This is a genomic window from Streptomyces sp. NPDC008121, from assembly GCF_042957155.1.
In the GTDB taxonomy this organism is placed as follows: Bacteria; Actinomycetota; Actinomycetes; order Streptomycetales; family Streptomycetaceae; genus Streptomyces.
Genome location: NZ_JBIBHT010000005.1, coordinates 446403 through 502050 on the forward strand (window position 1 = coordinate 446403; position 55648 = coordinate 502050).

Annotated in this window: 50 protein-coding genes and 1 pseudogene (2 of these 51 only partly in view); 30 read left to right on the forward strand and 21 right to left on the reverse strand. The window is 72.0% G+C overall.

All coding sequences use genetic code 11. The features are described from left to right. The 4 genes from lipB to ACFZBD_RS19595 form a co-directional block, all read left to right on the forward strand. Positions 1-165, forward strand: the final stretch of a protein-coding gene (gene lipB / locus ACFZBD_RS19580) for a lipoyl(octanoyl) transferase LipB (protein ID WP_391140840.1). The gene continues 687 nt to the left of window position 1, outside the view; the window shows 165 of its 852 coding nt (coding positions 688-852); its start codon lies beyond the left edge, outside the window; its stop codon occupies positions 163-165. A 116-nt stretch (positions 166-281) separates the two neighbouring features. After that, positions 282-1235, forward strand: a complete 954-nt coding sequence (gene lipA / locus ACFZBD_RS19585) for a lipoyl synthase (protein WP_391140841.1) — start codon at positions 282-284, stop codon at positions 1233-1235. 317 nt (positions 1236-1552) lie between these two features. Continuing rightward, a complete protein-coding gene (locus ACFZBD_RS19590) occupies positions 1553-1771 on the forward strand; it encodes a hypothetical protein (protein WP_391140842.1) in 219 nt (72 codons plus the stop codon). Positions 1772-1781: 10 nt separating this feature from the next. Continuing rightward, a complete protein-coding gene (locus tag ACFZBD_RS19595; RefSeq protein WP_391140843.1) occupies positions 1782-2486 on the forward strand; it encodes a DUF4191 family protein in 705 nt (234 codons plus the stop codon). Positions 2487-2596: 110 nt separating this feature from the next. Here ACFZBD_RS19595 and ACFZBD_RS19600 read toward each other — a convergent pair whose 3' ends face one another. Next, positions 2597-3064 (reverse strand): RDD family protein, encoded by a 468-nt coding sequence (locus ACFZBD_RS19600; RefSeq protein ID WP_391140844.1) that lies wholly within the window; start codon positions 3062-3064, stop codon positions 2597-2599. Positions 3065-3285: 221 nt separating this feature from the next. On the opposite strand from ACFZBD_RS19600, the gene glnA reads away from it, so the two are divergent. Then, positions 3286-4695 carry a type I glutamate--ammonia ligase gene (gene glnA / locus ACFZBD_RS19605; RefSeq protein ID WP_391140845.1) on the forward strand — a complete coding sequence of 470 codons (1410 nt, stop codon included), beginning with the start codon at positions 3286-3288 and terminating at the stop codon, positions 4693-4695. A 118-nt stretch (positions 4696-4813) separates the two neighbouring features. On the opposite strand, the gene ACFZBD_RS19610 is transcribed toward glnA, so the two are convergent. Beyond that, a complete protein-coding gene (locus tag ACFZBD_RS19610) occupies positions 4814-5089 on the reverse strand; it encodes a hypothetical protein (RefSeq protein ID WP_391140846.1) in 276 nt (91 codons plus the stop codon). 136 nt (positions 5090-5225) lie between these two features. Here ACFZBD_RS19610 and ACFZBD_RS19615 point away from each other — a divergent pair, with 136 nt between their 5' ends. The 4 genes from ACFZBD_RS19615 (at position 5226) to ACFZBD_RS19630 (ending at position 9438) form a co-directional block, all read left to right on the forward strand. Then, entirely contained in the window at positions 5226-5585 is a 360-nt protein-coding gene (locus ACFZBD_RS19615; RefSeq protein ID WP_391140847.1) for an ArsC/Spx/MgsR family protein, read from the forward strand. Positions 5586-5774: 189 nt separating this feature from the next. Further along, on the forward strand, positions 5775-7175 hold the full coding sequence (locus ACFZBD_RS19620) for a Mucin-2 (RefSeq protein WP_391140848.1): 1401 nt from the start codon (positions 5775-5777) through the stop codon (positions 7173-7175). Continuing rightward, entirely contained in the window at positions 7172-8674 is a 1503-nt protein-coding gene (locus tag ACFZBD_RS19625; RefSeq protein WP_391140849.1) for an aminotransferase class I/II-fold pyridoxal phosphate-dependent enzyme, read from the forward strand. The genes ACFZBD_RS19620 and ACFZBD_RS19625 overlap by 4 nt, the downstream gene beginning before the upstream one ends. Before the next feature lie 83 nt (positions 8675-8757). After that, positions 8758-9438: a hypothetical protein gene (locus ACFZBD_RS19630; RefSeq protein ID WP_391140850.1), complete on the forward strand. Its 681-nt coding sequence runs from the start codon at positions 8758-8760 to the stop codon at positions 9436-9438. 48 nt (positions 9439-9486) lie between these two features. On the opposite strand, the gene ACFZBD_RS19635 is transcribed toward ACFZBD_RS19630, so the two are convergent. After that, a complete protein-coding gene (locus ACFZBD_RS19635; protein WP_391140851.1) occupies positions 9487-10401 on the reverse strand; it encodes a Gfo/Idh/MocA family oxidoreductase in 915 nt (304 codons plus the stop codon). 160 nt (positions 10402-10561) lie between these two features. On the opposite strand from ACFZBD_RS19635, the gene ACFZBD_RS19640 reads away from it, so the two are divergent. The 7 genes from ACFZBD_RS19640 (at position 10562) to ACFZBD_RS19670 (ending at position 14085) form a co-directional block, all read left to right on the forward strand. After that, on the forward strand, positions 10562-10840 hold the full coding sequence (locus ACFZBD_RS19640; RefSeq protein WP_356847521.1) for a GlsB/YeaQ/YmgE family stress response membrane protein: 279 nt from the start codon (positions 10562-10564) through the stop codon (positions 10838-10840). A gap of 128 nt (positions 10841-10968) precedes the next feature. Next, positions 10969-11166 carry a type II toxin-antitoxin system prevent-host-death family antitoxin gene (locus tag ACFZBD_RS19645; protein WP_391140852.1) on the forward strand — a complete coding sequence of 66 codons (198 nt, stop codon included), beginning with the start codon at positions 10969-10971 and terminating at the stop codon, positions 11164-11166. A 34-nt stretch (positions 11167-11200) separates the two neighbouring features. Then, a complete protein-coding gene (locus ACFZBD_RS19650; protein WP_391140853.1) occupies positions 11201-11569 on the forward strand; it encodes a DUF6247 family protein in 369 nt (122 codons plus the stop codon). Then, positions 11566-11889, forward strand: coding sequence for a hypothetical protein (locus tag ACFZBD_RS19655; protein WP_391140854.1), 324 nt, complete (start codon positions 11566-11568; stop codon positions 11887-11889). Before ACFZBD_RS19650 ends, ACFZBD_RS19655 begins: the two co-directional genes overlap by 4 nt. 168 nt (positions 11890-12057) lie before the next feature. Further along, entirely contained in the window at positions 12058-13089 is a 1032-nt protein-coding gene (gene glnII, locus ACFZBD_RS19660) for a glutamine synthetase (protein ID WP_391140855.1), read from the forward strand. A 172-nt stretch (positions 13090-13261) separates the two neighbouring features. Beyond that, positions 13262-13384 carry a hypothetical protein gene (locus tag ACFZBD_RS19665; protein WP_391140856.1) on the forward strand — a complete coding sequence of 41 codons (123 nt, stop codon included), beginning with the start codon at positions 13262-13264 and terminating at the stop codon, positions 13382-13384. 98 nt (positions 13385-13482) lie between these two features. Next, a complete protein-coding gene (locus tag ACFZBD_RS19670; RefSeq protein ID WP_391140857.1) occupies positions 13483-14085 on the forward strand; it encodes a winged helix-turn-helix domain-containing protein in 603 nt (200 codons plus the stop codon). Here the strand turns inward: ACFZBD_RS19670 and ACFZBD_RS19675 are convergent, their stop codons facing one another. Both ACFZBD_RS19675 and ACFZBD_RS19680 read right to left on the reverse strand, forming a co-directional pair. Continuing rightward, the gene (locus ACFZBD_RS19675; RefSeq protein WP_391140858.1) at positions 14086-15612 is read right to left on the reverse strand and encodes a PepSY domain-containing protein; all 1527 of its coding nucleotides are present in this window, start codon (positions 15610-15612) and stop codon (positions 14086-14088) included. Between the two features lie 45 nt (positions 15613-15657). After that, positions 15658-16320: a hypothetical protein gene (locus tag ACFZBD_RS19680; RefSeq protein ID WP_391140859.1), complete on the reverse strand. Its 663-nt coding sequence runs from the start codon at positions 16318-16320 to the stop codon at positions 15658-15660. A 252-nt stretch (positions 16321-16572) separates the two neighbouring features. Here ACFZBD_RS19680 and ACFZBD_RS19685 point away from each other — a divergent pair, with 252 nt between their 5' ends. Then, positions 16573-17565, forward strand: coding sequence for an NAD-dependent epimerase/dehydratase family protein (locus ACFZBD_RS19685; RefSeq protein WP_391140860.1), 993 nt, complete (start codon positions 16573-16575; stop codon positions 17563-17565). 134 nt (positions 17566-17699) lie between these two features. Then, positions 17700-19190: a DUF1996 domain-containing protein gene (locus ACFZBD_RS19690; RefSeq protein ID WP_391140861.1), complete on the forward strand. Its 1491-nt coding sequence runs from the start codon at positions 17700-17702 to the stop codon at positions 19188-19190. 70 nt (positions 19191-19260) lie between these two features. Here the strand turns inward: ACFZBD_RS19690 and ACFZBD_RS19695 are convergent, their stop codons facing one another. Continuing rightward, on the reverse strand, positions 19261-19731 hold the full coding sequence (locus ACFZBD_RS19695) for a hypothetical protein (RefSeq protein WP_391140862.1): 471 nt from the start codon (positions 19729-19731) through the stop codon (positions 19261-19263). 117 nt (positions 19732-19848) lie between these two features. On the opposite strand from ACFZBD_RS19695, the gene ACFZBD_RS19700 reads away from it, so the two are divergent. The 4 genes from ACFZBD_RS19700 (at position 19849) to ACFZBD_RS19715 (ending at position 24908) form a co-directional block, all read left to right on the forward strand. Next, entirely contained in the window at positions 19849-20649 is an 801-nt protein-coding gene (locus ACFZBD_RS19700; RefSeq protein ID WP_391140863.1) for a tyrosine-protein phosphatase, read from the forward strand. Between the two features lie 221 nt (positions 20650-20870). Further along, the gene (locus ACFZBD_RS19705; protein WP_391140864.1) at positions 20871-22832 is read left to right on the forward strand and encodes a hypothetical protein; all 1962 of its coding nucleotides are present in this window, start codon (positions 20871-20873) and stop codon (positions 22830-22832) included. 106 nt (positions 22833-22938) lie between these two features. Beyond that, positions 22939-23823 carry a metal-dependent hydrolase gene (locus ACFZBD_RS19710; RefSeq protein WP_391140865.1) on the forward strand — a complete coding sequence of 295 codons (885 nt, stop codon included), beginning with the start codon at positions 22939-22941 and terminating at the stop codon, positions 23821-23823. After that, positions 23820-24908, forward strand: a complete 1089-nt coding sequence (locus ACFZBD_RS19715; protein ID WP_391141217.1) for a 2Fe-2S iron-sulfur cluster-binding protein — start codon at positions 23820-23822, stop codon at positions 24906-24908. The genes ACFZBD_RS19710 and ACFZBD_RS19715 overlap by 4 nt, the downstream gene beginning before the upstream one ends. Positions 24909-24988: 80 nt before the next feature. Here ACFZBD_RS19715 and ACFZBD_RS19720 read toward each other — a convergent pair whose 3' ends face one another. After that, positions 24989-25453: a hypothetical protein gene (locus ACFZBD_RS19720; RefSeq protein WP_391140866.1), complete on the reverse strand. Its 465-nt coding sequence runs from the start codon at positions 25451-25453 to the stop codon at positions 24989-24991. Positions 25454-25491: 38 nt separating this feature from the next. Between ACFZBD_RS19720 and ACFZBD_RS19725 the strand changes: the two genes are divergently transcribed. After that, positions 25492-26205: a TetR family transcriptional regulator gene (locus ACFZBD_RS19725; protein ID WP_391140867.1), complete on the forward strand. Its 714-nt coding sequence runs from the start codon at positions 25492-25494 to the stop codon at positions 26203-26205. A gap of 283 nt (positions 26206-26488) precedes the next feature. Here ACFZBD_RS19725 and pulA read toward each other — a convergent pair whose 3' ends face one another. The 7 genes from pulA to ACFZBD_RS19760 all read right to left on the reverse strand — a co-directional run bounded on the left by pulA (position 26489) and on the right by ACFZBD_RS19760 (position 39864). Beyond that, positions 26489-31870: a pullulanase-type alpha-1,6-glucosidase gene (gene pulA, locus ACFZBD_RS19730; RefSeq protein WP_391140868.1), complete on the reverse strand. Its 5382-nt coding sequence runs from the start codon at positions 31868-31870 to the stop codon at positions 26489-26491. A gap of 67 nt (positions 31871-31937) precedes the next feature. Further along, a complete protein-coding gene (locus ACFZBD_RS19735) occupies positions 31938-33638 on the reverse strand; it encodes a carbohydrate-binding module family 20 domain-containing protein (protein WP_391140869.1) in 1701 nt (566 codons plus the stop codon). 292 nt (positions 33639-33930) lie between these two features. After that, positions 33931-34992 (reverse strand): substrate-binding domain-containing protein, encoded by a 1062-nt coding sequence (locus tag ACFZBD_RS19740; RefSeq protein ID WP_391140870.1) that lies wholly within the window; start codon positions 34990-34992, stop codon positions 33931-33933. Beyond that, the gene (locus tag ACFZBD_RS19745) at positions 34980-36647 is read right to left on the reverse strand and encodes an alpha-amylase family glycosyl hydrolase (RefSeq protein ID WP_391140871.1); all 1668 of its coding nucleotides are present in this window, start codon (positions 36645-36647) and stop codon (positions 34980-34982) included. The genes ACFZBD_RS19740 and ACFZBD_RS19745 overlap by 13 nt, the downstream gene beginning before the upstream one ends. 60 nt (positions 36648-36707) lie before the next feature. Next, on the reverse strand, positions 36708-37562 hold the full coding sequence (locus tag ACFZBD_RS19750) for an ABC transporter permease subunit (RefSeq protein ID WP_391141218.1): 855 nt from the start codon (positions 37560-37562) through the stop codon (positions 36708-36710). Then, on the reverse strand, positions 37556-38569 hold the full coding sequence (locus tag ACFZBD_RS19755) for an ABC transporter permease subunit (RefSeq protein WP_391140872.1): 1014 nt from the start codon (positions 38567-38569) through the stop codon (positions 37556-37558). The genes ACFZBD_RS19750 and ACFZBD_RS19755 overlap by 7 nt, the downstream gene beginning before the upstream one ends. A 20-nt stretch (positions 38570-38589) precedes the next feature. After that, positions 38590-39864 carry an extracellular solute-binding protein gene (locus ACFZBD_RS19760; RefSeq protein ID WP_391140873.1) on the reverse strand — a complete coding sequence of 425 codons (1275 nt, stop codon included), beginning with the start codon at positions 39862-39864 and terminating at the stop codon, positions 38590-38592. A 344-nt stretch (positions 39865-40208) separates the two neighbouring features. Here ACFZBD_RS19760 and ACFZBD_RS19765 point away from each other — a divergent pair, with 344 nt between their 5' ends. From ACFZBD_RS19765 to ACFZBD_RS19775, 3 genes are all read left to right on the forward strand, one after another. Continuing rightward, positions 40209-42005 (forward strand): alpha-amylase family glycosyl hydrolase, encoded by a 1797-nt coding sequence (locus ACFZBD_RS19765; RefSeq protein WP_391140874.1) that lies wholly within the window; start codon positions 40209-40211, stop codon positions 42003-42005. 25 nt (positions 42006-42030) lie between these two features. After that, positions 42031-43059: a substrate-binding domain-containing protein gene (locus ACFZBD_RS19770; RefSeq protein ID WP_391140875.1), complete on the forward strand. Its 1029-nt coding sequence runs from the start codon at positions 42031-42033 to the stop codon at positions 43057-43059. A 102-nt stretch (positions 43060-43161) separates the two neighbouring features. Next, on the forward strand, positions 43162-44142 hold the full coding sequence (locus ACFZBD_RS19775) for a phosphatase PAP2 family protein (protein ID WP_391140876.1): 981 nt from the start codon (positions 43162-43164) through the stop codon (positions 44140-44142). A gap of 40 nt (positions 44143-44182) precedes the next feature. On the opposite strand, the gene ACFZBD_RS19780 is transcribed toward ACFZBD_RS19775, so the two are convergent. Together ACFZBD_RS19780 and ACFZBD_RS19785 are read right to left on the reverse strand one after the other, a co-directional pair. Beyond that, complete coding sequence (locus ACFZBD_RS19780) at positions 44183-45760, reverse strand: amidohydrolase family protein (protein WP_391140878.1); 1578 nt, start codon at positions 45758-45760, stop codon at positions 44183-44185. After that, complete coding sequence (locus ACFZBD_RS19785; protein ID WP_391140880.1) at positions 45670-47283, reverse strand: APC family permease; 1614 nt, start codon at positions 47281-47283, stop codon at positions 45670-45672. The genes ACFZBD_RS19780 and ACFZBD_RS19785 overlap by 91 nt, the downstream gene beginning before the upstream one ends. A 124-nt stretch (positions 47284-47407) precedes the next feature. Between ACFZBD_RS19785 and ACFZBD_RS19790 the strand changes: the two genes are divergently transcribed. Then, positions 47408-48031 carry a TetR/AcrR family transcriptional regulator C-terminal domain-containing protein gene (locus tag ACFZBD_RS19790; RefSeq protein WP_391140882.1) on the forward strand — a complete coding sequence of 208 codons (624 nt, stop codon included), beginning with the start codon at positions 47408-47410 and terminating at the stop codon, positions 48029-48031. A gap of 50 nt (positions 48032-48081) precedes the next feature. Here the strand turns inward: ACFZBD_RS19790 and ACFZBD_RS19795 are convergent, their stop codons facing one another. Beyond that, positions 48082-51075 (reverse strand): bifunctional [glutamine synthetase] adenylyltransferase/[glutamine synthetase]-adenylyl-L-tyrosine phosphorylase, encoded by a 2994-nt coding sequence (locus tag ACFZBD_RS19795; RefSeq protein WP_391140884.1) that lies wholly within the window; start codon positions 51073-51075, stop codon positions 48082-48084. Between the two features lie 174 nt (positions 51076-51249). On the opposite strand from ACFZBD_RS19795, the gene ACFZBD_RS19800 reads away from it, so the two are divergent. Together ACFZBD_RS19800 and ACFZBD_RS19805 are read left to right on the forward strand one after the other, a co-directional pair. Further along, positions 51250-51849, forward strand: a complete 600-nt coding sequence (locus ACFZBD_RS19800; RefSeq protein ID WP_391140886.1) for a pyridoxamine 5'-phosphate oxidase family protein — start codon at positions 51250-51252, stop codon at positions 51847-51849. An 11-nt stretch (positions 51850-51860) separates the two neighbouring features. Then, entirely contained in the window at positions 51861-52292 is a 432-nt protein-coding gene (locus ACFZBD_RS19805) for a VOC family protein (protein WP_391140887.1), read from the forward strand. A 107-nt stretch (positions 52293-52399) separates the two neighbouring features. Here the strand turns inward: ACFZBD_RS19805 and ACFZBD_RS19810 are convergent, their stop codons facing one another. The 3 genes and pseudogenes from ACFZBD_RS19810 to ACFZBD_RS19820 form a co-directional block, all read right to left on the reverse strand. After that, entirely contained in the window at positions 52400-52831 is a 432-nt protein-coding gene (locus ACFZBD_RS19810) for an Asp23/Gls24 family envelope stress response protein (RefSeq protein ID WP_391140888.1), read from the reverse strand. Positions 52832-53000: 169 nt separating this feature from the next. After that, a pseudogene (locus ACFZBD_RS19815) lies at positions 53001-53086 on the reverse strand (glutamine synthetase); the annotation flags it as partial. A 232-nt stretch (positions 53087-53318) separates the two neighbouring features. Continuing rightward, positions 53319-53570 carry a hypothetical protein gene (locus tag ACFZBD_RS19820; RefSeq protein ID WP_391140890.1) on the reverse strand — a complete coding sequence of 84 codons (252 nt, stop codon included), beginning with the start codon at positions 53568-53570 and terminating at the stop codon, positions 53319-53321. A gap of 122 nt (positions 53571-53692) precedes the next feature. Between ACFZBD_RS19820 and ACFZBD_RS19825 the strand changes: the two genes are divergently transcribed. Next, positions 53693-54283, forward strand: a complete 591-nt coding sequence (locus ACFZBD_RS19825) for a hypothetical protein (RefSeq protein WP_391140892.1) — start codon at positions 53693-53695, stop codon at positions 54281-54283. 392 nt (positions 54284-54675) lie between these two features. Here ACFZBD_RS19825 and ACFZBD_RS19830 read toward each other — a convergent pair whose 3' ends face one another. Continuing rightward, on the reverse strand, positions 54676-55648 hold the 3' portion of the coding sequence (locus ACFZBD_RS19830) for a hypothetical protein (RefSeq protein ID WP_391140894.1). Its footprint extends 899 nt past the window's final position; 973 of the gene's 1872 nt are visible here — the last part of the coding sequence; the start codon falls outside the window, past its right edge; it ends in the stop codon at positions 54676-54678.

Below are 55648 nucleotides of genomic sequence, written 5' to 3' on the forward strand. Positions count from 1 at the left end.
GGCCGTGAGGTCACGATCGAGGAGGTCCTGCCGGTGGTGGAGAAGCACCTGAGGGCCGTCCTTGAGGGCGCGGACCTGCAGCCGCGCGAGGTCGTGCGCGAGACGGCCCCGGCGGCCGCGCCGGCGGCCGCCGACGCCACTGCCGTCGCCGCCGCGTCGGCTTAGGGATCTCCGGCGGGGAATGCCGGGGTCTCGCCGCAGGTTGGCCAGACGGATAACCGTACGAAACAACGGGCGTACCCTGGTGGGCGCCGAAGAATCGAAGCTACAGGGAGCCGGTCGTGTCCGCAGTCGCACCCGACGGACGCAAGATGCTGCGCCTGGAGGTCCGTAACGCTCAGACCCCCATCGAGCGCAAGCCCGAGTGGATCAAGACCCGGGCGAAGATGGGTCCCGAGTACACGAAGATGCAGAGCCTCGTGAAGAGCGAGGGCCTGCACACGGTCTGCCAGGAGGCGGGCTGTCCGAACATCTTCGAGTGCTGGGAGGACCGCGAGGCCACCTTCCTCATCGGCGGTGACCAGTGCACGCGGCGCTGCGACTTCTGCCAGATCGACACGGGCAAGCCGGAGGCGCTGGACCGTGACGAGCCGCGCCGGGTGGGCGAGTCGGTCGTCACGATGGACCTGAACTACGCCACGATCACGGGCGTCGCGCGCGACGACCTGGAGGACGGCGGGGCCTGGCTGTACGCGGAGACGGTGCGCCAGATCCACGAGCAGACGGCGAACCGCGCCGACGGCCGTACGAAGGTGGAGCTGCTCGCTCCGGACTTCAACGCGGTGCCGGAGCTGCTGGCGGAGGTGTTCGCCTCGCGTCCGGAGGTCTTCGCGCACAACGTCGAGACGGTGCCGCGGATCTTCAAGCGGATCCGTCCCGGTTTCCGTTACGAGCGTTCGCTGGACGTCATCACGCGGGCGCGTGACTACGGTCTGGTCACGAAGTCGAACCTGATCCTGGGCATGGGCGAGACCCGTGAGGAGATCAGCGAGGCGCTGGCTCAGCTGCACGAGGCGGGTTGCGAGCTGATCACGATCACGCAGTACCTGCGCCCGTCGGTCCGGCACCACCCGGTGGAGCGCTGGGTGAAGCCGCAGGAGTTCGTGGAGCTGAAGGAGGAGGCCGACGAGATCGGCTTCTCCGGCGTGATGTCGGGCCCGCTGGTGCGGTCGTCGTACCGGGCGGGCCGCCTCTTCCAGCAGGCGATGGAGAAGCGCAGCCGAGCCGAAGCGTAGGTTGCGGGTCCGCCCGAGGAACGAGGGCGGGGCTGGAGTCCGACCCGTGTGAAACGGCGCACAAGTAGTTACTGGCCAGTAGTGGCCGAATTCGTCGCGATCCGTACACCTCCGCAGGTCAGGGGGGGCGTACGGGTCGCTTCGGCGGTTCCGGGGTGGTCCAACCGGCCGCATCAACGTTTCATCAGTGTTTGACCGCCGGGTCATGCGCTGGTAACACCGAACCGTGACCCTTGGGTCACGGAGGGTTGTCTGGACCGCCGCTCCCCTCGCCCTTTCCCCCACCTCGTCTCATCCGCTCTTGAGGGAGGACCCACATGCAGGCCCAGGCCGCGACGCATGTCCGTGCCACCGCCATCCCGTCCGTCACCGATGCGCTGAAGGCCGTGGAGGCTCTGCTCCTCGCCGGTGGCCAGCGCACCGCCCGCCGCAACGCCTGGACCTCGGTCCTGGAGGACCGCCGCCGGGCGAAGGACCGGGTCGAGGCCCAGCACGTGATGGAGGCGGTGGCGGGTCGCGCTTCCCGGGCCACGTAAACTTCAGGACATGGCGAGGAAGGCAAACACGGGCAGCGGTGACGCTGCGAACCAGGGGCGACTGAAGCAGATCGCCCTCACGTACAAGATGACCCGAAAGGCCGACCCGAAGGTCGGGCTTGTCGTCGCTGGCGTGGGCATCGTCGTACTCGGTGTCCTCCTCGCGATCGGCTTCCTGATCGGGCACCCGGTCTACGTCGGAATCCTGGGCTTCATCCTGGCCCTCCTGGCGATGGCGATCGTCTTCGGCCGGCGTGCCGAGAAGGCGGCCTTCGGCCAGATGGAGGGCCAGCCGGGCGCGGCGGCCGCGGTGCTGGACAACATCGGGCGCGGCTGGACGACCACCCCGGCGGTGGCGATGAACCGGAACCAGGACGTCGTGCACCGCGCGGTCGGCCGGGCCGGCATCGTGCTGGTGGCGGAGGGCAACCCGAACCGGGTGAAGACGCTCCTGGCGGCCGAGAAGAAGCGGATGGCCCGGATCGTCGTGGACGTCCCGGTCCACGACATCGTCGTCGGCAACGGCGAGGGTCAGGTGCCGCTGAAGAAGGTCCGCACGACCATGCTGAAGATGCCTCGGGTGCTCTCCGGCCCGCAGGTGACGGTCGCCAACGACCGGCTGCGGGCGATGGGCGACCTGATGAGCAACATGCCGCTGCCGAAGGGTCCGATGCCCAAGGGCATGCGGATGCCGCGCGGCGGAAAGATGCGCTGACGTCAGGCGTACGAAGCGCGAGGAACGAAGCACGAGGAAGGGCGCCGTCGGAACCGGGAGGTTCCTGCGGCGCCCTTCTCGTCGTCGGTGCGGGTGTGGTGCCGGGGCGGTCAGAGCCGGATCTGGACGGCGCCGGCGAGGCGGTCGTGGAGGCCGCGGCCGTCGCGGTCCCAGATGAGGGCCGGGATGGCGAGGCAGACGAGCACGCTGCGGAGCACGACCCGGAGGAAGCCGAGGCGTCCGCCGTGCACGGAGGCCACCCGCAGGCCGAAGAGGCGCTTGCCGGGGGTGAAGCCGACGGTGCCGACGGTGAGCACGCTCACGGCGAGCAGGATGACCAGGGCCCAGTTGCCCGTCGCCTGGTTGTAGCCGTGGGTGACGAGACCGTATGCGATCAGCATGCACAGCGCCCAGTCGACGGCGAGGGCGCCGATTCGCCGCCCGGGGCGGGCGATGGAGCCCGGCCCCTCCTCGGGCAGACCGAGCTGCTGCCCCCGGTAACCGAAGTCGACACCGGCGTCCTCGGCCGCCGCGCGGGGTCCCGAGAGCCACGATCCCAATGCTTGCCTGTTGTCCACGCGTCCACGGTACTGTGCCCGCTTTCGATCACTTCGGCCCGGGTCCGCACCGGCCCGCCGCGGTGTCGGTCACACGCGCGCCGGTTAACTTGGGCGAAACAAATGGGTCATGCTTGAGAAATCCCGTCTGCCTAAGGTCGGGACCAGCGTGTGCCACCGCACTGGCCGCATGACCGAGCTGCAACCCCGCCCCTCCCCGGGCCGGGAGTAGGAGGAGTTGGATGTTCCAGAACGCCGACGAGGCCAAGAAGTTCATCAAGGACAACGACGTCAAGATGGTCGACGTCCGTTTCTGTGACCTTCCGGGAGTGATGCAGCACTTCACGATCCCGGCGACGGCGTTCGACCCGTCCGACGAGCTCGCCTTCGACGGTTCGTCGATCCGCGGTTTCCAGGCGATCCACGAGTCGGACATGGCCCTGCGCGCCGACCTGTCGACGGCCCGTCTGGACCCGTTCCGCCGTGACAAGACGCTGAACATCAACTTCTTCATCCACGACCCGATCACGGGCGAGCAGTACAGCCGTGACCCGCGCAACATCGCGAAGAAGGCGGAGGCGTACCTCGCCTCCACCGGCATCGCCGACACCGCGTACTTCGGCCCCGAGGCGGAGTTCTACGTCTTCGACTCGGTGCGCTTCGAGACCTCGGCGAACCAGGGCTTCTACCACATCGACTCCGAGGCCGGCGCCTGGAACACCGGCAAGGTCGAGGACAACCGGGGCTACAAGGTCCGCTACAAGGGCGGCTACTTCCCGGCCCCGCCGGTCGACCACTTCGCCGACCTGCGCGCGGAGATCTCCCTGGAGCTGGAGAACGTCGGCCTCCAGGTCGAGCGCCAGCACCACGAGGTCGGCACCGCCGGCCAGGCGGAGATCAACTACAAGTTCAACACGCTGCTCGCCGCGGCCGACGACCTGATGCTCTTCAAGTACATCGTGAAGAACGTCGCCTGGCGCAACGGCAAGACCGCGACCTTCATGCCGAAGCCGATCTTCGGCGACAACGGCTCGGGCATGCACGTCCACCAGTCGCTGTGGTCGAACGGCGACCCGCTCTTCTACGACGAGCAGGGCTACGCCGGCCTGTCGGACACCGCCCGCTACTACATCGGCGGCATCCTCAAGCACGCCCCGTCGCTGCTGGCCTTCACCAACCCGACGGTGAACTCGTACCACCGTCTGGTGCCCGGCTTCGAGGCCCCGGTCAACATGGTCTACTCGCAGCGCAACCGCTCCGCGGCCATGCGCATCCCGATCACGGGCTCGAACCCGAAGGCCAAGCGCGTCGAGTTCCGCGCGCCGGACCCGTCCTCGAACCCGTACCTCGCCTTCTCGGCGCTGCTCCTCGCGGGCCTCGACGGCATCAAGAACAAGATCGAGCCGGCGGAGCCGATCGACAAGGACCTCTACGAGCTGGCTCCCGAGGAGCACGCGAACGTCCAGCAGGTCCCGACCTCGCTCCCGGCGGTCCTCGACGCCCTGGAGGCGGACAACGAGTACCTCCAGGCGGGCGGTGTCTTCACCTCCGACCTGATCGAGACCTGGATCGACTACAAGCGCACGCACGAGATCGCCCCGATCCAGCTGCGTCCGCACCCGCACGAGTTCGAGCTCTACTTCGACCTCTAAGCCGTACGTCCGGCCCCTCGGGCCGTACGCCCGGCGCTCAGCGCGGCGAAGGCCGCCACCCCGTGCGAGGGGTGGCGGCCTTCGCCGTCCGGGCGCGGTCCGGCGCCGGGGGCCGGTGTCAGCGGCCGTAGCGGATGAAGGTGCGCACCATGCGGCAGGTGGTGTCGGACGGCGGGTGGATACCGAGCTGCTCGGCCGTGGTGCGTATCGTCGCGTTGCCCGCCTTCGCCGGGTCGTAGACCCCCGAGTCGAGCAGGGCGATCGCGAGGCGCATGGCCTTCAGCCGGCGGTTGTGGCTGACGTACCACTCGCGGGGGCGGCCCGCGGGCAGCGGCTGCTTCCGCAGGGGCTTCCAGGGTTCGAGGGACAGCGTCCGGATCGTGGCGACGGCCATGGGCGACCTCCTGGCGAACGGTGGGCGCGGGCCCTCCCCGGGACCCTCACCTTCACTCATGATTTTACCCGTCACCACTGACAATCATCCCTGGCCAGAACGGTTTTGGGGCTCCACGGGGGTACCGTTTCGCCCCATGGAGATCTGGATCAATCCCGCCTGTTCCAAGTGCCGCGCCGCCGTCGGTCTGCTCGACGAGGAGGGCGCCGACTACACCGTGCGCCGCTACCTGGAGGACGTACCGTCGCCCGACGAGATCCGGGCCGTCCTCGCGCGCCTCGGGCTCGAACCGTGGGACATCACGCGGACGCAGGAGGCCGACGCCAAGCAGCTGGGGCTGAAGGACTGGCCGCGGGACGAGGGGAACCGGGACCGCTGGGTGGAGGCGCTCGCCGCGCACCCGAAGCTGATCCAGCGGCCGATCATCACGGCCGACGACGGCACGGCCGTGGTGGGGCGGACCGAGGAGGCCGTCCGGGACGCGCTGGGACGCTGACGGGCGCGCGGGCCTACGGGCCGGGGCGGGGGTCACGGGGTCGGCGCCGTGGCTCCGTCCGGCCGGGGCGGTCGGTCCCGGCCGGGGCGGTCGGGGCGGTCGGGGCGGTCGGGGCGGTCGGGGCGGTCGGGGCGGTCGGGGCATCATGGACGCCGGCAGGACGGTCGCGGACGTACGGGGAGTCGAGGCATGGTCGGGTTCCACTCCTCCGCGCTGGACGGGGTCGCCGCCAACCCCGCCCTCCCCACGCCGCTGTTGCTGCGGCTGCTCGCCTTCGACGGCGGCGGTGAAGGTCCGCCCTTCCAGGCCCTGTACCGGCCGGGGCTGCCCGACGCGGCGGTCGCGGCGATCGTCGCCCATCCCCTCGCCGGCGTACGAATCGACTTCGCGCGGAGCGCCCAGGCGGAGCCCGGACAGCGGGCCCGGCTCGTCGACGACCCCGACCCCGAAGTGCGGGCCGCCCTGGCCTGGGGCCCCGACCGGAACCACGATCCGCGCAGGCCCGTCCGCCCGCTGCCGGACCCCGTGTGCGGACGGCTCCTCGCGGATCCCGAACCCGCGGTCAGGGAGCGGCTGTTGCGATCACGCCATCTGGCGCCGCGGTTCCTCGCCTCCCTGGCCCGGCATCCCGATCCGGCCGCGCGGCGGGCCGCTCTGCGCGTCCCGGAGGCGCTGGCGGCGGACGAGCGGGCCGGGCTGCTCGACGACCCCGACCCCGGGGTGCGGCGGGCGGCCGCGCTGTGCGCGTGCCCCGGTGACGCGCGGCTCACCTCGGCACTGCTCCGCGACCCCGCCGCCCGGCCCGAGGCGCTGCGCCGGGGCCTGCTCCGCCGGGCGGACGCCGAACGGTTCCTCGCCGAGGACGTCCACCCGGCCGACCTGGCCCGGAACCCGTTCCTGCCCGCCGACCTGGTGGACCGGCTCGCCGTCCACCCCGACGAGAGTGTCCGGCGCGCCGTCTCGCTCCGCCCCGAACTGACCGAAGCCCGGCGCGCGGCGATCGACCGCACGGCGGGACCGCTGGTGGGGGCGGACGACGACGTGGACTGGGTGGCGGCGGGCATCGCCGACCAGGAGGTGCTGCGCAGGGCCGCGACCTCCTCCCACCCCCTGCTGCGCCGGGCCGCGGCCCGCAGCCCCCATCTGCCGTCCGATCTGCTGCGGCTGCTGGCGGCGGACGAGGACGTCATCGTCCTCACCCACCTGGCCGTGCACCATCCCGACACCCCGGAACGGGTTCTGATGCGCGTGTACGCCCGGCTCGGCGGGACGTTCTCCGCCTGGATGGCGACCGGGCACCCCCGCTTCCCGCGCGAGGGCCTCGCCGCCCGCTTCGCGGACCATCCGGAGGGCAGGTACCGGCAGCTGGCCGTACGCGACCCCGAGGCCGGCCCCGGCCTGATCGAGCGGCTCAGCCACGACCCGGACGTACGGACCCGGCAGGCGGCCGCCGCCGACCCGCGCCTGCCGCTCCCCCGGCTCCTGGCGGTTCTCGCCCTGCCCGAGACGGCGTGCGGCGCGGGTGCCAACCCGGCCCTTCCCGAACGGGAGATGGCCCGGGTCATGGACGGGGCCGGGGTGCCGCGATGACGGCGGGCGGCTGGAGCGACGCGGCCGAGGTGCTCGGAGCCGATCTGCATCTGGAGCTGACCGGGGCGGGGAGCCGGCGGGCCGTGCTGATCAGGGCGTTGCGCGAGGCGGTACGGAGCGGGCGGCTGGAGCCCGGGACGCGACTGCCGCCGTACCGCTCGCTCGCCGCCGATCTGGGGCTGGCCCGGAACACCGTCGCCGACGCGTACGCCGAGCTGGTGGCGGAGGGCTGGCTCACCTCCCGCCAGGGATCCGGGACGCGGGTGGCCCACGGGGCGGTGGCCCCGGAGCCGGGCGCGGGGGCGGGTATCGGGGCGGGTTCCGCCTGGGCGGGTGTCGGGGCGGGTTCCGCCTGGGCCGGTGTCGGGGCGGGGGCAGCCCGGGCGGGTGTTCCCGGGGGTCTCCCGGAGGCCGTCCCGTACGACCTGGTCCAGGGCAAGCCGGACCCCGCCGCCTTTCCGCGGGCGGCCTGGCTGGCGGCGGCCCGGCGGGCGTTGACGGCGGCGCCGCACGAGGCTTTCGGGATCGGCGACCCACGGGGACGGGTGGAGCTGCGGCACGCGCTCGCCGGATATCTGGCGCGGGTGCGCGGGGTGCGCACCTCCCCGGACCGGATCGTGGTCTGCTCCGGCGCGGCCCACGCCCTGCGGCTGCTCGCCCGTACCGTGCCGGGGCCGTGGGCCGTGGAGTCGTACGGTCTCCCCTTCCACCGGGGGCTTCTGGCCGAGGCCGGGGTCCTGACCCGGCCCGTCGCCGTCGACGAGGGCGGTGTCGACGTCGGAAGGCTGCCCGGGGGCGTCGGCGCGGTGCTGCTGACGCCGGCGCACCAGTTCCCGACCGGGGGGCCGCTGCTGCCCGACCGCCGGGCGTCCGTCCTGGACTGGGCGCGGGAGACCGGCGGCCTCGTCGTGGAGGACGACTACGACGGGGAGTTCCGCTACGACCGGCGGCCCGTGGGCGTCCTCCAGGGCCTCGCCCCGGACCGTACGGTGCTGATCGGTTCCGTCAGCAAGAGCCTGTCCCCCGCCCTCCGGATCGGCTGGATGGTGCTGCCCGCGCCGCTGGTGGACGAGGTCGTGGCGGCGAAGGGGGAGCGCGAGCCGTACTCCTCCGCCACCGAGCAGCTCACCCTCGCCGACTTCCTCGTGTCGGGGGCGTACGACCGGCACGTCCGCCGGATGCGCCGGCACCACCGGGGGCGGCGCGACCGGCTGGTGGCGGTCCTCGCCGAGCGCGTACCGCGGGTGCGGGTGACGGGGGTCGCGGCCGGGCTGCACGCGGTCGTGGAGCTGCCCGCGGGCACCGAGCGCGCGGCGGTCGGGGCGGCGGCCCGGCACGGGGTGGCGGTGGAGGGGCTGGGCGACTACCGCCACCCCGAAGCGGGCGGGGCGGCGCGGGCGGACGGCCTGGTCGTCGGCTACGCGACGCCTCCCGAGCGGCTGTACGGCGCCGCCCTCGACGCCCTGTGCGCGGCGCTGCGGGAGGCCTTGGACGCCTGACGAGCCGCCTCCGATTGAGCGGAACGGGTCCGCTCCGCGTATCTGACGCCACAGGAACCGACAGGAATCGAACGGAGCCTCAGGTGTCACGCAGGAGAACGCTCAGCCGGAAGAAGAAGATCGCGCTGGTGGCCGGGGCCCTCGTGCTCGTCGGGGGGACGGCGGTGGTCCTGACCGGTACGAGTCAAGCCTCCGCGGCCTGCGACGGCATGGCCGCCGCGCTCGCCACCAACGAGCGGTTCATCGCGGATCAACGTGCCCGTCCCGACGCGCTCTCGGGGGCCCGTATCGCCAACCGCGAGGCGGTGATCGCAGAGATCCGACGCCAGCAGGCGGCGGCCGGGTGCGGCGGCGCGGAGGGCGGGGGCGAGGCCGGGGCAGGCGCCGGTGCGGGTGCGGACGGCGGCGCTGGTGCGGGCGGCGGCGCGGCGGACGGAGACGGTACGGGAGCGGGGGCGCCGCCGGCCGGTGCCGAGCCCGCGCCTCCCGCCTCGGCGCCGCCGGCCGACGGGGCCGGCGACGTGGTGTGTGCCGGGTCCACGGTCACCCTCTCCGGCGAGGCGGGCGCCCCGGCGGCGTCCAGCGGGCAGTTCCCGCCCGGGACCCGCCTCAAGGTGACCAACCTCGACAACGCGAAATCGATCACGGTCGAGGTCACGGCCGCCTCCGGAAGCTGCGTCCTGCTCAACAACGAGGCCTTCGAGCAGGTGCGGGAGCCGGGGAAGTTCCTGATCCGCAAGGCGCGGATCGAGCGCGTCGGCTGAGCAAGGGGGGCGCCGGCGGCGGCCGCCGGCGCCCCCCCGACGCCGGACTCAGGCCCCGGTCCTGGCCGCCGCCAGGGCCTCCGCCTCGGTGAGGATCTCGGTCAGCCGCAGACCGAACCGGGCGTCGCATCCGTGCGCAGCCCCCGTGCGGGCCGACTCGAGCAGCGCGTCGACCGCCCTGCCCAGCGCACCCACCGCGCCGTCCCATCCCGGCATGACCGCGCGGCCGTGCTCGCCGTGCAGCGTGAGCGCGGCCTCGGCCGCCCCGGGCGGGGCGCTCAGGCTGAGGGTGGCCGTGCTGCCGGCGCCGGAGGCGTGCCGCAGGATCAGATGGCGGGTGTCCTCGGGGCCGGGGACGCAGGTGATGTCCGTGACGTCGCCGAGCACGGGGAGGAGGACGGAGAGCACGTGGGGGCCGACGTCCCAGAGGCCGCCCTTCTCGCGTCGCCAGGGGGAGGCGGCGTAGGCGCTGGTGGAGCCGGGGGCGAAGAGGGTGCCCAGCCAGTGCGCCTCGCCGAGGAACCAGCCGCCGGCCGCGGCCTGTTCGTCGATCCAGCGGGCGGTCGGCTCGGCGAACCGCAGCGTGCAGAAGACGATGGAGGCGACCTCGGCCTTCTCGACGGCCTCGGCGACGTCCCGGGCCGCGGCGACCGTGGTGGCCACCGGCTTGTCGAGGAGCACGTGACAGCCGGCGGCGGCGGCCCGCACGGCGAGCGGGGCCTGGATGTCCGGCGGCAGGGCGAAGGCCACGGCGTCGCTCGCCTCGAAGAGGGCGTCGACGTCGTCGTAGGCGCGCGTGCCGCAGGCGTCGGCGATCTCGGCCGCCGCCTCGGGCCGCCTGCCCCACACCCCGCTGAACTCCACCCCCTCGTGCGCGGCGAGAGCGGGCGCGTGCGCCCGGCCCGCCCAGGGTCCGGTGCCGAGGAGTCCGATACGGGGCGTGCCGCCCGAGAGCTTGGTCATCCCCCCAGTCTGCCGTCCCGCACCGACACCCGGCCGGGCGGTGCCGCGCCGTCCCGTGAGCGCCCGCGCGCAACGATCAGCGAGGCGGGACGTTTGGAACTCCCGAACCGGTGAAGACGATCGTTGACACGGTCTTTATCCATCGAGGTAGGAGCACATCATGGGCATTCTGGCTTGGATTCTCATAGGGCTGTTCGCGGGCCTCATCGCCAAGGCGCTCATGCCTGGCAAGGACCCGGGCGGCATCATCATCACAATGCTCATCGGCATCGCGGGCGGCCTGCTCGGCGGCTGGCTCGGCAAGGTGATCTTCGGCGTCGACTCCATCGACGGCTTCTTCGACCTCTCGACCTGGATCGCCGCCATCATCGGCTCCGTCATCCTCCTCGCGGTCTACCGCCTGGTCACCGGCAACCGACGCCATCACAGCCACGCCTGACCGGCCCGGCTCTTCCCCCGCGCGATCGATCCTCGCGCCACCGAAAACGGCTCCCCCTCCCCCGAGGGCGGAGCCGTTTCGCATACAGTCAACTATCTCAACTATGATAGTTGGGATAGGTTGGGCGGATGGAGCCGAAGACGTACACGACGATCGACCTCCGGAAGCAGATGGGCGAGATCCTCGACCGCACCCGCATCGCGGGCGAGCCGGCGGCGATCACCCGCAAGGGCAAGACGGTCGCCTACCTCGTATCGCCCGAGTGGTTCGAGCAGTCCATGGCGCAGCACCCGGACGCCGTCCCCGGCGACCAGGACGCCGCCTGAGCGCGCCGGACCGCAGACCAGGAGCCCCTCAGTCATGACAGCGCAGCCTCTCCACTTCGACGGCCCCGGCGGCGACCGCCCCCGCCCCGTGCCGCCCATGCCCGAACGCACCCCGCAGGCCCTGCGTCTGGCCATTCAGGAACACGCTCCGCACCTGCTGCCGGATTTCGAGGAGCACTGGCACCGCGCGATCGGCGGAGCCTTCAACCTCACCCCGGTCCCGGCCTTCATGCGGCTGTGGTGGACGCAGTACGCCATCGCCCGCGACCCCGGCCTGGAAGCACATCTGCTCGACCTCGAGGACCGCGCCACGAAGTCCGAGGATCCCGAGGAGTCCGCGGCGCTCCTGGCCGAGTACAGCCGACTGCGGCGTCAAGCGGCCGGCGTGGAGCCCGGCCGGTGAGCGATGAGCTCCCATGCCCGCCCTGGCAGATGGACTGGACGGCCGAAGCGTGGCGCGACTTCGAGCTCATGCCCGCGGACGCCCGACAGTTGGTGACTGCGGCGCGCGCGGAACTGGTCACGGCCATCGACCCGTACTACCGCGGGATCGACGCGGATGCGCTCCTGCCTCACTGGATCACCGTCCGGCCGCTGGCCTCGACCAGGCCGGGTGGTGCACACATCGCCGATCTCGCCGGCGGCCGCGGCTGGCTCGTCTTCACCTTCATCCGGCGCCACGCCGAGCCTCAGATCACCGTGACCGACGCCTTCTGGACGTAGGCCGGCGGGCCGAGTAACACGGGGTTCACAATCGGGCAACGGGCGGGAAATCCGGTGTTGCGAAGCTGCGCGCAGACACCGAGCACGAACCGAGCACGACATCGCAGCTCTCGCAGCGTCGCGAGCCGCCGCGCGTCCCCGCAGCAGCATGCCCAAAGGATGAGGCCCGTGACCTTCAAGGCTGAGTACATCTGGATCGACGGCACCGAGCCGACCGCGAAGCTTCGCTCGAAGACGAAGATTCTGGCGGGTTCGGGCGCCACCCTCGCCGAGCTGCCGATCTGGGGCTTCGACGGATCCAGCACGAACCAGGCCAAGGGCCACGCGTCCGACCGTGTCCTCCAGCCGGTCTTCGTCTGCCCGGACCCGATCCGCGGCGGGGACGACATCCTGGTGCTGTGCGAGGTCCTGAACACGGACATGACGCCGCACGAGTCCAACACCCGTGCCGCGCTGGCCGAGGTCTACGCGAGGTACGCCGCGCAGGAGCCGATCTTCGGCATCGAGCAGGAGTACACCTTCTTCGACGGCGAGCGCCCGCTCGGCTTCCCGGTCGGCGGCTTCCCGGCCCCGCAGGGCGGCTACTACTGCGGTGTCGGCGCCGACGAGATCTTCGGCCGTGACGTCGTCGAGGCGCACCTGGAGAACTGCCTGCGGGCGGGTCTGGGCATCTCCGGCATCAACGCCGAGGTCATGCCGGGTCAGTGGGAGTTCCAGGTCGGCCCGCTGGCGCCGCTGGAGGTCGCGGACCAGCTGTGGGTGGCCCGTTGGCTGCTCTACCGCACGGCCGAGGACTTCAAGGTCTCGGCGACGCTCGACCCGAAGCCGGTGAAGGGCGACTGGAACGGCGCGGGCGCGCACACGAACTTCTCCACCAAGGCGATGCGCGAGGGTTACGACGCGATCATCACCGCGGCCGAGTCGCTGGGCGAGGGCTCGAAGCCGCTCGACCACGTCAAGAACTACGGCGCCGGCATCGACGACCGTCTGACCGGTCTGCACGAGACCGCCCCGTGGGACGAGTACTCCTACGGCGTCTCGGACCGCGGCGCCTCGGTCCGTATCCCGTGGCAGGTCGAGCAGGACCGCAAGGGTTACATCGAGGACCGCCGCCCGAACGCGAACGTCGACCCGTACGTGGTGACCCGCCTCCTGGTGGACACCTGCTGCGAGGCCCTGGAGAAGGCCGGCCAGGTCTGATCCGCACCCGCACGACGCCCGAGGGCGCTCGCCGTGACCACGGCGGGCGCCCTTCCGGCGTTCCGGCGGGGCCACTTGGCCGGCCCGCGCCCCGGCGCGGCGTGCGGCATCCGTCGGTGATCCGAGCGGTAAAGCGGGGGTCAGGGGCATTCCCGAGTAGTAGAGTAGGGATATGGCCATCACTCAGAACGACACCGCGATGGGTCGTCACGACCTCGAGCCGTTCTGGCCCTCCCGCCAGCACCACGACTTCGACCGGTGCTGTCGGCGCGTGAGGAACGCGTCGGCCCTCTAAAGCCCCGATCGGCACGGTCCGATCCCCCGGCCTTCGGCCGACGCGCACGACGTACGACGCCTCTCCGTCCGTTCTCGCGCGAAATGAGCTGATCCGTCATGGCCCCCACCCAGAGCGCCTCCCTGAGCACGCCGCTGAACACGTCCCTGAACACGTCCCTCGCGGCCGTCCGTCCCGGCCGGCACCGACTCCGGGCCGTCGATCCGAACGAAGTCGCCGAACTCTCGCGGGTCGCCGAATTCCTGCCCCCGGGCGCCACCCTGCTGCCCGCACCCCCGCACACCCTGCCCACCCTGCCCGGGCGGCCGCCGATGGTCGGGTACCTCGTCCTCGTCCCGGCCGACCAGCAGGTGATGCTCCCGTCGCCGGCGGGCGCCGGGGCGGCGGCGACGCCGGCGGGCGAAGAGACGCCCGCCGAGCGGGGGCCGGTGACGATCGACGGTGCCCAGCGGATCGCCGTGGTCGACGGCGAACCGCTGGACCTCACGTACCTGGAGTTCGAACTGCTCGCCCACCTCGTCGCCCACCCCCACCGGGTCCATACCCGGGACCAGTTGGTGACGACGGTGTGGGGGTACGGGCACGTCGGCGACGGCCGGACCGTGGATGTCCACGTGGCCCGGCTGCGTCGCAAGCTGGGCGCCGAGCACCGCCACACGATCCAGACCGTGCGGCGGGTCGGCTACAAGTACACGCCCTGATCAGACGCTCGGGGTGAGGTCCCGGTCACGGTTCCGGGACCTCGCCTTCGTCACGGCGCCGACGGCGATGTCGACGACCAGGAACGCGAGCAGGCTCAGGCCCAGCATCGGCACGAACCAGCCCACCAGCGCCGTCGCGGCCAGCAGCGGCAGCAGCATCGTCGGCGGGACCTTCCGCCAGGCCCCGCGCGCGGCCGGACGGCCGGGGCGGCGCAGCCACCACATGCGGTACCCCATGACGATCAGCAGGATCAGCGCGAGCGCCAGCGCGGCGAGCGCCAGCTGGTTGAACAGGCCGAGGAAGACGCCCATATGGGCGTCGATGCCGTACCGGGTGAGCTGGGCGAGCACCGGGTAGTCGGCGAACCGGAGCTCGTCGATGACCGTGCCGTCGGCCGGGTCCACGGCCACCGAGTCCAGGTGCACCGGGAACTGCGCGTCGGTCTCCTTGACGACGTATCCCTTGCCCTCGGTGGGCAGGGTGACGGCCGTCGGGCCGTCGATGCCGGCCGCGCGCGCCGCCTCGACCGCCTTGTCGATGCCGACGTCCGGCCCCTGGGCGGGCGCGGCCCCATGGCCGGCGCCGTGGCCCTCGTGCTCCCCGGACCCGCCGGCGGCGGCGCCGTCGAGGGTCGCGGAGACCGCCGGCGTGGCGCCGCCGAGCTGCGAGCGGACCACGTCGATGTTCTCACCGGCATACCGCGACCAGGTCAGACCGGTGGCGGAGAGCAGGACCAGTCCGGCGACCGCCCACAGGCCGACGACGCCGTGCCAGGAGAGGGTGCGGCGCCGGGACTTCGGTCCGCGCTCCGGTACGAACAGGGAGCGGCGGTTCCTGCGGCGGCGGCCCAGCCACAGGGCGAGCCCGCCGAGGGCCACCACCCACAGCCAGCTGGCGGCCAGTTCGCTGTAGTTGCGGCCGAGGTCGCCGAGGTGCAGATCGCGGTGGAGTTCGTCGGTCCAGGTGCGCAGCGGCAGCGCGCCGGAGCCGCCGTAGCTGGGCAGCTGGCCGCGTATCTCGCCGGTGTAGGGGTCGACGAAGACGGCGAGGGACCGCCCCTCCTCGACGTCCGGGTCGGCCATCAGGACACGGGTGGTGGCGCCGGGCTCGGCGGGGGGCCAGACGGCGGTGACGGTGCCGTTGGGGTTCACCTTCGTGGCGGCGTGCACCTGTTGCGACAGCGGCAGGGTCCGCTCGCCGACGGGGACCTCCAGCTCGTGCGCGTACACCACCTTCTCGGCCTGGAAGGAGAGGGCGTACAGCAGACCGCTGGCGGCGGCGACCAGCAGGAAGGGGGCGATGAGCACGCCGGCGTAGAAGTGGAGCCGCAGCACGAGGGGCCGCAGGGCGCTCCAGCCCCGGGGCCTGGCGCCGCTGCCGGGCTCGGCCGGGGGCTCACCGTCGGACGCGGCGGTAGCGGATACGCCGTCGGGGGCGGGGCCGGGGGCCGGCTGGGTTCCGGCGGTGGCCGGTTCGGTGGTTCTCGGCTCGGCCGTATCAGGGCGTGCGGGATCGTCGATCGTCATGGCTGTCCTCGAATGCGGTGTCGACAGGGGGAATCGGCCCCCGGGTCAGACGTGCGCTCCGAGGGCCGTGGCGCGGGGTACGGACAACCGGGGCGGGCCGCGCCGGGAGAGGGTGTGCGCGAGCACGACGCCGCGCAGGCGGTGGTGGTGCGGACGCGTGCGCGCGGGGCGCACGCGCGGCGGAGCCGGTACGGGCACCACGGCGAGCAGCAGGCGCAGCGGGGTGAAGGCGAGCGCCCCGACGGCCCGGGCGAGCGCGAAGAGCGCGGCCTCGCCGTGGGCCAGCCAGAGGCCGCAGACCACGGCGGCGAGGAGGTGGGCGGCGACCATCCCCAGGGAGGTGTGGTCGGCGACCATCTCCAGGGCCGTACCCATGGTCGTCTCGGCCGTGGGCGGATCACCCATGGGTGCGTGGCCCATGGAGCCGTCCCCCATGGGTGTGTCCCCCATGGCCGGGTGCCCCAGGGGTGCGCCCCACATGGAGCCGTGGGACAGATGGTCCGCCGACGACGCGTGCGCGTCCGGCCGGCCGGCGGCGGGGTGTGCTCCGCTCCACGAGAAGACCAGGTGCAGCGCCGACTGGACGGCCAGCAGGCCGCCGCCGATCGCGAGCGGCCCGCGGCGCCGGCCGCTCACCAGCCAGGCCAGGACGCTCGTCGCGGCGAAGGCGACGAGCAGCGATCCCGGCGGGAGGTCATGCGCAGACATGGACGAATGCCCCACGGCGGCCAGTGTCACGCACACCGCCGCGAAAAGTGCGGCTCGCAGGGCGCGTATCGGCGACCGGGCATCCGTCATGGTCCGGACATGGTGACATCCCGCCGTCCGGCGCGGGAGACCACCCGCCCTCCCGCTCCGGAAGACGCCCGTGCCGCCGTTCCCCGAGTTCCCTCCCCGGCCCTTTTCCTCCCGTGGCGGAACCACTGGGTAAACGACCCCGGTCGGGTGCACAGTCGGGGCATGCGACTTTTGATCTTGGGTGGGACGGAGTTCGTCGGCCGGGCCGTGGCCGAGGCCGCGCTCGCGCGCGGCGGGGAGGTGACGGTCTTCCACCGGGGGCGCCACGAGCCGCCGGCCGGTGTCCGCACGCTGCTCGGCGACCGTACGGCCCCGGTGGCGGACGGGCTCGCCGCGCTCGCCGACGGGGAGTGGGACGTCGTCGTCGACACCTGGTCGTCGGCGCCCTCGGCGGTCCGGGACGCGGCGCGGCTCCTCGCGGAGCGGGCGGGGCGGTACGTCTACGTGTCGAGCCGTTCCGTGTACGCCTGGCCGCCGAAGGCCGGTCTGGGTGAGGACGGGCCCCTGGTCGAAGGGGACCCGGACGCCGGTGAGGTGCCCTACGCGGAGGCCAAGCGGGGCGGCGAGCTGGCGGTCCTCGACGCCTTCGGACCCGACCGGAGCCTGTTCATCCGGGCCGGGCTGATCATCGGACCGTACGAGAACGTCGGCCGACTGCCCTGGTGGCTGGGCCGGATCGCCCGGGGCGGTCCGGTCCTCGCGCCCGGGCCGCGCACGCTGCCGCTCCAGTACATCGACGTCCGCGACCTCGCGGAGTGGACGCTCGACGCCGCAGAGGCGGGGCTGTCCGGACCGTACAACCTGGTCTCGCCGCCCGGGCACACCACCATGGGCGAACTCCTCGACGCCTGCGCCCGGGTCACCGGCTCGGACGCCGAACTGCGCTGGACGGACCCGGAGACGATCCTGGCGGCCGGGGTCGCGCCCTGGTCCGATCTGCCGGTGTGGATCCCGCCGGGCGAGATGTACGACGCGATGCACACCGCCGACGTGTCGAAGGCGGTCGGCGCGGGGCTGCGCTGCCGGCCGGTGGCGGAGACGGTCGCCGACACCTGGGCCTGGCTGGAATCGATCGGCGGGTCGGCGCCCCGACGCCCGGACCGTCCGCCGCTCGGCCTCTCGCCGGAGCGCGAGGCGGCCCTCCTGTCGCCCTGACCCCGGCCGGCCTCGCCCGACCGGGCGGCGGGCCGACTCGGCCTGGCCTGCCGGTTGTTCACGGACCGGGCGCGGGCAGAGGTCCGGTCACGGAGGCGTTGAACACTTCACGGGTCCTCTGCGTATAGAGCCCCATGGGACGCACAAGAAAACGTTCGACACGCGCGAAGCGCGTGGTGGCCGCCTCCGTCGCACTTGTGCTGGGCGGGGGCGGCCTCATCGCCGCCAATGTGTACGCATCGGCCGGTCAGGGCTGGGGCGACCCCCCGCCCGCCGCCCGGACCGTCTCGCTCTCCACGATCGACTGTCCCGACGTGGCCGAGGAGCTGCCCGAGGTGCCCGGGTCCGTGCGGGGCTCGGTGGACCGGGAACTGGCCACCCTGGACAGCCAGATCACGGTCGCGTACCAGCGGTTCGCCGACAACAAGCGGCGGATCGAGAGCGACCCCGAGTACGGGGAACAGCAGATCCTGACGCCGTTGCGGAACGAACGCGTCAACATCCTCCAGCGCATCGCCCTCATGCTCCAGCAGCCGTCGATGGAGAGCCTCGCCCCCTGCACCCTGCGGGCCGACGACGAAGCCCCCGCGAACGGCGGGCAGGACGGCGGTCAGAACGGGGGAGGTCAGAACGGCGGCCAGGACGGCGGAGGCGACGAGGGCCAGGACGGCGGGCAGGGCGAGGGCGAGAACGGCGGCCAGGACGGCGGCGAGGACGAGGAGCCCGGGCAGGCCGGCAACGGCCCCGAGGCCTCCGACTTCGTCGACATCCGCTCCGTACAGCCCAACGTGAAGCTGCCCAGGCAGCGGAGCGGGGCCTCCCGGGGCACCTTCACGACGAACTGCGGGCGGAACGAGAACGGCAAGTTCAATCCGGACAACGTGATCGTCGCCCCGGGGGTGAGCAACGGCGCCCACCACATGCACGACTACGTCGGCAACCAGGCCAACGACGCCTTCGCCGGCGACGACGATCTGGCCCGGGGCCGGACCACCTGCCGCAACCAGGGCGACCGCTCCACCTACTACTGGCCGGTGCTCCGGCTGCAGAACGGCCAGTCGGAGGACGACGCCGAGGCGGACGGCGGCGGCAAGGACCAGAACGTCGGCGAGATCCAGACCCCGGCGCAGGTCACCCTGAACTTCGTCGGCAGCCCGGTCTCGAAGGTCACCGCGATGCCCCGCTTCCTGCGGATCATCACCGGCGACGCGAAGGCGTTCACCAACGGCGACGCCAACGCCAACGCCTCCTGGTCGTGCACCGGGTTCGAGAACCGTCAGCTGAAGGACAAGTACCCGATCTGCCCGCAGGGCAGCAAGGTGGTGCGGACGTTCCGGTTCCAGAGCTGCTGGGACGGACGGAACACCGACAGCGCCAACCACCGCACGCACGTGGCCTTCGCCGACCCCGCCTCGGGCCGGTGCGGCCAGGGCTTCCGGGCCATCCCGCAGCTCGTCCAGCGGATCGTGTACGACGTGCCGCCCGGCCCCGGGTTCGCCGTCGACTCCTTCCCCGAACAGCTGCACAAGCCGATCACCGACCACGGCGACTTCATCAACGTCTTCGACCAGCGGCTGATGAAGCGACTGGTCGGCTGCCTCAACGAGGGACGCCGCTGCGCCTAACCCGCGCGACCGGCCCCAGGGGCGCCCTCCGGGGCGCCCCTTCCGTCATGCCCTCGGCCAGGGCACGCCCTCAGTGATGCCCCTCGGCATGGGACGGGCTCGCGGAGTGGGAGGGGTGCGGGGCGTGGGACGGGTGCGCGGAGCCGGAGGAGGGGGCGGGCGCGTGGTGCGGTGCGGTGGTCTCGACCTGGCCGCCGAGCCGGGTGCGTACGCGCTCCACGGTCCGTTCGTCCCCCGCCACCGTCCACTTGCGGCCCACCAGATACGCGCCGCCGTAGTCCTTGGCCTCGTTGATCCACTCGCGCTGGCCCCGGTCGCTGGCGAAGGTGAGCAGGACGTACGTCCCGTCGCCCGTCGCGCACTTCGCCTGACGCAGCTCGGCCGCCTCCGTCTGGAGGTCCGGCCGGCACTCCGCCTTCGCGGCGATCTGCTCCAGGGTGCCGGCGGCCTCCTCCGGGGCCTCGGCCCCGCCGCCGCACCCGGTCAGCACCAGCACCGCGGCGGCCAGGGCCGCCCCCTCCACCGTTCGACGCGCACGCATCAGCATCCGCTCATCCTGCCCTCCCGGTCCTGTGTTCGGTGGCCGAACTCCAGGAGTGGTGGAATCCGATCGATTACGGTTTGGTACGAAAAGGACCGATCCGGAGGAGTCGACGCCATGCCCGCCCTTCCCGCCGCCACCGTCGCCAACCTCCGGGACCTGGGGACCCTCCCGCTCGGCGGGAACCGCAGCGTCCGCTCCGGCCGGGTCTTCCGCTCGGGGCGGCTCGACCGGCTGGACGCGGCCGACCCGGTGGTGGCCGGTCTGGGCATCCGTACCGTCGTCGACTTCCGCACCGCGGCCGAGCGCGCCGACCGGCCCGACCGCGTCCCGGACGGCGGCCGGCTGCTCGTCGCGGACGTGCTCGCCGACCATCTGGCCGCGAGCGGCCTGCCGCCCGCGGCGCGGCTCAAGACGCTCCTCGGCGACCCGGCGCTGGCCGAGGAGCTGCTCGGCGGGGGCAAGGCGCGGGACGCCTTCGTCCGGACGTACCGGGCCTTCGTGACCACCGACTCCGCCCGGGCCGCCTACCGGGCGTTCCTCATGGAGCTGGGCGACCCGCACGCCGGTCCGCTCCTCTTCCACTGCACGGCGGGCAAGGACCGCACCGGCTGGGCGGCGACCATCGTGCTGTCGGTGCTCGGCGCGGACGACGAGACGGTGATGACGGAGTACCTGTCGGTCAACCCGGCGGTCCGGCAGGCCTTCGCCCCGATGATCGAGGGGTTCGCGGCCCAGGGCGGCGATCCCGAGCTGGCGCTGGCGCTCATCGGGGTCGTACCGGAGTACCTGACGGCGGCGCTGGACGAGGTCGCGGTCCGGCACGGCTCGATGGAGGGGTACGTACGGGAGGGGCTCGGGGTCCCCGACGAGGTGACGGGCACGATCCGGGAGCGGCTGACGGTGTACGCCGCCTGAGCCGGGCGTCCGGGGGCGGCTGACGGTGTACGCCGCCCGAGCCGGAGATCCAGAAGCGGCTGACGGTGTACGCCGCCCGAGCCGGAGATCCGGGAGCGGCTCACGGTCCACGGCCGGAGCGCGCACCCCGCCGCCGGGGGTCTACGGGCGGACCGCGCACCCCGCCGCCGGGGCCGTGCGGGCCGGGGTGACCATCGGATGATTCGCTCGTTCTGCTGAACGTGAGCACCCAGGAACTCGCCCCCTCCCCCCACGGCCCCGGGCGGCCCGGCCCCGGTCCGGTCGACGTCGAGCAGGCCGAGGCGGCGCTCGTCGAGCACTATCCGCGGCTGGTCCGGATCGCGTACCTCGTGCTGCCGCCCTCGCTGGGACGCAACCGGCGGGTGCTGACCGCGCACGCGGTCGTCCAGCGGTCGCTGCCGCGCCGCCGCGTCTCCGGCGCCGGCGTCCCGGCCGCCCTCCGGCCGGAGGACGCCGTCGACCCCGGGTACGCGTACGTCCGGGGCGAGGCGCTGCGCCAGGCGCTGACCGCCGGGCTTCCGCTGCGGCGCCGGGCGCTGCCCCGGCGGGCCCAGTTCCCGCCGCTGCTGCCCCACGTGTGGGGGCTGCGGCTGTTCCCCCGCGCCGGTGGCGCCGACGAACTGGCCCTGGACCAGCGGCTGTCGGCGCTCTCCGGGCCCGGGCGGGCGGCGTACGTCCTGCGCGGCCTCGAGCGCCAGGGGGACCCGGAGGTGCTGCGGGTCCTCGCGGCGGCGGGCGTGCCGGAGGAGGAGGCGCGCGCCGCGCTCGCGGAGGCGGACGGGGCGGAGGCCGCGGGAGGGGTCGGCACCGCCGCGCTGCTCGACTCGCCCGAGTTCGATCCGTGTTCGCTGCAGGCCCGCCCGACGGACCTGATGCGGCGCCGGCAGCACGCCAAGGCGGCGCTCGCCGCGGCGGCGGCGGTGGCGGTGTGCGGCACGCTGCTCGGGCTGCCGGGGGACGGCTGGGGCAGAAACGGTGCCGCGGCGCCTTCGTACGCGCGCAACCCGGCGGCCCAGGCGGCGCTCGACCCGGACGGCCTGAAGCGGGTGCCGGCGGGATATTGGCAACGGGCGACGCGCCGGGACTTCTCGGTGTGGCCGGAGCGCGGCGGCCTGGTCGGGGACCGGGCGCTGCTGCGCCGGGCCCTCGCGGTGTGGGCGCGGCCCGGCGGTTCGGTGCGGACGTCGGCGACGCCCGGGACTCCGGTGGGGCCGCCGATGGGGTCGCCGCAGCTGTTGTACGCGGGCGAGGTGGACGGGTCGCGGGTGGTGCTGTTCCACGACGGGCTGCGGGCCGTGCGGTACGCGGAGCAGGCCGGCGGGGCGAGCGGCGCGGCGCTGGACTTCGCCCGGACGGACGGGGCGGACGAGGTGGGCGCGGCGGCGCTCGTCGCCTCCCGGGCGGCGGGCAACGTCCGCTATCTGACGGCCCCTTGGGTGCGCGAGACGGCGGTACGGGACCTGCTCGCGCCGTCGAAGGAGCCCTGGTCGCTGGGGCGGGACGCGGACGGCCTCACGCAGGCGCTGCCCGGCCCGGCGTCGGCACGGGAGTGCGCGGTCTGGAACACCCTCCAGGTGCGGGACGGGGAAGGGGTGCGGCTGCTCACCGATCTGGGCGAGCTGGCCCCCGCCCGGCTGACGGCGGGGCCGCCCGCGGCGCCGGTGGACGCGACGGGCGAGGAGGCGCGGGCCGCGTGGGCGCGGACGGCGTGCCAGTTGGCGACGGTCCGCTCGCGCGGGGTCCGGACCGTGAACTCCTGGCGGTTCGCGACCCAGCGGCTGCCGGAGGGCGGCGGGCGGGCGGCCTGGCTGTGCACCCGCGCGGAGACCTGGCGGGGCACGGGCAGCAGGGTGCTCGCCCAGTTCCTGACGCCCGCCGGGGCGGCGGCCCCGGCCCCGGCGGCCCTCGCGGCGCGGGCCGAGGAGTCGCCGGCCTGCGGGGTGCGGGACCCCCGGGTGGTGGCGGGCGTGCTGTGGCAGGCCAAGAGCGGCCAGTGGTACGTCCTGGCGGCCGGCAGCGAGGACATCGCCTCGCTGACGACCTCGGGCGGGGTCGTGGGCCGGGCGGACGGCCCTCTCCTCGCCCTGAAGGCGAAGCGGGGCGCCCGCGCCGACCTCCGCGGGACACTGAAGGACGGCACGGGCGTCGGGGCGCTGCGCTAGGGGCGTCCGGATCACGCCGGGCTCGTGTGGCCGTGCCCCCGGCGGTTCGGGAAAAGCCGGTGCACGACCCTGTTGCCAACCAGCTACCCCTCAGTACATTGACGCCATGTCTAATACGCAGCCTGCACCGGTGGCGTCGGAGCACATCGAACTCAAGGCCCGGAAGGTCTCCTTCGCCTGGGAGGAGACCCCGCTCCACTGGGTGCCCGGCGACCCGTTCACCACCCACACCATCAACGTGCTGCACCTGCTGCTCCCGGCCGGTGAACGCTGGTTCGTGCACGTCTACAAGCAGGTGCTCCCGCTCATCACCGACGACCGGCTGCGTGCGGACGTCATCGGCTTCATCGGGCAGGAGGCCGTCCACTCCCAGGCCCACGACGACGTCCTCCCCCACCTCAAGAAGCTCGGCCTCGACCCCACCCCCTACACCGCGCAGGTCGACTGGTTCTTCGAGAAGCTGCTCGGCGACCGGACGCTGCCGCCCGGCCGGCCGCGCCGGTGGTGGCTGATGGAGCGGGTCGCGCTCATCGCCGCCATCGAGCACTACACCGCCTTCCTCGGCGACTGGGTCCTCAACGCCGAGGAGCTGGACCGCCGCGGCGCCGACCCCACCATGCTCGACCTGCTGCGCTGGCACGGCGCCGAGGAGGTCGAGCACCGCTCGGTCGCCTTCGAGCTGTTCATGCACCTCGACGGCGGCTACCGCCGCCGGGTCCGCACCTGGGCCACCGCCTTCACCGCGATGGTCTTCCTCTGGCAGCGCGGCACCCGCTTCTTCATGGAGAACGACCCGACCCTCACCGACGGCAGGGCCTCGGTCGGGCAGCTCGTCCGCAAGGGCCGGGAGGGCGTCCTGCCGTCCACCCCCGACCTGCTGCGCTCCATCCCCCGCTACCTCAGCCGCGCCTACCACCCCTCCCAGGAGGGGGACACCGCCCAGGCCGTCGCCTATCTGGCGAACTCCCCCGGCGCCAACGGAGGTCGCTGACCATGCCCCGTCTGCGTACCGTCGTCCTCGTCGCCGGGACCGCGCTCCTCGCCGGCCGGGCCAGGCGCGCCGTGCGCCGCCGGATCGAAGCCGCCCCGCTCTGGCCGATGCCCGCTCTGGAGGAGCCGGTGTCGGGCCGCGGCCGCCTCTCCACCGTCCCGCGCAAGGTCCTCGTCACCGGGCGCACCGAGCCCGCCGAGGGCGTGGTCCAGCTCCGTCTCGAAGGGACCGGCCTGCCGGCCTGGCAGCCGGGCGCCCACATCGACCTGGTCCTGCCGTCCGGCCTGGTGCGCCCGTACTCGCTCTGCGGCGACCCGGCCGACACCGACGCGTACACCGTCGCCACCCGCCTGATCGAGGAGGAGCGCGGGGGCCGGGGCGGCTCGCGCGAGGTGCACGAACGGCTCCACGTGGGGGCGGAGGTCGAGATCCGCGGGCCGCGCAACCGGTTCCCGCTCGTCGACGCCCCCGCGTACGTCTTCGTCGCCGGCGGCATCGGTGTCACCCCCGTCCTGCCGATGCTGCGCGCCGCGGCGGCGGCGGGCGCCGACTGGCGGCTGCTGTACTGCGGGCGGTCCCGCGCCACCATGCCGTACCTCGCCGAGATCGAGCGCCTCGCCGGCGAGGCGGCCGGGGACCGGCTGACGGTCGTCGCGGAGGACGAGTCCGGCCTGCCGGACCTCGGCTTCCTCGCGGACACCCCGCCTCGGACCGCGGTGTACTGCTGCGGCCCGGACGGGCTGATGGACGCGGTGACCGCCGCCCTGCCGGCCGGACAGGTCCCGCGTCTGGAGCGCTTCTCCCCCGCCGCCATCGCCGCCGGAGGCGCCTTCGAGGTCGAACTGCGGCGCTCCGGGCGGACGTTGACGGTCGCGGCCGGCCAGTCGGTGCTGGCGGCGGTCCGGGCCGAGGTGCCGGGGGTGTCGTACTCCTGCGAGCAGGGGTTCTGCGGGACCTGCCGGCTGGGGGTCCTGGAGGGCGAGGTCGACCACCGGGACGAGCTGCTCACCGACGCCGAGCGCGCCGACTCGATGCTGATCTGCGTCTCGCGGTGCGCGGGCGAACGGCTGGTGCTCGACCTTTAGATTCAGACGCGAGCGAGGCTACGGGCTAGGGGCTACGGGCTACGGGCTACGGGCTACGGGCTACGGGCTACGGTTCCGAGCTACGGCAGGATCAGCCAGTCGAAGGCCAGGGCGGCGGCGAGGCCGCCCACCAGGAGCCAGGTCGCCAGGCGGGTACGGCCGTTGCGGGACAGCTCGATGACGACACCGCAGAGGATCATCGCCAGTCCGTACACCCCGACGACCAGGACGGACGTCCGGCTGGCCAGCCGGATCACGAGGACCGCGGCCATCGCGACCAGCAGGACGGAGGCCGCGGCGATCCGGAGCCGGCGGGCCTGCTTGGGCGTCAGGCCGGCCGTCCCGGCCCCGGCGTCCCCCGCCTCGGGCTCCTCATCGGTCCCGGGGGCCTCGTCCTCGACCCCCGCCGTGTCCACCGTGTCCGCCGCAGCGGTCTCGGCGGTCCCGGCGGTCTCGGCACCGGGGTTCACGGCCTCGGTGGTCTCTGCCTCGGTGTCCGGTACCGGCGTGTCCTTCGCCGGTGTGGCCTGGTCGGAAGCGCTCATATGGTGGGAGCGTAACGGACGCCCGTTAGGCTGTTCGCATGACGACCGGGGTACGCCGCAGGATGGGCGTCGAGGAGCGCAAACAGCAGCTGATCGGGGTGGCCCTCGAGCTGTTCAGCCACCGATCGCCCGACGAGGTCTCCATCGACGAGATCGCGGCGGCCGCGGGCATCTCACGGCCGCTGGTCTACCACTACTTCCCCGGCAAGCAGAGCCTGTACGAGGCGGCGCTGCGGCGGGCGGCCGACGAGCTGGCCGCCCGGTTCGTGGAGCCCCCGCAGGGTCCGCTGGGGGCGCGGCTGCTGCGGGTGATGGGCCGGTTCTTCGACTTCGTGGACGACCACGGGCCGGGCTTCTCCGCACTGATGCGCGGCGGTCCCGCCGTGGGCTCCTCCACCACGAACGCGATGATCGACGAGGTGCGGCAGGCCGCCTACGAGCAGATCCTGTCCCACCTGGAGGTGGAGACGCCCTCCGCCCGGCTCGAACTGGTCGTCCGCTCCTGGGTGTCGCTGGCCGAGTCGACGGCGCTGCTCTGGCTGGACGGGCGGCGGATCCCGCGCGCGGAGCTCGAGCTGCAGCTGGTGCACGACTTCGCGGCGCTGGCGTCGGTGAGCGCGGCGTACGACCCGGAGATGGCGGAGGTCATGATCCGCATCCTCGGCGACGAGCCGGCGGACGGCCCCTTCGGCGACCTGGTCGGCCGGCTCCTGGCGCTGGCGCCGCGGATCCCGGCTCAGCCCCTGCGCTAGGGCGTGTTTCGGAAGTAGCGTCGTCCGCCCGCAGGGCGGGCCGGGGGCGTCTGGTGCGTGCGATCGCAGGCGGAGGGTGGGGGCACCTCCCGCGCCGCCAGGCGCAGGGGGAGAGAGCGCAGCGGGCTGCGCCGACGACCGACAACGCGGCGAGCGTGCGTGCCAGGCGTCCCCGGCCAGACGGGACTTTCGAAACACGCCCTAGGACGCGGCGAGGCCGGCCGGGAGGATCCCGGCCGGCCTCGCGTGTGCGGTGCGGCGGTGTCGTGGCGGGTGGCGCCCGTCAGCGGGTGGTGAAGACCGCCACCGTGCGGGGCGGGACCGTGAAGGTGCCCGAACCGACCTCGTAGGAGGCGGACTTGACGGTGGTGTCCGTGCCCGACGCCTGGACCGGGTGGAGGGCGTAGCCCTTCCCGGCGAGGGCGGCGACCCGCTGGGTCTGCCGCTGCGGGGTGGCGTTGAAGACCACGACCAGGTCACCGAGGCGCATGGTGATCACGCCCGGGGTCTCGCCGGTGCCGGAGAGGGGGAAGGACAGGCTGTCCTGGACCTGACCGGCGGTGGCGAGGGAGAAGGCGGGTTCGGTGGTACGGATCCTCTGCAGGTCGCGGTAGGCGGCCGCGGCCCCGTCGATCTGGGCGCAGCCCACGGTGAGACCGGGGGCGGTGAGCAGCGGCTTCCCGAACGCCCACTTGGGCTGGTTGTCGGCCGCCGGGGGCAGCCCGCGGCCGAAGCCGTTGCCGTCCCGGCAGTCCCAGTGGATCGCGTTGAACCAGTCGCCGCTGTCGTACGAGTTGCGGTCGAGCGACTTGGAGCGCAGCAGGTCCGAGCCCGCCTGGGAGAGCGCGGGGCCCTGCGAGAGCGTGGCCGTGGCCATGGCGAGGACCTGCATCCTGGCCCGGTCGGCGGGCGAGGTGGCCGCGGGGAGCTTGAAGGCGAGCGCGTCGTAGAGGGTTTCGTTGTCGTGCGCGTCGGCGTAGGCGAGGGCGTCGCCGGGGGCGGCGGCGTAGCCGGCCGGGACGCCGTTGTAGTCGACCTCGGAGCCCTTGACCGTACGCCCGGAGGTGTCCGTGAAGGAGTAGGAGGCGAGGTTGCCGGAGAGGCCGACCTTGATCAGGTCCTGGTAGTGCAGGAGGCGGGCCTTCTGCTGCTCCGGGGTGCCGTTGGCGGTCGAGGGGTTGGGGTCGGTGAAGAGGCCGGAGGCGAAGCCCTGGACGCCGGGGTCCTCGTCGAAGGGGCCGCCGCCGCGGACGGCGTCGCGGGCCCGGTCGGAGAAGGTGGCGATGCCGGTGCCGGCCATGTTCTTCTGGGTGGCCTGGACGAAGCGGGCGTCGTCGGCGATCTCGCCGAAGTTCCAGCCCTCGCCGTAGAGGACGATCGCCTTGCCGTCGACGCCGTCCTTGGCGAGGGTCAGGGCGTCCAGGGCCTTGCGGACGGCGAGGATGTTCTCCTTCGGGTGGTGGCCCATGAGGTCGAAGCGGAAGCCGTCGACCTTGTACTGCTTGGCCCAGGTGACGATCGAGTCGACGACGAGCTTGCCCATCATGGCGTTCTCGGGCGCGGTGTTGGCGCAGCAGGTGGAGGTGGCGACCGAGCCGTCGGCCTGGAGGCGCTGGTAGTAGCCGGGGACGACCTTGTCCAGGACGGACTTGTCGGCCTGGCCGCTCGCGACGGTGTGGTTGTAGACGACGTCCATGACCGTGCGCAGTCCGGCGCCGTTGAGGGCCTTGACCATCTGCCGGAACTCGACCGTGCGGCGGGTCCCTTCGGGGTCGGTGGCGTAGGAGCCCTCGGGGACGGTGTAGTGCAGCGGGTCGTAGCCCCAGTTGTAGGCGTCCTTGGCCGCGGCGGCGGCGACGCAGGCCTGCTGCTCCTCGGAGTCGGGGGCGAGGATCTTCAGGTCGCAGGCGGGTCCGGTCTGCTCGGACTTCTTCTCGGGGATGGTGCCGATGTCGAAGGCCGGCAGGAGGTGGACGTAGGAGGTGCCGGACGCGGCGAGGGCCTTCAGGTGCCGGGAGCCCTTGCTGCCGGTGTCGGTGAAGGCGAGGTAGGTGCCGCGGTGGGCGGCCGGGGTGGTGGTGTCCGCGACGGAGAAGTCGCGGACGTGCAGCTCCTGGATCTGGGCGTCGCGCAGCGGGACGGCGGCGGGCTTCCTCAGTCCGCTCCAGCCCCGGGGGGCGAGCTTCGGGTCGGCGAGGTCGACGACGAGGCTGTGGGTGGAGTCGGTGGTCAGGGCGGTGGCGTAGGGGTCGGTGACCTTGTTGGTGACGATCTGCCGGACGCTGGGCGCCCAGACCTTGACCACGTAGCGGTACGGCTTTCCGGTCCACGCGCGCGTGCCGGTGGCCGACCAGACCCCGGAGGCGTCGTCGCGGCGCATGGGGAGGGTCTTCCCGTCGAGTTCGAGGGCGACGGACTGGGCGGTGGGGGCCCAGAGGGAGAGGGCGGGGCGGCCGTTCCGGAACACCGGGCCGAGGTCGGCCCCGGTGGCCTTCGGCGCGTACAGGTCGTCGAGGACGCCGGCGAGCTGGACGCCCGTGGCGGTCAGGACGGCGCCGTTGGCCGCGTACTGGGCGGCGACGAGCTGGCCCTTGAGCGCCTCGCGGACGCGGTCGCGGTCACGCGGGTCGACGGTGAAGGCGCCGTAGGCCTTCAGGTGCGGGAAGGCGGCCTTCTGCGCGTCGGTCAGCTCGGTCCGGTGGAGCCGGAGCGCCTGCCGGTCGCCGGTGAGCGTCCCGTTCTCGGCCTTGATCGAGCCGTCGCGGGAGGCGAGGAGGACGCTGGAGGCGGCGGTGTCGTTGCCGTTCCAGGCGAGGGTGGTCGCGTCGATCCAGACGGCCTGGGCCTTGGTGAGGTCGAGCGCGGCGCCGCTGCCCTTGGGCTGCGGGAGGAGGTACTTCTCCTGGCCGCCGAGCATCCAGACCTCGTGGCCGTCGGCCTTGAGGTCGAGGGACTGGTCGGTGGGCAGGTCCTTCTCGTCGCCCTTGTGCAGGATGTACGAGAGCGAGGTCGCGCCGGGTGCGAGGGGCACTTCGTAGACCGCGCCGTAGGCGTCGGTGCGCACGGGCTCCAGCGGCTTGGACCAGTCGGTGGGGTTCGCGGCGCCGGTCCAGGTGTGCAGGCCCCAGCCCGCGTAGTCGCCGTCGGGGCGCTGGTAGTGCAGGACGGCCTTCGTGGTGTCCTGGGGCGGGTAGGCGCCCTCGGGCGCAGCGTTCAGAACCTCGGGCTTGCCCTGTTCGATCCACACCTCGCCGGTCGTGGAGAGGTCGACGGTGCGGTCGGCGTCGGTGTCCTTCACGCCGTCCTTGTTCACGACGACGAAGCCGACCGAGGAGGCGCCGGGCTTCAGCTTGACGTGGGCGAAGGCGCCGTAGGCGTCGCGGCCGGTGAAGGGCTTCCCGGCGGGCCAGGTGGTGCCTTCGCCGTCGGCGATGTCGCCCCAGGTGTAGAGGCCCCAGTCGTCGTAGTTCCCGTCGGCGCGCTTGTAGTGCACGATCGCGTGGTCGCGCTGGGTGGCGGTCGGCGGCTGCTCGACGGCCGGGGCGCCGCTGGTGGTCGCCGCGGTGGCGCTCGCGGTGCGGCCGGTGCGGTCGACGACCACGGCCTTGTAGCGCAGTGGGGTGCCGGCGGGGGCGGTGACCTTCTGGGTGACCTTGTACGGGGCGTGGTCGGCGGAGCCGAGGACCTGCCACCTGCCGTGGCCGGTCTGGGCGGCGAACACGACGCGGTTCAGCTGCCCGCCCTCGACGTCGGCGGAGAGTTCGACGGTGCCGGTGGCGCCGGCCTCGGGGGCCGTGAGGGTGATCGTGGGCGGGGCGGCGGGCGCGGCGAGCGGCTGCGCGGCCTTGAGCACGAGGGAGCCGAGCGCCGGGACGGTCACCTTGATCTTCGTGTCGCCGGCGCTGGTGACGCGGGTGTCGCCGCCGTGGATCGCGGTGAAGTCCATGCCCGCGGAGCCGGTCGGGATCTCGACGGTCTTCGGCTCGGTGGCGCTGTTGACCGCGACCACGTACTCGGCGGGCCCGCTCTTCGCACGGGCGTCGGTACGGGAGAAGGCGTAGACGGAGCCTTCGGCGTACCGCTGCTCCTGGACGCCGTCGCGCAGCGCCGGGTGCTTCTTGGTGAGCGCGGAGAGCGCGGCGATCTGCCGGTAGAGCGGGTGCGTGGGGTCGTACGCGTCGCTCGCGTGGGTGCGGTCGGTGCCGAGCTGGTCGTCGTCGAGGTAGTCGGCGGTCTTCGACGCGAAGAGGGTCTGGCGGGAGTCCTTGTCGCCGCCGGGGCCGGTGAAGCCCTGCTCGTCGCCGTAGTAGACGACGGGGTTGCCGCGGCCGAGGAACATCAGCTCGTTGGCGAGGGCGTAACGGCGGAGCAGTTCGGCGTCGCCGGCCTTCGGATTGTCCTGCTTGAGGAAGGCGCCGAAGCGGCCCATGTCGTGGTTGCCGAGGAAGGGCACCGATTCGTAGGCGTTGGCCTTGTCGGTGGTGTAGCGGTAGTCCTGGGCGAAGAGGTGGGCGAGTTTGCCGGCGGGGCCGCCCTGGGAGGCGAAGGAGCGGGCGGCGTCCTGGAAGGGGAAGTCGAGGGTGGCGTCGAGGCGGCCCTCGGTGACGTACGGCGCGGTGATCGCGGGGTCGGCGGAGTAGACCTCGCCGAACATGAAGAAGTCGTCGCGGCCGCGCTGCGCGGCGTACTCGTCGAGGGCGGTGGCCCACTGGGTCCAGAACTCGGTGTTGACGTGTTTGACGGTGTCGATGCGGAAGCCGTCGATGTCGAAGTCGCGCACCCAGCGCTGGTAGATCTTCTCCATGCCCTCGACGACCTCGGGGCGCTCGGTCCACAGGTCGTCGAGGCCGACGAAGTCGCCGTACTCGGAGGACTCCCCGGCGAAGGTGGAGTCGCCCCGGTTGTGGTACATCGTCGGGTCGTTGAGCCAGGAGGGGACCTTGACGTTCTTCTTGTCGGGGGCCACCACCGGGGTGCGCGGGAAGGACTCCCGGTCGACGGGCGGGAAGCGCTTCGTCCCGTCGGCGTAGTCGCCGTCGTCGAAGGGGACGCCGTCCTTCGCCAGATAGGGGAAGGCGCCCTTGGAGAGGTAGTCGTAGGACTTCTCCTGGTAGTCGACGACGTCGGCGGTGTGGTTGGTGATGACGTCGAAGAAGACCTTCATGCCCTTGGCGTGGGCCTGGTCGATCAGCTTCTCCAGGTCGGCGTTGGTGCCGAAGTGCGGGTCGACCTGGGTGAAGTCGGTGATCCAGTAGCCGTGGTAGCCGGCGCTCGCGTTCGTGCCCTCGCCCTGCACGGGCTGGTTCTTGAAGATCGGCGCCATCCAGATGGCGGTGGTGCCGAGGCCCTTGATGTAGTCGAGCTTCCGGGTGAGGCCCTTGAGGTCGCCGCCCTGGTAGAAGCCCTTGTCGGTGGGGTCGAATCCGGTCTGCAGGCGGGTGCCGGTGAGGCCGCCGCGGTCGTTGCGGGTGTCTCCGTTGGCGAAGCGGTCGGGCAGGACGAAGTAGAACTGCTCCCGGGTGAGGTCGTGGCGGGCGGGCTGCGCGGCGAGCGCCTTGTCGGAGGGCGGGGGCGGCGGCGGGGGCGCGGCCGCCGCGGGGAGGGCGGGCACCAGCGCCGCGCACAGGGCGGTGGCCACGACGGCCGCCGTTCGCTTGCGTATCACGGAGGTTCTCCCTGGAGGTACGGGAAGGAGGGCCGCCCCGGCGGGGCGGCCCTGGTGGGAGGGGCGGTCAGTTGCGGAAGGTGTCGTTCAGGACGAGCTGTCCGGAGGCGGGGACCGTGGCGACGCGGTTCGCTCCGGATTCCCAGGTGACGTTGCCCGCGGCGTCCTTGCGGACGTACTTGTACGAGAAGGTCGTGCCGGCCGGCAGCGGGACCGTCAGCTTCCAGACGGGGTAGCTCGCCGGGTCCAGCTTGGGGGCGGAGGCCGGGGACCAGGCGCCGAGGGCGGGGTGGTCGCCGGTGACGTGGATGTTCTGGCCGGGGACGGTGGTGGCCTGGACGTTGAAGGCGGCGGCGCTGCTCGCGGGCGGCGGGGTCGTCCCGCCGGCCTGGCAGGTCCGGGCGCCGACGTGCAGGGCGAGCGCGGTGTTCGCGCCCAGCGACGCCGTGAACCGTCCCGCCGCGTCGACCGTGACGGTGGTGTTGCTCTGCACGTCGCAGTAGGTGCCGGCGGGCAGGGCGGTCTGGAAGGTGCGGGAGAGCGCGGAGCCCTCGCGGTTGATCGCGACGAACGCCTTGGCGCCGCGCCCGAAGGCGATGGCGTTGTTGCCGTTGTCCCACCAGTTGCCGACGGCGGCGCCGCGGGCGGCGTTGCGGAAGCCGACCATGGAGCTGATCTCGCGCCAGGCGTGCTGGCACTTCCAGCCGTCGGCGTAGCAGGCGTTCACCTGTCCGCCGTTCGGGGCGCCCGCGTCCTTGTCGGAGAACTCGTAGCCGGAGTGGACGTCCGGGGAGCCGTAGGGCCAGGCCAGCATGAAGACGGAGGCGAGGGTGTAGGCGGCGCCGTTCTTGTAGCTGAGGGTCTCGCCGTTGCGCTCGGTGTCGTGGTTGTCGACGAAGACGCCCGACACGCCGGAGGACATGTAGCCCCAGGACTCGCCGAAGGTGCTGAGGTGGGCGAGCTTCTCCGAGCCGAAGATCCGCTTGAGGTCGCGGGCGTAGCGGAACTCCTGGACGTCGCCGGTGCCGAGGTACTCGCTCGGGGAGACCGCCTCGCCGGCCCCGAATATGGCCTCCTGCTTCCAGTGGACGCCGGGGTTGCTCAGCCGGGACTTGATGTTCGCGAGGTCGGCGGCCGGCATGTGCTTGGCGGCGTCGATGCGGAAGCCGTCGACGCCGAGGGAGAGCAGGTCGTTCATGTAGCCGGCGATCCGGCCGCGGACCCAGTCCTCGCCGGTGTCGAGGTCGGGCAGGCCGACCAGTTCGCAGTTCTGGACGTTGGCCCGGTCCTGGTAGTTCGAGATCGTGGCCCGGCAGTCGTCCAGGTCGGCGCCGCCGTACAGGCCGGGGTAGTCGTACTTCGAGAACGAGGTCCCGCCCGTTCCCGTGCCCGACGCGTTGGCCATGTGGTTGATGACGGTGTCGGCGACGACCTTCACGCCCGCCGCGTGACAGGTGTCGACCATGTTCTTGAAGGCGGTGCGGTCGCCGAGGGGGCCGGCGATCTTGTAGCTGACGGGCTGGTACGCGGTCCACCAGGTGGGGCCCTGGATGCGTTCCTGCGGCGGCGAGACCTGGACGTAGCCGTAGCCGGCCGGGCCGAGCTGTTCGGTGCAGGCCTTCGCCACGGAGGCGAACTTCCACTCGAACATCACGGCGGTGACGTCCTTCTGCCCGGGCGGGGCGGCCTGCGCCGGGGCGGGTGCCGTGACGGCCACAGCGGCTCCCGCCACGACGGCGAGTGCAGCGGCCACGGTCTTTCTGGCCATGATTCCTCCTGCTGAATCCTCGGGGGATGGGAGGTGCGAGGGGGGCGAGGATCGCAATCTCTTGCTGCAAGAAAGCAGCAACTATTTTCGGACGTGACCGTACGAGGACCCCGGCCCGGGGTCAACCCCTCGGACACACTCGCGACACATGCCGGAAATCAGCAGGAAGCTTCAACGCAAGGACTTACGCAAGGAGTTGCAATGGTGCTACGTTCAACCACGGCTCCGGGCCGGCCGGCCGAGGGTTCCGCTCCCCCGGGGCGGGTCCCACGCGCCCGGCCGGCCGGTCCGGTCATCGACCCGGCTGGGCAGCGGTGGATCCCCGGACCACCAGCTCCGGCTGGAAGACGAACTCCGTGCGCTGCACCGGATTGCCCTCGATCTCCTCGAGGAGCGCCCCGACCGCCGCGGTCGCCATCGCCTGCACCGGCTGGCGCACGGTGGTGAGCGGCGGACTCGTGAACGCGATCAGCGGCGAGTCGTCGAAGCCGATCACCGACACGTCGTCCGGCACGTCCAGACCGCGGGCGCGCACCGCGCGGATCGCGCCGAGCGCCATCAGGTCGGAGCCGCAGACGATCCCGGTGCACCCCTGGTCGAGCAGGATGTCGGCCGCCGCGTGGCCGCCCTCGACGCCGAACAGCGTGGGACGGACGTACCGTTCGGCCTCCGCGCGCTCCATCCCCAGGAGGTGGTGGAGCTCGGCGGCGAAGCCCTCCGCCTTGCGACGCGAGGGGACGTAGCGGGTCGGCCCGATCGCCAGACCGATCCGCTCGTGGCCCAGCTCGACCAGGTGCCGTACGGCCATGCGCGCCGCCGCCCGGTCGTCGGGCGAGACGAAATTGGCGTCGACGCGCTCGTTGAAGCCGTTGATGAGGACGAACGGCACGCCCCGCGCGCCGAGGCGCACATAGCGTTCCGGGTCGGCCATGGCGTCGGCGTGCAGCCCGGAGAGGAAGACGATGCCGTTGACCCCGCGCTCCTCCAGCTGCTCCACCAGCTCGTCCTCGGTGGCGCCGCCGGGCATCTGGGTGCAGAGCACCGGGGTGTAGCCGTGCCCGGCCAGGACCTGCTCGATGACCTGGGCGAAGGCCGGGAAGATCGGGTTGGTCAGCTCGGGCACGACCAGGCCGACCAGGCCGGCGCTGCGCCGCTTGAGCCGTACGGGACGTTCGTAGCCGAGGACGTCGAGCGCGGCGAGCACGCGGTGCCGGGTCGCGCCGGCCACCCCCGCCTTGCCGTTGAGGACCCGGCTGACGGTGGCCTCGCTGACCCCGGACTGGGCCGCGATGTCCGCGAGCCGCGGGGTGCCGTTCCCGGCACCCCGCGGCAGGGGGATCGTCACACCGCCCACCAGACGGTGGTGTCCGCGGGCAGCTCCACAACGCCTTCCCCGTGGGAGACCGGCTCGTTGGAGAGGAGGAACCGGCCGGGCAGCGGGACGGAGATGGCCCGGCCGGTGGTGTTGGCGGTGCAGACGAAGCCGTCGCGGCGGAACGCGAGGACGCCCTCGGGCGCCTCCGTCCACGTGACGTCCTCGCCCGCACCGAGCCCGGGCTGCTCGCGGCGCACGGCGAGCGCGCTGCGGTACAGCTCCAGGGTGGAGCCGGGGTCCCCGGCCTGCGCCTCGACGCTCAGCGCGCCCCAGGTGGCGGGCTGCGGCAGCCAGCTGCCGCCGTCGCCGAAGCCGTACGACGAGCCCTCGACGGTCCACGGGATCGGCACCCGGCAGCCGTCGCGGAAGCCGTCCTGGCCGGTGGCCCTGAAGAACGACGGGTCCTGGCGGACCTCGTCGGGCAGGTCGGTGACGTCGGGCAGGCCGAGCTCCTCGCCCTGGTAGACGTAGGCGGAGCCGGGCAGCGCCAGCATCAGCAGGGTCGCGGCGCGCGCCCGGCGCAGCCCGAGGTCGCGGTCGCCGGCCTCGCGCAGCTGGGTGCCGAGGCCCGCAGGATTGGCGAACCGGGTGGCGTGCCGGGTGACGTCGTGGTTCGACAGGACCCAGGTGGTGGGGGCGCCGACCGGACGCATCGCGGAGAGCGAGGCGTCGATGACCCGGCGCAGCTCGACGGCGTCCCAGTGGGTGCCCAGGTACTGGAAGTTGAACGCCTGGTGCATCTCGTCGGGGCGCACGTAGTTCGCGGTGCGTTCGACGGTGGGGGTCCACGCCTCGGCGACGAGGACGCGCTCCCCGTCGTACTCCGCCAGGACCTGCCGCCAGGAGCGGTAGATCTCGTGGACGCCGTCTTGGTCGAAGAAGGGCATGACGTCGTTGCCGAGCAGCTTGAGCTGGTCGTGGGCGCCGATGTCGGGCAGGCCCTCGGCCTTGACGAGGCCGTGGGCGACGTCGACGCGGAAGCCGTCGACGCCCATGTCGAGCCAGAAGCGCAGGATGGAGCGGAACTCGTCGCGTACGGCCGGGTGGTCCCAGTTGAAGTCGGGCTGCTCGGGCGCGAAGAGGTGGAGGTACCACTCGCCGGGGGTGCCGTCCGGCTCGGTGACCCGGGTCCAGGCCGGGCCGCCGAAGATGGACTCCCAGTCGTTGGGCGGGAGTTCGCCGTCGGCGCCCTTGCCGGCGCGGAAGTGGTAGCGCTCGCGCAGCGGCGACCCGGGGCCCTCGCGCAGGGCGCGCTGGAACCACTCGTGCTGGTCGGAGGAGTGGTTGGGGACCAGGTCGACGATGATCCGCAGGCCCAGCTCGTGCGCGTCGCGGATGACCGCGTCGGCGTCGAGGAGGCTGCCGAACATCGGGTCGATGGCGCGGTAGTCGGCGACGTCGTAGCCGGCGTCGGCCTGCGGGGAGGCGTAGAAGGGGGAGAGCCAGACGGCGTCGACGCCGAGCTCCTTCAGGTACGGCAGCCGGCTGCGGATGCCCTCCAGGTCGCCCATGCCGTCGCCGTTTCCGTCGGCGAAGCTGCGGGGGTAGACCTGGTAGATCACCGCGTCTCTCCACCAGCCCGTGTGCGTGCCGGTGGTCGGGGCGGCGGCGGGGGCAGCGAGGTGCTGGGTCATGACTTCCCTGGGAGGTAAGGAGTTGCGTACACGTACGGGCGGGTGGGCCGCCAAGGGTGCTCAGCCCTTGACGGCGCCGGCGGACATGCCGGTCACCAGGTGCCGTTGGGCGACGAGGAACACCAGCGCGGCCGGGACGGCGATGAGCACGGACGCCGCGGTCATCGGGCCCCACTGCGCGCCGTACTGGTTGACGAACTTCTGCAGTCCGCCGGCCAGGGTGAGGTTCTCGTCGCCGACCATGAAGGCGGAGGCGTAGGCGACCTCGCCCCAGGCGGTGATGAAGGAGTAGAACGCGGTCACCGCGATGCCGGGCTTGGCGAGCGGCAGGATGAGCCGCCAGAAGGTGCCGAACGGGGTGAGGCCGTCGACCTGGCCCGACTCGTCGATCTCGCGCGGGATGGTGTCGAAGAAGCCCTTCATCATCCAGGCGCAGAAGGGCACGGCGATGGTCAGGTAGGTGATGACCAGTCCGGCCGGCTGGTTGAGCAGCCCCATCGACGACATGATGTTGTAGATCGGCACGATGAGGACGGCCACCGGGAACATCTGGGTGATCAGCAGCGTCCACATCAGCCCGCGCTTGCCGGGGAAGCGGAAGCGGCTGACGGCGTAGCCGGTGGTGGAGGCGATGAAGACGCCGAGGAGCGTGGTCAGGCCGGCGACGAGCAGCGAGTTGCCGAACCAGCTGAGGAACTCGGTGTTCTCCAGCAGGTCGGTGTAGTTCGCGAACGTCGTCTCCTTGAAGAAGTCGGTGGTGTTGGCGTACTGCGCCGGCTTGATGGAGGTCAGGAAGACCCAGAGCACGGGGAAGACGGCGATCACGGAGGCCACCGCGAGGGTGGTGTGCAGCGCGATGGAGGCGAGCGGCGAACGGCGGCCGCGGGCCGGCGCGTGGGTGGCGGTGGTCACCAGACTTCTCCCTGCTTGCGGAGGACTCGCCGGTAGACCGCGGCGAAGATCATCAGGAGGACCAGGATCAGGACGCCCCAGGTGGACGACTGGGCGTAGTCACGCGGGCTGATCTCGAAGGAGAACTTGTACGCCTGGGTGACGAGGATCTGGGTGGCCTCGCCCGGTCCGCCCCGGGTCAGCAGGAAGATCACCGGGAACATGTTGAAGGTCCAGATGGTGCTCAGCAGGATCACGGTGGTGGACACCGAGCGCAGGCCGGGCAGGGTGATGTGGCGGAAGCGCTGCCAGGCGCTCGCGCCGTCCATCTCGGCGGCCTCGTACAGCTCGCCGGGGATGGACTGCAGACCGCCGAGGAGGGCGACCATCATGAAGGGGATGCCGAGCCAGACGTTGACGGCGATGACCGAGAACTTGGCCCAGGTGGGGTCGTTGAGCCACGGCACGGCGTCGATGCCGCCGCCGGCCAGGATCTGGTTGAGCATGCCGCGGCGCTCGTCGTAGAGGAAGCGCCAGGCGAAGACGGAGACGAAGCCGGGGACGGCCCAGGGCAGGATGAGCAGCATCCGGTAGACGGAGCGGCCGGCGATCCTGCGGTTGAGCATGTTGGCCAGGCCGAGGCCGAGGACGAAGGTCACCGAGACACAGGCGACCGTCCACACGAGCGTCCAGCCGAGGGTGCCGAGGAACTGGGTGCCGGTGAGCGCGTCGACGTAGTTGTCCAGGCCGACGAACTCGTAGGTCGCGGGTATCTCGTTGACGCCGATGCTGCGCGCGACGTTGCGCTCGTTGGCGTCGGTGAGCGAGAGGTAGATCCCCCGGACCAGCGGATAGCCGATGATCACGCCGATCACCACGGTCACCGGGAGGACCATCGCCCAGGCGTACCAGTGGGTGGAGAGGGAACGCCGGAGCTTCCTCTCGGGGGTGCCAGTACCGCGGCTCCGGCCGCGGGCGACAGTGTCGCCCGCGGCCTTCGCCACCGACTGGCCGGTGGTGTCCACAGCCATCAGCCGGCCTGCCTTCCTTGTTACTTCCAGTCCTTCAGGAGCTTGCGGTAGGCGTCACCCGTCGCCTTGGCGCCCTGCTCCGGGCTGGTCTGGCCGGTGAGGACCTTGGTGTACTCGACCTGCAGCGGGGCGAAGAGGCTGCCGCCCTCCGGGACCCAGGGGCGCTCGACGGCCTTCTCGACGACCGGCTTGAAGAAGCCGATCATCTCGTTGCTCGCCACGTCGGGCTTGATGTAGACGGACTCGCGGGTGGGCAGCAGGCTCAGCTCGGTGGCGGCGGTGGTCTGCGCCTCGGCGGAGGTCATGTACTCGGTGAAGGCGTAGGAGGCCTCCAGGTTCTTGGAGCCCGCGTACACGGCGAGGTTGTGACCGCCCTGCGGGGCGCCCTGGCCGGCGGCGCCGGCCGGGACCGGGGCGATGCCGAGGTTCGTCTTGTCGGCGAACTCCTTGCCGGCGTAGGTGTCGGTGACGGCCCACGGGCCGTTGATCATCATCGCGACCTTGCCGTCCTTGAACGCGGACTGCATGTTGTCCCAGCCGTTGGTGGCGTCGGTGATCGCGGCCTTGGAGTCGACCAGGTCCTTGACGGTGCCGAAGGCCTTCACGCCGGCGGCGTTGTCGATGGTGATCTTCTTCTGCTCGGCGTTGACCATGTCACCGCCCTCGCCGTAGAGGAAGGAGAGGAACCAGTAGGCGTCGTCGCCGCGCAGGTAGAGGCCGGTCTTGCCGGTCTTCTGCTTGATCGTGGTGGCGACGGTCTTCAGCTCGGCGATGCTCTTCGGCGCCTCGACACCGGCCTCCTTGAAGATCTTCTTGTTGTAGAAGATGCCCATGGAGTCGATGACCTGCGGGACGGCGTAGGTCTTGCCGTTGTACTTGGTGGAGGCGGCCGCCTGCTCCAGGAAGTCGTCCTGGTTCTTCAGGGCGGCGGTGCCGTCGAGCGGGGCGAGGTAGCCCAGGTTGGCGAAGTCCGGGGTCCAGGCGACCTCGGAGCGGATGACGTCAGGAGCGCCGGAGCCGGACTGGGCGGCGTTCTTGAACTTGTTCTGCGCCTCACCGAACGGCACGTTCACGTACTTGACGGTGACCTTGGGGTGCTTCTTCGTGAAGCCCTCGGCGAGCTTCTTGAAGACCTTGTCCTCGCTGCCGACGTTCGACGTGTCCCACCAGGTCACGGTGCCGGAGAGCTCGCCCGAGCCCTTCGAGGCACCGGTGTCGCCGTTGTCGCTTCCGCACGCCGCCAGGGTCACGCCCAGGGCCGCGACCAGCGCGGTGGCCGCTATGCCACGCCGCATGTGAACTCCTTCAAACGATCCCGGATGAACGAGGGGCGAAGACCTTCCTCATGCGACCGCTCCCTCGCGGCGCGCCGGGTTGCCAGGAACGTAACAGGGATGAAAACGAGCCGAAAGAGCTTGCGAGAAATTTCTGCAAGGACCGGGGATCGTTACATCCGCGTGTCCCGAAGGTTGCCATCGAGTCGCTTGACAGGGTGGTCAGGCGGGCTCTTGCGGTGCCCCGCGCACCCTGCAAGCCTTTCGGCATTCCTTGCAGGACCGTTTCATGAGTGGCCTGACCTCGTTGTCAGGGCACACCCGCACCACCGTCGGCCCCTGGAACACGCGAGAGGGACCCGCCCATGGCCCACGAGCTCACCTCACCGTCGCCGCTGCCGGACCTTGCAAGCCCTTGCGCCCCCACCACGGGATGGTGGCGGGACGCGGTCATCTACCAGGTGTACGTCCGCTCCTTCGCGGACAGCGACGGCGACGGGGTCGGAGATCTGCGCGGGGCCCGCGAGCGGCTGCCGCACGTGGCGGGCCTGGGCGCGGACGCGGTGTGGCTCACGCCGTTCTACGCCTCCCCGCAGGCCGACGGCGGCTACGACGTGGCGGACTACCGCGCGGTCGACCCGGTCTTCGGGGACCTGGCGGACGCCGACGAGCTGGTCCGGGCGGCCCACGCGCTCGGCCTGAAGGTCATCGTGGACATCGTCCCCAACCACACCTCGGAGCGGCACCCCTGGTTCGCGGCGGCCCGGGCGGGCGCGGGCCCGGAGCGGGACCGCTACGTCTTCCGGCCCGGCCGCGGCCCGGACGGCGCCCTGCCGCCCAACGACTGGGAGTCCGTCTTCGGCGGCCCGGCCTGGACCCGGGTCGCCGACGGCTCCTGGTACCTCCACCTCTTCGCGCCCGAGCAGCCCGACCTCGACTGGGAGAACGCCGAGGTCAGGGCCGAGTTCGACTCCGTGTTCCGGTTCTGGCTCGACCTGGGCGTGGACGGCTTCCGGATCGACGTCGCCCACGGCATGGTCAAGGCCGAGGGCCTGCCCGACATCGGGCACGGCCGCCAGGCCCGGATGATCGGCACCCAGCGGCTGCCCTTCTTCGACCAGGACGGGGTCCACGAGATCCACCGCGGCTGGCGGCGCCTCCTGGAGTCGTACGGCCCCGACCGCATCGGGGTCGCCGAGGCCTGGGCCCCGACCCCCGAGCGTCTCGCCCTGTACGTACGCCCCGACGAGCTGCACCAGGCGTTCAACTTCCAGTTCCTCGACTGCCCCTGGGACGCGCCCGCGCTGCGGTCGGTCGTCGAGGAGTCGCTGCGGGCCACCGCCTCGGTGGGCGCGCCCACGACCTGGGTGCTCTCCAACCACGACGTCGTGCGCCACACCACGCGGTACGGCGCCGGCGACCCGGCCGCGGGCCTGCGGCGGGCCCGGGCGGCGGCGCTGCTGATGCTGGCACTGCCCGGCTCGGTCTACCTCTACCAGGGCGAGGAGCTGGGGCTGCCGGAGGTCACCGACCTGCCGGACGCCCTGCGCCAGGACCCGGCGTTCCGGCGCGGGGAGGGCCAGGACGGGCTCCGCGACGGCTGCCGGGTCCCGCTGCCGTGGACGGCCGACGGCCCCTCGCTGGGCTTCGGCCCGGCCGGCGCGTGGCTCCCCCAGCCGCCCGCGTGGGCCGGTCTCAGCGTCGCCGCCCAGAGCGGCGATCCCGGGTCCACCCTGGAGCTGTACCGCTCGGCCCTGCGGCTGCGCCGCGCCCATCCGGCGCTCGGCGCGGGCGAGGCGGTGGAGTGGCTGGACGCCCCCGACGGCGTCCTGCTCCTCCGGCGCCGCTCGGCCGGCGGCGACGTGCTGGTCGCCCTGAACACGACGGACCGGGACGCGCGGATCGAGACCCCGGCCCCGGTGACGCTCCTGCTGAGCAGCGCGGGCGCCGAGGTGGCGGGCGGCGCCCCGTACTCCGGCGGGGGCGCGGGCGGCGACGGTACGGCCCCGGCCGGCGCGGGTCCCGGCGGCGGTGCGGACGGGGTGGCGGGTGCCGTCCTCCCGCCTTCCGGCGCACGGCAGTTGGCCCCGGCCGCCGTTCCCGCGCAGGACACCGGGAACGTCCCGGTTCCGGCCGAGTCCTGCGTCTGGTGGGCAATCTGACGTGCGACCGGTACAGTCCAATCCCATGACCGCGCGGCTTGCCGACATCGCAGCCCAGGCGGGGGTCAGTGAAGCCACAGTCAGCCGCGTGCTCAACGGCAAGCCCGGTGTGGCCGCGGCCACCCGTGAATCCGTGCTTGCCGCACTCGACGTCCTCGGATACGAGCGTCCGGTACGGCTGCGCCAGCGCAGCGCCGGACTCGTCGGACTGATAACCCCCGAACTGGACAACCCGATCTTTCCCGCGCTCGCGCAGGTCATCGGGCAGGCCCTGACCCGGCAGGGCTACACCCCCGTCCTCGCCACCCAGACCCCCGGCGGGTCCACCGAGGACGAGCTCACCGACATGCTGGTCGAGCGCGGGGTCTCCGGCATCATCTTCGTCTCGGGGCTGCACGCCGACACCACCGCCGACATGACGCGCTACGACCAGCTGCGCGGCAAGGGCGTCCCGTACGTCCTGATCAACGGCTTCTCCCCGAAGGTCCAGGCCCCCTTCGTCTCGCCCGACGACCGGGCCGCGATGCGGCTGGCCGTGACGCACCTGGCCTCGCTCGGGCACACCCGGATCGGGCTCGCGGTGGGCCCCAAGCGGTTCGTGCCGGTGCTGCGCAAGATCGAGGGCTTCCAGCTCGGCATGCGGGACCGTCTCGGTCTGTCGCCGGAGGAGTCCGAGAAGCTGATCCAGCACTCCCTCTACACCCTGGAGGGCGGCCAGGCCGCCGCGGGCGCGCTGATCGCCGCCGGCTGCACCGCCGTCGTCTGCGCCAGCGACATGATGGCGCTGGGCGCCATCCGGGCCGCCCGGCAGCAGGACCTGCACGTCCCGAAGGACGTCTCGGTGGTCGGCTTCGACGACTCCCCGCTGATAGCTTTCACGGATCCGCCGCTCACCACCATCCGCCAGCCCGTGCAGGCGATGGGACAGGCCGCGGTCCGCGCGCTGCTCGAAGAGGTCGGGGGGACCCCCGCGCCGCACAGCGAGTTCGTGTTCATGCCCGAGCTGGTGGTTCGTGGTTCAACCGCTTCCGCCCCGACCCCGAGGAACCCCTGATCCCAGCGGCCCTCCCCTCCTCCCGGAGGTGGAGCACATGCGCCGGGCACCCGACCGGAGGATGATCGGTCGAGGGGCGTGGATCTGGCAGACTCTCTCCCCATGGGTGAAACGACTGTGAAGAGTTCGGAAGGCCGCACGGCGGCCAGCCCGTCACCCATCGTGGCCGACGGCAGGTGGGCGCGACTGCGGTCGCGCGTACCCCGGCGACCGCGGATCTGGTTCGAGATCCTGCTCATCGCGGTCAGTTACTGGACGTACTCGCTCATTCGCAACGCGGTGCCGGAGCAGAAGGCACAGGCGCTGCGGAACGCCGACTGGATCTGGCAGGCGGAGGAGTCCCTGGGGCTCGCCTTCGAGCAGACGGTCAACCACGCCGTGAACTCGGTGACATGGCTGATCGTGTCGATGAACTATTACTACGCCACCCTGCACTTCATCGTGACGATCGGTGTCCTGGTGTGGCTGTACCGCTGGCAGCCGGGCCGATATGCCGGTTTCCGTACGGTTCTCTTCTCCACCACCGGTGTGGCGCTGGTCGGTTACTACCTGTACCCGCTCGCACCCCCTCGGCTGATGAACGGCCAGGCCTTCGTCGACACCGTGCTGGTGCACCACACCTGGGGCTCGATGGCCTCGGGCAACCTCAAGAACATGTCGAACCAGTACGCGGCCATGCCGTCGATGCACATCGGCTGGTCGCTCTGGTGCGGTCTGACCATTTTCCTCCTGGCCAAGGCGCCGTGGGCGCGGATCCTGGGCCTGGTGTACCCGGCGGCGACGCTGGTCGTCATCGTGGCCACGGCCAACCACTTCTGGCTGGACGCCGTGGGCGGCATGATCTGCCTCGCCTTCGGCTTCGGCGTCTCGTACGTCTGGTACGGCTCGCTGCCGCAGCGGCTGTCCCGCACGGTGGACGGCCCGGCGCCCGCGCGCCGGGGCGCCGTCCCGGACTCCGCCGAGCAGGACCCGGCCCGTCCGGAGGCAGCGCCCGCGGACGCCCGCCGGGAGAGCGCCGGACAGGGCGCCGCGCGGTCGGCCGACCGGGACGCCGAGGAGTCACGGGTCGGCTCCGGCAGGTGACCCGGCCCGCGGCGCCCCGCCGCGCGCGGGGAGTCGCCGGTCAGCTCCGGTGGGTGACGCGGCCGCCGCTCACGGTCAGCCGGACGGGCGCCTTCTCGGTCTCGTCGGCGGGGGCGTCCACCGGGTCCACCGCGAAGGCCGTCAGGTCCGCCCGCTGCCCCGGGGCGATCCGCCCGGCCCACCGCTCCTCCCCCGCGGCGACCGCCGCGTGGGTGGTCATCCCCTCCAGCGCCATCAGACCGGTCAGGCCGTGCCGCGCCGAGGCGGCTCCGCGCGGGGCCCGGGCGGTGGCCAGGACCTGTCGGGCGTCGTAGTGCGCGATCGGCCAGTCGGAGCCCAGCGCCAGGTGCGCCCCCGCGTCCCGCAGGTCACGGCAGCGCCAGGCGCGCGCAGCGCGCTCCCCGCCCAGCCGCCTGGACCACTCGTCGGTGCGGTCGGCGCGGGTGTACGCGGTGTGCGGGGGCTGCATGGAGGCCACTACGCCCAGGGCGGCGAAGCGGCCGAGCTGGTCGTCGGGGACGGTCTCGATGTGCTCGACGCGGTGCCGCGGCGCGTCGGCGCTCCTCGGCCCGAGGGCCTCCACGGTGTCCAGGACGTGCCGGACGGCAGCGTCGCCGATGGCGTGGGTGGCGGTGCCGATCCCGGCGGCGTGGAAGTGGCGTACGGCGGCGGAGTAGGCGGCGGGGTCGGGCCAGAAGGCGTCCGTGCCCTGGCCGTGGCAGTCGGCGTGCTCCAGCCAGGCGGTGCCGCCCTCGACGGTGCCGTCCATGAAGAACTTCACGCCGCCGACCCGCCACAGGCGCCCGGCCCGCTTCTGGAGCCGCACCAGCTCCTCCAGCTCCTCCCGGTCGGCGCCGGGCATGCACCAGGGGGCCAGCCGAAGCCTCAGCGGCAGGTCGCCGTCCTCCTCCAGGGCGGTGAGCAGCCCCGGTACGTCGTGCCCGCCGAGGTCCATGACATGGGCGCCGGTCAAACCGGTGGCGGCCATCGAGCCGAGCAGCCGGACGAGCCGGTCGCGCCGGTCGGCGTAGGGCGGGGTGGGCAGCAGCGGGGTCATGAGGTCCATGGCCGCGTGTTCGATCAGATGGCCGGTGGGCCGCCCCTCGGCGTCGCAGACGATCTCGGAGCGCTGGGCGAAGGTCCGGGGGCCGTCGATGCCCGCTGCCCTGAGGGCGGTGGCGCTCACGAGGGCGGAGTGTCCGTCGTAGAGCCGCAGGTGGGCGGGGGCGCCGTCGAGGACGTCCTCGACGAGGTCGTAATGGAGGGGCCGGCCGCCGAAGACGTTGTGGTCGAGGCCGACGCCGAGGATCCAGCCGTCGCGGCGTTCGGCCCGGGCGAGCGCCGCCCGCAGCTCGTCGAGGTCGCGCACGGCGGAGAGGTCGGTGCCGGCGAACATCTCCAGACCCCAGACGGGGTGGCTGTGGGCGTCGGTGAGGCCGGGGGCGAGGGTGGCGCCCGCCAGGTCGATCGTCTCGGTGCCGGGGCCGGTCCAGGCCCGCGCGTCCGTGTCGTCGCCGACGGCGGTGATCAGTCCGTCCTGGACGGCGACAGCGGTGTGGCCGGTGAGCTCGGGGGCGCGGACGCGGGCGTTGACGAGGACGAGGTCGGGTGCGGGCACGGCGGTTCTTCTCCTGAGCGGGGTGCGGGGGCGGGGAGTTCTGCGGCGGGCTCTGCGGGTTCGGCGGGTTCGGCGGGTTCGGCGGGTTCGGCGGGTTCGGCGGCGAAGTGCGCGTAGACCTCGGGGCGGCTGCGCCGGAGCCGGTACGCGAGGAGCAGTCCGAGCAGGAACACGCCGGGGACGAGGGCGAGGAGGACGGTGTTGACGGTGGAGGAGGCCCCCGTGAAGACGTCGATCTTCGAGACCACCAGGGCGAGGGCCCCGGTGAGCAGGACGGCCGCGACGACCGGGGCGACGACGGTCCGCAGGACTCCCTCATCGTGCCGGATCCGGCGGAAATAGAAGGGGACGGCCAGGGCGGCGAGCAGTTGGAGGGCCATCAGTCCGATGCCGCCGGGGGTGTTCACCCAGAGCAGGAGCTGGGTGTACGGGTCGGCGTCGGCGGCCGCGAAGCCGAGGACCACGGCCAGCCCGAGGACGGTCTGCGCGACGCCCGCGGCGTACGGGGAACGGTGGCGGGGGTGGACCTTGCCGAAGACGGGCGGCAGGACGCCTTCCTGGGCGAGTGCGAGGCCGTAGCGGTTGATCGCGTTGTGGAAGGCGAGGAGGGAGGCGAGCACGCTGGTGACGATGAAGAGGTGCATCAGGTCCGCCGCCCAGGCGCCCACGTAGGTGGTGATCGCGGCGAAGAAGAGCCCGCCGGTGTCGCCCGCGGCGGCCGCCACGACCTGGTCGTCGCCGAAGGCCTGGATGACGGTCCAGACGATGAAGGCGTAGAAGAGGCCGAGGAAGCAGACGGCGAGGTAGGTGGCCCGCGGGATGGTGCGGGCCGGGTCGCGGGCCTCGCGCCGGTAGATGACGGTGGACTCGAAGCCGGTGAACGCGGTGAAGGCGAAGGCGAGGACGGCCGCGCTGCCGGGGACGAGGACGTTGCCGGGGGCGAAGGAGGCGAGGGAGAGGCCGTCCGCGCCTCCCTCGATCAGCACGCCGCCGGCGAGCAGGACGAGGATGCCGGTCTCCGCGACGAGCAGCACGCCGAGGAGCTTGGCGCCGAAGTCGATCGAGCGGAAGCCGCCGTACCAGATGAGCAGCAGCCCGGCGATCGAGACGGGCAGCCAGGGGATGTCGATGCCCCACAGGGCGTGGCCGGTGTCGGCGGTGGCGGAGCCGAGGAGGCCGTAGACGCCGATCTCCATGCCGTTGTAGCCGAGCATGGCGAGCAGTGCGGCGGCGATGCCGACGGGCTTGCCGAGGCCGCGGGTGATGTAGGCGTAGAAGGCGCCGCCGTTCCTGACGTGGCGGGTCATCGTGGTGAAGCCGACGGCGAAGACCGCGAGGGTGATGCCGGCGAGGAGATAGCCGGCGGGGGCGCCGATGCCGCCGAGGACGATGGCGATCGGGGCGACGCCGGCCATCACGGTGAGCGGGGCGGCGGCGGAGACGACGAAGAAGGAGATGTCGGCGGTGGAGAGCGTGCCGGTTCTCAGCCCCTCGGGCTCGTCGGGGGAGGTGGGTGCGGGCATGGAAGGGGGAGCCCTTCTGCTGGCGGGGCAGGGCGGCGGGGACCCGTAAACCTAAAGGCTTTCGGTTGCGGCAATGTAGCCTCCGGGACGACGTACGGGAAGACCTCGACGAGAGAGCGGGAACATGGGACGGCCGCGGACACCGCTGATCGACCGGGAGCGCATCACCACCACGGCCCTGCAACTCGTCGACAAACAAGGGGAGTTCAGCGTCCCGCAGATCGCGCGGGCGCTGGGCGTGCAGACGGGGTCGCTGTATCACCACGTGGACGGCCGGAGCGGGGTCGTGGAGTTGCTGCGCGAGCGGGTCTGCGAGGCGATCGACGGCGGGACGCTGGACCTCGAACCGTGGGACGCGGCCATGGCGGCCTGGGCGCGCACCTACCGCTCCGCGTTCGCGGCCCACCCCCGGGTCATCCCGCTGCTGATGACCTCCCCGGTCCGGGCCCCCAGGGTGCTCGCCCAGTACGAGCGGGCGGTGGGCGTTCTCCTCGCCGCCGGCTTCGGGAACGAGGACGTCATGACGGTGATCGTGGCCCTGGAGAACCTGGTCCTGGGCTCGGCGCTGGACCTGGCGGCGCCGGAGACGATGTGGGAGCTGCCGGACGACACCACCACCCCGCGGCTCGCCGAGGCCCTGACGGCGGTGGCCACGGACCGCGCCGACGCCGCCTTCGAGCTGGCGCTCGGCGCCTTCCTCGCGCACTGCCGGTCCATGGTGGCCGGGGACGACGGTCAGGCGCCGTAGAACGGCTCACCCGGCCGGAACGGGGCCGGGCGCCCGTCCCGGGACGACGGTCAGGCGCCGTAGAACAGCTCCTCGACCACGGCCCGGGCCCGGCGCGTGATCCGGCGGTAGTCGTCGACCATCTCGCCGACGCGGCCGGGGCCGTAGCCGAGGTAGCGCCCCACCGCCGCCACCTCGCGGCCGTCGGAGGGGAAGGTGTCCCCCGGCCGGCCCCGGACCAGCATCACGGCGTTGCGGACGCGGGTCGCCAGGACCCAGGCCTCGTCCAGGATCCGCGCCTCCTCCGCCGGGATCAGCCCCGCCGTCCGGGCGGCTGCCAGGGCCTCGCGGGTGCGGGTGGTGCGCAGGCCGGGTTCCGTCCAGGCGTGGCGCATCTGGAGCAGCTGGACCGTCCACTCGACGTCGCTCAGACCGCCCCGGCCCAGCTTCGCGTGGAGCGTCGGATCGGCGCCGCGCGGCATGCGCTCGGTCTCCATCCGGGCCTTCAGGCGGCGGATCTCGCGGACCGCGTCCTCGCCCGGACCCCCCTCGGGGTAGCGCAGCGGGTCGACCAGCTCGACGAAGCGGCGCCCCAACTCGGCGTCCCCCGCCATGGGTTCGGCGCGCAGCAGGGCCTGGCTCTCCCAGACCAGGGACCAGCGGCGGTAGTAGGCCTCGTACGACTTCAGCGTGCGGGCGAGCGGACCGCTCTTGCCCTCCGGGCGCAGATCGGCGTCGATGAGCAACGGCGGGTCTGCGGTGGGGAGTTGGAGGAGCCTGCGGATCTCGGTGACGACCCGGTTCGCGGCCCGGGCGGCCTCGTGCTCGGGCACGCCCTCGCGCGGCTCGTGCACGAACAGGACGTCGGCGTCGGAGCCGTAGCTCAGCTCGTGCCCGCCGAACCGGCCCATGCCGATGACCGCGAACCGCGTCGGCAGCCGGTCGCCCCACTCGGCGCGCACGGCGGCCCGCAGCGCGCCCGCGATGGTGGCGGCGTTGAGGTCGGTCACCGCCTGGCCCACCCGGTCGACCAGAGCCGGATCGGGTTCGCGCGGGCTGTCCTCCGTGCCGTACGAGCCGATCAGGTCGGCCGCGGCGGTGCGGAACAGCTCCCGGCGGCGTACGCCACGCGCCGCGGCCACCGCCTGCTCCGGGCCGTCGGCGCGGCCGACCGCAGCCAGCACCTCCTGCTCCAGATGGTCCCGGCCGCGCGGCTCCAGCCCTTCGGGGTCGCCGAGGATCGCCACCGCCTCGGGCGCCCGCAGGAGCAGGTCGGGGGCGAGGCGCCCGGCGGAGAGCACCCGGGCCAGGTTCTCGGCCGCCGCGCCCTCGTCCCGCAGCAGCCGGAGGTACCAGGGGGTCTTGCCGAGCGCGTCGGACACCTTGCGGAAGCCGAGCAGCCCGGCGTCGGGGTCGGCGGAGTCCGCGAACCAGCCGAGCAGGACCGGCAGCAGCGTCCGCTGGATCGCGGCCTTGCGGGTGACGCCGGAGGCGAGGGCCTCCAGATGCCGCAGGGCCGCGACCGGGTCGGCATAGCCGAGCGCTTCGAGCCGCTGGCCGGCGGCCTTCGGGCTGAGCCGGGTCTCGCCGGGGGCGAGCTGGGCGACGGCGTCGAGCAGCGGCCGGTAGAAGATCTTCTCGTGGAGCCGGCGGACGACGGCGGCGTGCCGCTTCCATTCCCGGTTGAGCTCCGCGACCGGGTCGGTGCGCAGCCCGAGCGAGCGGCCGAGACGGCGCAGGTCCGCGTCGTCCTCGGGGACGAGGTGCGTACGGCGCAGGCGGTAGAGCTGGATGCGGTGCTCCATGGCGCGCAGGAAGCGGTACGCCTCGTCGAGCTGGGCGGCGTCCGCCCGGCCGACGTACCCGCCGGCGGCGAGCGCGTCCAGGGCGTCCAGCGTGGTGCCGCTGTGCAGGGTGGCATCGCTGCGACCGTGCACCAACTGCAGGAGCTGGACGGCGAACTCGACGTCCCGCAGACCGCCGGGGCCGAGCTTCAGCTCGCGCTCGACATGGGCCACGGGGATGTTGTCGACGACCCGGCGGCGCATCTTCTGCACGTCGGGGACGAAGTTCTCGCGCTCGGCGGCCTGCCAGACGAGGGGCCCGACGGCCTCGATGTAGTCGGCGCCCAGCTGGGGGTCCCCGGCCACGGGCCGGGCCTTCAGCAGCGCCTGGAACTCCCAGGTCTTGGCCCAGCGCTGGTAGTACGCCAGATGGGAGGAGAGCGTGCGGACGAGGGGGCCGTTGCGGCCCTCCGGGCGGAGGTTGGCGTCGACGGGCCAGATGGTGCCCTCGACGGTGGTCTCCGAGCAGATCCGCATCAGGTGCGAGGCGAGCCGGGTCGCCGCCTGGATCGCCTGGCCCTCCTCCGCGCCCGAGGCGCCCTCGGGCGGCTCCCCGACGAAGATGACGTCGACGTCGGAGACGTAGTTCAGCTCGTGGCCGCCGCACTTGCCCATCGCGATGACGGCGAGCCGGCAGCGGGACGCGTCCTCGGGGGCGGCGGCGCCGGCGAGGGCGAGGGCGGCGCGCAGGGTCGCGGTGGCCAGGTCGGCCAGCTCGGCGGCGGTCTGGGCGACGTCGGCGGTGCCGCAGACGTCGCGGGCGGCGATGGCGAGGAGACAGCGGCGGTAGGAGACGCGGAGGGCGACGGGGTCGGTGGCGCCGGAGAGGCAGCGCTCGAACTCCGCGACCCCGGGGTTCAGATCGGCCGCCTCGTAGGTGACGAGCGCCTGCCAGTCGTGGGGGTGGCGGGCCAGGTGGTCGCCGAGCGCCTCGGAGGCGCCGAGCACGCCGAGGAGCCGGTCGCGGAACGGCTTCGCGGACAGCAGCGTGGAGACGAGGGTCTGGTGGCCCTCCTCCGGCTGGGCCTCCACCAGCCGGACCAGACCGCGCAGGGCCAGATCGGGATCGGCGGTGGCCCCGAGGGCGTCGAGGAGCACGGAATCGTCGCGCAGGGTGGCCATCTCGGGCACGTCGAGCAGACGCTCGGCACCGGACGGATCGGTGAACCCGTGCCGCAGCAGCCGCGTGAAGATACTGCTCCTGCGTCCCGGCACCGTCATTCCGCCGCTCCCTCCACCGTTCACGGATTCGAGCCTATCCGGAGCGGGGATCGGGGTCGCCCCGGGCACGGGCGACCGATGAGTTCCGGACCGGGGGACGGTCTGCCCTGGTGACAGCCCGCGCTGACCCGCAGCCCGCGCAGCCCGCGCAGCCCGCGCAGAAAGGACCGTGCCATGCCCTCCCCCACGGATCCCCCCGTCCCCGGCCCGCCCGCGGCGCCCGCTCCCCCGCCTCCGCCCGCCGCATCCGGCGAGCCCCCGCCTCCGCCCGTCCTGCCCCGCGAGACCACGCTGGACCCCCGCTTCAGCGACCCGCGGGCCGAGGCCGCCGACTGGTCGCGGGCCCTCGACCGGCTCACCGCGGCCGAGGTCTTCTGGCTGACCACGGTCCGCCCGGACGGCCGCCCGCACGTCACCCCGCTGATCGCCGTCTGGTCGGAGGACGCCCTCCACTTCTGCACCGGCCCGCAGGAGCGGAAGGCGCGCAACCTCGCCGACCGGCGCGAGGTGGTCCTCACCACCGGCACGAGCGCCCTCGCTGAGGGCTTCGACCTCGTGGTGGAGGGCGAGGCCGTCCAGGTGACGGACGAGGCACGGCTGCGCGCCCTGGCCGACGCCTATGTCGACAAGTACGGCTCCGACTGGCGATTCGACGTGCGCGACGGCACGTTCGTGGGTGACGGTGGACCCGCCCTGGTGTTCGCCGTCGCGCCGCGCACGGTCTTCGGCTTCGCCAAGGGCGGGCCGTTCGGCCAGACCCGCTGGCGTTTCTGAGGAGACTCTCCATGAACTGGACGCTCGAAGTCGTCCCGGTGCCCGTGTCCGACATGGACCGGGCGAAGGCGTTCTACGGTGACAAGTGCGGTTTCAAGATCGACCTGGACGACGAGGTCGCCCCGGGGATGCGGATCATCCAGGCGACCCCGCCCGGCTCGCGCTGTTCGATCGCGATGCTCAGCGGCATGCCGACGATGCCGAGAACGAAGGAGATGGCCCCGGGCTCGCTCCACGGCCTGCAGATCTGCGTGACGGACATCGAGGCGGCCCGCGCGGAACTGGTCGACCGCGGTGTGGAGGTCACCCCGATCCGCCATGTCGGCGAACGGGGCTGGGAGGAGGGCAAGGGCGAGACGTGGAACTCGTTCATGTCCTTCGAGGACCCGGACGGCAACGGCTGGGTGGTCCAAGAGGCCCCGTCGGAGCTGTCGGAGCGCTGAGGGACGCGTGCGGGGCGGCCGGCAACCCGGCCGCCCCGCACGGATGGTGAGGGACCGACGGGCCGGAAGGCGTCACGCCGTCACTCGGCGGCGGCCCCGCCCGCCCACTACCGGGTCCGCTGCTGTTCCTCCCCTTCGTCCTCCTCGTCGGGCAGCTTCACGTCGTTCACCGTGATGTTGACTTCCACGACGTCCCGCCCCGCCATCCGCTCCACCGCGGAGATCACGTTCTCCCGTACCGCGCCGGCCACGTCCGTGATCGAGACGCCGTAATCGACCACGATGTCCAGATCGACGGCCGCCTGCGTCTCTCCGACCTCGACGCCGACCCCGCGGGTGGCGGACGTACCGCTACCGGCGCCGGGCATCTTCCCCCGCATGGATCCCATCGAGCGCGAGAGCCCACTGCCCAGGGCGTGCACACCGGGCACGTCCCGTGCGGCCATTCCGGCGATCTTCGCCACGACCACGTCGGCGATGGTCGTCCGGCCCCGGGAACCTGGCGCACCACCGTACTTTCCACCGGAGTTGTCACTCATCAGGCCGATCCTCCCTCAGGGAGCAAACCTGTAGAAATTGCCTGGGATAGGTACATTCTAAAGCGGGATCCCCGCCACGGCTCGGGCCGGCGGAACGCCTCAGGGCCGACGGTCGCGCCACCGTCGGCCCTGAACGTCGTTTCCTGGCTGTACCCGCTCCGACCTGCGCTTACAGCACGGGAAGGTTCTTCCGCAGCTCGAGGCCGTGACCTCGCTGCGGTACTCCTCCCACTCCTGCTTCTTGTGGCGCAGGAATGAGGCCCCGCCGGCGCCAACAGGAACGATCCCGGACGCTGCACGTGAGAACACCTACCCATAGGCGGCCAACGGTGGGTACCGGCGGCCCGCGGTGACCCTCGGACGGCCCATAGACGGCCCAGCACTGGGCAGCCTCAGGCCCGCCAGGCTTTTATGCAATGCCCGCGTGGGCGCGGCTGGATCCTGGCGTCGAGACTCCGATGGGGCTGCGCTGCAGCGCCCGGGCCGATTACTCAAGAAGTCCGAAACGCTCGCGCACGCGATCGTCCAGCTTTCCTTCTTCCAGGTCGCTAAGCGCGGCTGCGTACCCGGCCAGGGCCGCCTCGTGTACGAGTTCGTGCACTTCGACCGGGATCATCTCGTAGACGCCCGAGCAGATGTTCTCGGCTGCGTCGTGTGCTGGGCGATAGTGGGGATCACGGATGTTGCCGCCCAGATGACGGACAAGCTCGTGTATGTCTTTCTGCAGGTCGTCGGCCATGTTGAGCCAACTACCCTTCCCTGCTGAGCGACAACCTCTCCGCCAGCCGTGAACGGGGTCAGCTCTCGTCCCGTCCACAGATACGGCACTCAAGGCCCGCTTGCGACGGCATCATGGGCGTCATGGATGCGGGGATAGCCGCCGTGCTGGGCGCGGGAGTCGGAACATTGGGCATGATCGTGACTGGCTGGACTGCCCGGTCAGCAGCCAAGCTGCAGATGCGCAACGAGTCGCTGCGTGAGCGGAGGGAGCCACGAAGAGCCTCCTTTGAGGCGTTTTCCTCGGCTGTTACGACGCTTCACGATCACCTACAACCCTGGGTGCACTTCGGTCGACTCCTCGACCGGTCGAGGACCTCTGATGATGGGATCACAGACGCAGTGGCACTCCTGAAGCAGAGCGACTTTAAGGATGGATATGTCATTCAGGCCCTTGCACTCGCTGACGAGGTCAGCCGATATGGCCGGCATGTTGTCCTGGACGGACCGGCAGAACTCGAACCGTTCGTAGCCAAGGTGGCGGAGCTGTCGAGTGACCTCGTAGCCCCGTTTCGAATCCTGCTGAGCTTCGCTCGCCTTTCAGGCGGGGTAAGCGACTCAACCGTTGCTTACGACACCTCACAGTTCCCTGAGAAACTGAAGCAGTTGGACCATGGGGTGCGAGAGTTCCTTCAACATGCAAGTTCGGCGCTGGACCGTGACATCGCCAGGTGACCGAGCGGTCGTCAGAGTCCCCATGACTCCAGGTAAGCTTCGATGACCGCATCATGGAGCGCTGCTTTGTAAGAGCGGACGTGGTCTTCTGCATGTCCGCCCAGGTCCCTACGGCTGTGGCGGCAGCCCGGATAATCGGTGCTTCTCGATTGCTACGAGCCGTCGTTGACCGTGGCCGACCGCACTATGTGGCACGCCTGTGGCACGAGGACCGCTTAGTCCCGAAGCAGCCTTATGTTCTTGGGCTGCTGCGCTGTCACCTGTGCTGATGGCCCGCTGGCGTCCACGGGTGTTCGCGGCTGCGCGTCGCGGTTGTCACGCAGTTAGACACGCAGTGAATGCTGTCGCAGAACTGAATATATGGAGGATGGCAGTGATGACTGAGTTGTCCGTCAATTCCCACTCATTCGCGGCGCATATGGAACGTAAGTCCAACTGTCAAGCTGCTCCTCATATCCCTCGGCTGGTACCTGTACGTAATTAGATGGGTCAATGTAATCCTCAAAACACCCCGGATCTGCTGATCGAGCAGTGGTGGAAATAAGGCAAAGAACAGGATCGGGCCTGTGAGACCAGCTATCATCGGATTGCAAGAGGGTCCGCATCAACCTGTCCGCAACAACGAGGTCATCCTCGCTAACCTGGCCTTTGTGGGATCCTGAATGCACCCCTAGAACGATTCGCAGCGCGTTGCTGTTACCCATATTTTCCACAGCTAGGCTTCTAGCCAGTCGGGGAATTATATAACTGACAAAGACATGTTCAGGGCGGGCATTCGTCGCCACAATGGCGAAACCAACCCGCCCCCACGTCCGAAGTTCCAAATCGTACCGCGACCCGGATTCCGATGCATTCGCGCAGATCTCTTGAACCAAAAGATTGATCCGACTCCTGATAACAGATTCAGGAAGATCGTCACTTGCGCTAACGGCCGCACCCACCAGCACAGCCTGCTTGTGAGTTTCGAGACGAGTCTTCATCCTGAGCCACATTCTGCGTGGACGGACCTGCGTCGTAACATCGAGTGATACCCATGAGCCGATTTCGCGTTCTCGTGTCGCGTGGGGCGTCCGAGACTCGAATACTTCATCGGAGCAAATAGTAGCAAGCAGTGAGTAACGTCCGGACAGTGCATCTCTCAGAGCTGGGCTTTGCCGGTACGCGTTGAGTTCTGTCAGGACTTCTCCATTGAAGATTTCCCCGCGCAATTTGCCTGCCCCCCGATGTGCGGACATCCACAAGATCGGCCGCGACAAAGCTTGCAGATGCGGAAAGGCCCTAGTTGCCGCAGTATCCAGGGTTTCCAAGAATCGCTCATAGGCAAGTTGGCTAGACGATCCATTCACGGCAATAGAAACCAGTATC

What these genes read in the sequence shown, in the direction of transcription:
- ACFZBD_RS19795 (WP_391140884.1), bottom strand. Translation starts at nt 51,075, where the DNA reads ATGACGGTGCCGGGACGCAGGAGCAGTATCTTCACGCGGCTGCTGCGG.
- ACFZBD_RS19625 (WP_391140849.1), top strand. Translation starts at nt 7,172, where the DNA reads ATGACGGCGGGCGGCTGGAGCGACGCGGCCGAGGTGCTCGGAGCCGAT.
- ACFZBD_RS19635 (WP_391140851.1), bottom strand. Translation starts at nt 10,401, where the DNA reads ATGACCAAGCTCTCGGGCGGCACGCCCCGTATCGGACTCCTCGGCACC.
- ACFZBD_RS19690 (WP_391140861.1), top strand. Translation starts at nt 17,700, where the DNA reads ATGGGACGCACAAGAAAACGTTCGACACGCGCGAAGCGCGTGGTGGCC.
- ACFZBD_RS19615 (WP_391140847.1), top strand. Translation starts at nt 5,226, where the DNA reads ATGGAGATCTGGATCAATCCCGCCTGTTCCAAGTGCCGCGCCGCCGTC.
- ACFZBD_RS19620 (WP_391140848.1), top strand. Translation starts at nt 5,775, where the DNA reads ATGGTCGGGTTCCACTCCTCCGCGCTGGACGGGGTCGCCGCCAACCCC.
- ACFZBD_RS19595 (WP_391140843.1), top strand. Translation starts at nt 1,782, where the DNA reads ATGGCGAGGAAGGCAAACACGGGCAGCGGTGACGCTGCGAACCAGGGG.
- ACFZBD_RS19725 (WP_391140867.1), top strand. Translation starts at nt 25,492, where the DNA reads ATGACGACCGGGGTACGCCGCAGGATGGGCGTCGAGGAGCGCAAACAG.
- ACFZBD_RS19680 (WP_391140859.1), bottom strand. Translation starts at nt 16,320, where the DNA reads ATGTCTGCGCATGACCTCCCGCCGGGATCGCTGCTCGTCGCCTTCGCC.
- ACFZBD_RS19735 (WP_391140869.1), bottom strand. Translation starts at nt 33,638, where the DNA reads ATGGCCAGAAAGACCGTGGCCGCTGCACTCGCCGTCGTGGCGGGAGCC.
- ACFZBD_RS19745 (WP_391140871.1), bottom strand. Translation starts at nt 36,647, where the DNA reads ATGACCCAGCACCTCGCTGCCCCCGCCGCCGCCCCGACCACCGGCACG.
- ACFZBD_RS19775 (WP_391140876.1), top strand. Translation starts at nt 43,162, where the DNA reads ATGGGTGAAACGACTGTGAAGAGTTCGGAAGGCCGCACGGCGGCCAGC.
- ACFZBD_RS19665 (WP_391140856.1), top strand. Translation starts at nt 13,262, where the DNA reads ATGGCCATCACTCAGAACGACACCGCGATGGGTCGTCACGACCTCGAG.
- ACFZBD_RS19700 (WP_391140863.1), top strand. Translation starts at nt 19,849, where the DNA reads ATGCCCGCCCTTCCCGCCGCCACCGTCGCCAACCTCCGGGACCTGGGG.
- ACFZBD_RS19785 (WP_391140880.1), bottom strand. Translation starts at nt 47,283, where the DNA reads ATGCCCGCACCCACCTCCCCCGACGAGCCCGAGGGGCTGAGAACCGGC.
- ACFZBD_RS19720 (WP_391140866.1), bottom strand. Translation starts at nt 25,453, where the DNA reads ATGAGCGCTTCCGACCAGGCCACACCGGCGAAGGACACGCCGGTACCG.
- ACFZBD_RS19640 (WP_356847521.1), top strand. Translation starts at nt 10,562, where the DNA reads ATGGGCATTCTGGCTTGGATTCTCATAGGGCTGTTCGCGGGCCTCATC.
- ACFZBD_RS19760 (WP_391140873.1), bottom strand. Translation starts at nt 39,864, where the DNA reads ATGCGGCGTGGCATAGCGGCCACCGCGCTGGTCGCGGCCCTGGGCGTG.
- ACFZBD_RS19765 (WP_391140874.1), top strand. Translation starts at nt 40,209, where the DNA reads ATGGCCCACGAGCTCACCTCACCGTCGCCGCTGCCGGACCTTGCAAGC.
- ACFZBD_RS19610 (WP_391140846.1), bottom strand. Translation starts at nt 5,089, where the DNA reads ATGGCCGTCGCCACGATCCGGACGCTGTCCCTCGAACCCTGGAAGCCC.
- ACFZBD_RS19805 (WP_391140887.1), top strand. Translation starts at nt 51,861, where the DNA reads ATGAACTGGACGCTCGAAGTCGTCCCGGTGCCCGTGTCCGACATGGAC.
- ACFZBD_RS19685 (WP_391140860.1), top strand. Translation starts at nt 16,573, where the DNA reads ATGCGACTTTTGATCTTGGGTGGGACGGAGTTCGTCGGCCGGGCCGTG.
- ACFZBD_RS19650 (WP_391140853.1), top strand. Translation starts at nt 11,201, where the DNA reads ATGACAGCGCAGCCTCTCCACTTCGACGGCCCCGGCGGCGACCGCCCC.
- ACFZBD_RS19670 (WP_391140857.1), top strand. Translation starts at nt 13,483, where the DNA reads ATGGCCCCCACCCAGAGCGCCTCCCTGAGCACGCCGCTGAACACGTCC.
- ACFZBD_RS19645 (WP_391140852.1), top strand. Translation starts at nt 10,969, where the DNA reads ATGGAGCCGAAGACGTACACGACGATCGACCTCCGGAAGCAGATGGGC.
- ACFZBD_RS19770 (WP_391140875.1), top strand. Translation starts at nt 42,031, where the DNA reads ATGACCGCGCGGCTTGCCGACATCGCAGCCCAGGCGGGGGTCAGTGAA.
- ACFZBD_RS19755 (WP_391140872.1), bottom strand. Translation starts at nt 38,569, where the DNA reads ATGGCTGTGGACACCACCGGCCAGTCGGTGGCGAAGGCCGCGGGCGAC.
- ACFZBD_RS19820 (WP_391140890.1), bottom strand. Translation starts at nt 53,570, where the DNA reads ATGGCCGACGACCTGCAGAAAGACATACACGAGCTTGTCCGTCATCTG.
- glnA (WP_391140845.1), top strand. Translation starts at nt 3,286, where the DNA reads ATGTTCCAGAACGCCGACGAGGCCAAGAAGTTCATCAAGGACAACGAC.
- ACFZBD_RS19695 (WP_391140862.1), bottom strand. Translation starts at nt 19,731, where the DNA reads ATGCGTGCGCGTCGAACGGTGGAGGGGGCGGCCCTGGCCGCCGCGGTG.
- ACFZBD_RS19810 (WP_391140888.1), bottom strand. Translation starts at nt 52,831, where the DNA reads ATGAGTGACAACTCCGGTGGAAAGTACGGTGGTGCGCCAGGTTCCCGG.
- ACFZBD_RS19790 (WP_391140882.1), top strand. Translation starts at nt 47,408, where the DNA reads ATGGGACGGCCGCGGACACCGCTGATCGACCGGGAGCGCATCACCACC.
- ACFZBD_RS19675 (WP_391140858.1), bottom strand. Translation starts at nt 15,612, where the DNA reads ATGACGATCGACGATCCCGCACGCCCTGATACGGCCGAGCCGAGAACC.
- ACFZBD_RS19710 (WP_391140865.1), top strand. Translation starts at nt 22,939, where the DNA reads ATGTCTAATACGCAGCCTGCACCGGTGGCGTCGGAGCACATCGAACTC.
- ACFZBD_RS19800 (WP_391140886.1), top strand. Translation starts at nt 51,250, where the DNA reads ATGCCCTCCCCCACGGATCCCCCCGTCCCCGGCCCGCCCGCGGCGCCC.
- ACFZBD_RS19590 (WP_391140842.1), top strand. Translation starts at nt 1,553, where the DNA reads ATGCAGGCCCAGGCCGCGACGCATGTCCGTGCCACCGCCATCCCGTCC.
- ACFZBD_RS19825 (WP_391140892.1), top strand. Translation starts at nt 53,693, where the DNA reads ATGGATGCGGGGATAGCCGCCGTGCTGGGCGCGGGAGTCGGAACATTG.